A 57224-nucleotide genomic window follows, 5' to 3' on the forward strand; every position below is an offset into this window, starting at 1 on the left:
TTCCGCCTGGTCACGCGAAGAGATCGAACGCTATATGAGCCAGGCTCCCTGCCCTTCCTGCAAAGGATTCCGCCTGAAGCCGGAAGCGCTGGCGGTCAAGCTCGACGGCAAGCATATCGGCCTGGTGTCGAACATGTCGATCCGAACCGCCAACGACTGGTTCGTCGGCCTGCCGGACAAGCTCAACGCCAAGCAGAACGAAATCGCCACCCGCATCCTCAAGGAAATCCGCGACCGTCTGAAATTCCTCAACGATGTCGGCTTGGATTACCTGACGCTGGCGCGCAATTCCGGCACGCTGTCGGGCGGCGAAAGCCAGCGCATTCGGCTGGCGTCACAGATTGGCTCGGGGCTGACGGGCGTGCTCTATGTGCTCGACGAACCCTCGATCGGCCTGCATCAGCGCGACAATGCCCGCCTGCTCGACACGCTCAAGCATCTGCGCGACATCGGCAATACGGTGATCGTGGTCGAGCATGACGAGGACGCCATTCTCACCGCCGATTATGTCGTCGATATCGGCCCTGCCGCCGGCGTGCATGGCGGCCGTGTGGTGGCGCAAGGCACGCCCGCCGAGATCATGTCCAATCCCAATTCGCTGACCGGCAAATATCTCTCCGGCGAACTCTCGGTCGATGTGCCGCGCGAGCGCCGCAAGCCCAAGAAGGGCAAGGAAATTAAGATCGTCGGCGCCAAGGGCAACAATCTGAAGAATGTCACCGCCGCCATTCCGCTCGGCGTGTTCACCGCCGTGACCGGCGTGTCGGGCGGCGGCAAGTCCACCTTCCTGATCGAAACGCTTTACAAGGCGGCGGCGCGGAGGGTGATGGGTGCGCGCGAAAACCCGGCCGAGCACGAACGCATCGACGGTTTCGAGCATATTGACAAGGTCATCGATATCGACCAGTCGCCGATCGGTCGCACCCCGCGCTCCAACCCCGCCACCTATACCGGCGCGTTTACGCCGATCCGCGACTGGTTCGCCGGTCTGCCGGAAGCCAAGGCGCGCGGCTATCAGCCGGGCCGCTTCTCCTTCAACGTCAAGGGCGGCCGCTGCGAGGCCTGCCAGGGCGACGGCGTCATCAAGATCGAGATGCACTTTCTGCCGGATGTCTATGTCACCTGCGACGTCTGCCACGGCAAGCGCTACAATCGCGAGACGCTGGACGTGACCTTCAAGGGCAAGTCGATCTCCGACGTGCTGGACATGACGGTCGAGGAAGGCTGCGACTTCTTCGCCGCCGTGCCGGCCGTGCGCGACAAACTGACGTCGCTGCGCGATGTCGGGCTGGGCTATATCAAGGTCGGCCAGCAGGCCAATACGCTGTCGGGCGGCGAGGCGCAGCGCGTCAAGCTCGCCAAGGAACTGTCCAAGCGCTCCACCGGCCGCACGCTCTATATTCTCGATGAGCCGACCACGGGCCTGCATTTCCACGACGTGGTCAAGCTCTTGGAAATGCTGCACGAACTGGTGAACCAGGGCAATTCCGTCGTGGTCATCGAGCACAATCTCGAAGTCATAAAGACCGCCGACTGGATCCTCGATTTCGGCCCCGAAGGCGGCGATGGCGGCGGCGAGGTGATCGCCCAGGGCACGCCAGAAGATATCGTCAAGGTTGGACGATCCTATACCGGCCAGTTCCTCAAGGAGTTGCTGGAACGCCGACCGATCAAGCGGCAAGCTGCGGAGTAGGATGGCGAACCGGGTCTTCAGATTCTATTCAACCGCGCCGAAGATGATTTTTCATCATGCGAGGGCTTTGGCAGGCGAGCGCGTCGTTCGTTTGACAGGTCGCGGAATTGGCGGTCCTGAATTCTGGCAGATGATCATCGTTATCGAGGAGGGCGAAAGGGCTGACCGTTTTGCGTCTTGGCTTGAGAAAAATTGTCGGGTGCGAGATTTCAGGCCAGGCCAGAGAAAGAACAAGGTGTGGACAGGCTCGCTTCACCGACCAAGCATTTTTGTTCGCTCGGCTTTCTGGATGTGGAACTCTGTCGGCAAACTCCGCAACGTCATAAAACCTTCATAAACGCCGCTTGTAGGACAGCGACGCCGCGATTGGGATTGAACGGACGACAGAAAGGCCCGATACAGGTCGACGTGATATTTTTCAAATTCACGTATCGATCTTTTCTGTTTTCCGGAGGCCTCGCCCTTGAGCGGTTCGGTGATCTTCATCAATCTGGCGGGCGCTGTCGCTCTGCTTCTCTGGGCCACGCGCATGGTGCGCACCGGCGTCGAGCGCGCTTATGGCGATCTGCTCAAGGAAAAGATGCGCTATGCGCTCGGTAACCGCGTCAATGCGGCGGCAGCGGGCTTTTTTCTCGCTATCGCGCTACAGAGTTCGACGGCGGTGGCGCTGATCGTCTCAGGCTTTTCCGCCTCGGGCTTCGTAACCTCGACCGTCGGCATTTCGGCGCTGCTCGGCGCCGATCTCGGCTCGGCCTTCGTCACCCGCATTCTCCGGCGCGACCTGTCGCTGCTCGTGCCCTTGCTGATGATCGCCGGCACCATCGCCTATCGCACGACGTCGCGGCGCTGGCGGGAGATGGGCCGCATCCTGTTCGGGCTCGGTCTTCTGCTTCTGTCGCTTCGGCTGATCGGCGAGGCCTCGGCGCCGCTCAAGGAAAGCCATGTCCTGCCGATCATCATGAACTATCTGCAGCAGGACTGGATCACCGCTTTCGCGCTTGCCGCGCTGATGGCCTGGCTGTTTCATTCCAGCGTCGCCTCGATCCTGTTGTTCGCCTCGCTGTCCAGCCATGGGCTGGTGCCGAATGAGTTGATCATTCCCTTTGTGCTCGGCGTCAATTTTGGCGGCGCCGTGATCGGCGCGGTGCTGACGCGCGGGGAGGTCAAGGCCGCCCGCATCGCGCCCTTGGGCAATGTCGCCATTCGCGGATTTGGCATGGTCGCCGCCCTCATCCTGCAACTGAGCTTCCAGTTCCGGCCGGACGTCTATTTCGACACATCGGCGGACGCCGTGGTCTGGGTGCATGTCCTCGCCAACACGATCGTGCTGTTGATCGGCCTGCCCTTTGCCGGCTCGCTGGCCCGGATGCTGGAAAACGCCCTGCCCTCGGATGTTAAGGACGAGGACAATAGCGACGCGGCACTGCTTTCGGCGCTCGACCCCTCCGATATCACCAATCCTCCTCGCGCGCTCGACAACGCCACCCGAGAAGTGGTGGGCATGTGCGACCGCATCGAGGTGATGCTGACCCGCGTCTTCGACGCCTTTCTCAGGCCTGACGACCAACAGATGGCTCAGATCGAGAGGCTTGACGACAGCGTCGACCGCTTCAACCGCAATATCAAGCTCTACCTCGCCAAGATCTCCGGCAACGAACTACCGGAGGACGCGGCGCGGCGGCAACAGGATCTCTTGGAAGCCACCATCAATCTCGAACAGGTCGGCGACATCATTTCCCAGAACATGCTGGCCAAGGCGCGCAAGAAGGATGCGCGCGGCGCAAGCTTCTCCGAGGAGGGCCTGCATGAACTGACCGCCATGCATCAGCGCGTGCTGCGCAATGCCCGGCTCGCCTTCAACCTGCTGGTCAATCGCGATCTCGAACATGCGCGGCAGCTGGTCAAGGAGAAGGAAGTGGTGCGCGACATGGTGCGCGTCAGCGAGGAAAACCACATTCGACGGCTGGGCGAAAACCGCGCCAGCATCGATTCCTCGTCGATCCATATCGACACGATGCGCGATCTCAAGGAGATCAATTCGCTCTTGGTGTCGATCGCCTATCCGGTGCTGGCCCAGGCCGGCCAGTTGCGCACCAGCCGTCTGCTCTGAGCATCAGGCTGCGGCGGGTCGAGGCTTCAGCCAAGCGGGATTGAAGACATTCAGCGCCAGCCCCGCGACGATCAGCAGGGCGGCGATGATGCGGAGCGGCCCGAAGGCCTCGCCAAGCACGATCGCCGCCGAACTCATGCCGAACACCGGCACCAGCAGCGAGAAGGGCGCGACCGTAGCGACGCCATAGCGGCGGATCATCGCGCCCCAGACGGCGAAGCCGAATATCGTGGCGAGATAGGCGATATAGATCACCGCGCCCGCTCCCGACCAGGTCACATGCATGAGCGCCTGGTAGTCACGCTCCCAGCCCTCAAAGGCCAGGGAGATCGCGAAGAGCGGGACAGGCGCGACGAGGCTGACCCAGACCATCAGCCTGAGCATGTCCACCGCGCCCGCCTTTTTCATCAGCAGATTCGAGCAGGCCCATGCGAAGGCGGCGCCGATCGACAGCGCCAGTCCCGATGCGGTGAGATCGCCATTCACGGTTGAGGCGATCAGCGCAACGCCCGAAAAAGCCACCAGCATGCCGGCGATCTGGGTTGGCCGAGGCCGGTCGCCGTAGACGACAACCGCGAGAATGACCGTGAAGAATGCCTGGCTCTGCAGCACCAGCGAGGCGAGCCCTGCCGGCATGCCGACGCTCATGCCGAGAAACAGCAGCGAGAATTTGATCACGCCGAGCACCAGGCCGATGCCGATAATGATCCGCCAGGGGACATCTGGCTTGGGCAGGATCAACGCGAGCGGAATGGCTGCGAACAGGAAGCGGAGGGCGGAAAAGAAGATCGGCGGGAAATTGTCGATGCCCAGCCGGATCACCACGAAATTGAAGCCCCAGACGGCGGCGACGAGAACCAGGAGAAGGATATGGACGGGCTTCATGGCGGACTCCTTTTGATCCGCCATACTCCCGATCGGGCGGGACGACAAAGCCAAGTTTGTCAGATCAGACATCAATAAAATTGATGAGTGTTTCCGCCGTCAGTCCCCTGCCCGCGCGTTGCCCCGCCTCACCATGATGCCAGACGGCGGCGCAGGCAGCTTCATACACTGGCAGGCCTCGCGCCAGAAGCGCCCCGCAAAGCCCCGCGAGCACATCGCCTGAACCGGCGGTGGCCAGCCAGGGCGGAGCATTGGCGTTGATCGCGGCGCGACCATCCGGACTGGCGATCACGGTGTCGGCGCCTTTCAGGATCACGGCGGCGTTGGCGCGGGCGGCGGCGGCCAGCGCCCGGTCGACCTTGGACAGCGTATCATCGGCAGCAAGATCCGGGAAAATCCGGGCGAATTCACCATCATGCGGCGTCAGGATCAGCCGCGGCTCTCCGGCAAAAACCTTGAACAACAGATCGGGATCGTCGCGAAAACTGGTGATCGCGTCAGCGTCCAGAACGAGGCGACGATCCTTCAGGGCCAGCGCAAATGCCCTCGCCTTTTCGCCGACGCCGAATGCGGGACCGAGCACGAAAGCGTTGAGCCGGGCATCGTCCAGAATCGTTTCCAGTTCCGCTAGGCTGTTGGCCGTCTTGAGCATGATGGCGGTCAGGTGGGCGGCGTGAACAGGCGCGGCGTCCTCAGGCGCGATGATGGTGACAAGCCCTGCCCCGGCGCGCAAGCCGGAGGCGGCGGCGAGCCGCGCGGCGCCGGTCTGCATTGCGCCGCCGGAAAAGACAGCCAGCGAGCCATGGCTGTATTTGTGTCCTGCTGGTGATTTGTTCGCGAGGTGGTCGCGCCAGAGATCGGGACCATTGATGCGGACAGGACCCGCATGCTTGTCGAGCAAGCGGCGGGGCACGCCGATATCGGCGATCTCGATCTCGCCGCACAGCGCCCTGCCGGGCATCAACAACTGTCCTGGCTTGGCGGCGACGAATGTCACGGTCACCGCAGCCTCGAAGCCGCCGCCGCGCATTCGGCCGGAATGTCCGCAGACGCCCGAGGGCATGTCCACCGCAATGACCGCCGCGCCCGCCGCCGTCACCTTGGCCGCAAGCGTCATCACGTCGATCGAAAGGTCACGCGACAGACCGGCGCCGAAAAGGGCGTCGATCACGACATCATCAGACGCTGGCTGATATTCCGCCAAAGGCTGCTGTGCGCAGCAGGCGTCGGCGCGCGCGCGCCTGGCGTCATCGGTGGTCGGCGGGGCGAGCGCAAAGACGGCGATCTCCACGCCGGCCTCGGCCAGCGCGGCAGCAGCCACATAGCCGTCGCCGCCATTGTTGCCAGGCCCGCAGAGGATCACGAAGCGGCGCGCGCCCGGATAGCGACGGAGCGCGGCGGCGGAGACCGCCCTGCCCGCTCGCGCCATCAAGGCGTAGCCCGTTATGCCTGACGCGATGCAGTCGGCGTCAACAGCCGATACAGCCTGTGGTTCAATTAGCATACTATGGTGATTGCTCATCGTTTGAGCATCCTAGAAATATCGCAGGGCGAGCGACGTCGCGATTCTCACCGCCGCACTTTGTTCATCGGCAAAATAAGATGAAATTATAATCATTTGCATAGTTATTCACCGAACCTTCCACCCCATAGCAATATCCGATTTACCTCTTATGAGACATTGCGTCCCATTCTGGGAGGAAAATGGGAGTTGTGCGTTTTTTTCTCTTTTTTTTTGGCTGATTTTGCGCATGATCGCGAGGGACTTGCAGAATTTCAAGCAAAATTCGCGCTTGTTGTGTAGATCTGGCACGCGATGTGCATTTATCGAGGCGAGCGGGAGCAACTCGCTTTTAACGGGAGAAGCGGAGAGACATTTTCTCATGAAAAAGATCGAAGCGATCATCAAGCCGTTCAAGCTTGATGAAGTGAAGGAAGCCCTTCAGGAAGTTGGACTGCAAGGCATCACGGTGACCGAAGCCAAGGGTTTCGGCCGTCAGAAAGGCCATACCGAACTCTATAGAGGCGCAGAATACGTCGTCGATTTCCTTCCGAAAGTGAAGGTGGAAGTCGTGCTGGCGGATGAAAATGTCGAACGCGTGATCGACGCGATCCGCAACGCCGCCCAAACGGGACGAATCGGCGACGGCAAGATTTTCGTGTCGAATGTCGAGGAAGTCGTGCGCATCCGCACCGGCGAGACCGGCGTCGACGCGATCTGACGCCCAATAAGACCAAGCCTGCCGGGCAACGGCAGGGAGGAAACATCGTCATAGCAAAGGAAAAACTTCGATGACGACTGCAAAAGACATCATGAAGCAGATCAAGGACAACGACGTGAAATTCGTCGACCTCCGCTTCACCGATCCCAAGGGCAAGCTGCAGCATGTGACCATGGACATTTCGGCCGTGGACGAAGACATGTTCGCCGATGGCGTCATGTTCGACGGTTCCTCGATCGCCGGCTGGAAGGCCATCAACGAGTCCGACATGGTGCTGATGCCGGATCCGGCCACGGTGCATATGGACCCGTTCTTCGCCCAGTCCACCATGGTCATCCTTTGCGACATCCTGGATCCGATTTCGGGCGAAGCCTATAATCGCGATCCGCGCGGCACCGCCAAGAAAGCCGAAGCCTATCTCAAGGCTTCGGGCATTGGCGACACCGTGTTCGTCGGCCCGGAACCGGAATTCTTCGTGTTCGATGACGTCAAGTACAAGGCGGATCCCTACAACACCGGCTTCAAGCTCGACTCGTCGGAACTGCCGTCCAACGACGACACCGATTACGATTCCGGCAATCTCGGCCACCGCCCGCGCGTCAAGGGCGGCTATTTCCCGGTTCCGCCGATCGACAGCCTGCAGGACATGCGCTCCGAAATGCTGACCGTGCTCTCCGAAATGGGCGTGGTGGTCGAAAAACAGCATCACGAAGTGGCCGCCGCCCAGCACGAGCTTGGCGTCAAGTTCGACACGCTGGTGCGCAACGCCGACAAGATGCAGATCTATAAATATGTCGTGCATCAGGTCGCCAACGCTTACGGCAAGACGGCAACCTTCATGCCGAAGCCTGTTTTCGGCGACAACGGCTCGGGCATGCACGTCCACCAGTCGATCTGGAAGGACGGCAAGCCGACTTTCGCCGGCGACGAATATGCCGGCCTGTCGGAAAGCTGCCTCTATTATATCGGCGGCGTGATCAAGCACGCGAAGGCGATCAACGCCTTCACCAACCCGACCACCAACTCCTATAAGCGTCTGGTGCCGGGTTATGAAGCGCCGGTTCTCCTGGCCTACTCCGCCCGCAACCGTTCGGCCTCCTGCCGTATTCCGTTCGGCTCTTCGCCGAAGGCCAAGCGCGTCGAAGTCCGCTTCCCGGATCCGGCTCAGAACCCCTATCTCGGCTTCGCCGCCATGCTGATGGCCGGCCTCGACGGCATCAAGAACAAGATCCATCCCGGCAAGGCCATGGACAAGGATCTTTATGACCTGCCGCCGAAGGAACTCAAGAAGATCCCGACCGTCTGCGGCTCGCTCCGCGAAGCGCTGGAAAGCCTCGACAAGGACCGCAAGTTCCTCACCGTCGGCGGCGTGTTCGACGACGACCAGATCGACAGCTATATCGAGTTGAAGATGCAGGAAGTCATGCGTTTCGAAATGACCCCGCATCCGGTCGAATTCGACATGTATTATTCCTGCTGATCTGTCAGCAGCGACTGAAAAAGAGAATGGCGGGGTTTTGCCCCGCCATTTGCGTTTCAGGATGTCGACACGTGGTGTCAGGGTTCCGGATGCCGGTAGACCAGGCATGGATCGCCGTTCGGCGTCTGCGCTGACGAGTCAAGAAACGCGCCCATGCGCTCCGCCAGTCGCCGCGATGGATGGTTGTCGGGATCGATATAGGAGACGAGGCTGCTTACACCCGCCTCCCGGAAGGCGAAATCGCGGGCGGCCGCTGCCGCCTCCGTCGCATAGCCCTTGCCCTCGAAACCATCGAACAGGAGCCAGCCGAGTTCGACTTCGGGATAATCGACCGGATGATGCACGGCGACTTCTCCGACCAGGTCGCCCGTCCCGGAAAGCTCCACCGCCCAGCCGCCGAACCCATGGACAGGCCAGTGGCCGATCACATTCATGAATCCGTCCCACACCTGCCGGGGCCTGAGGCGACCGCCGATGAACTGTGAGCGGTCGCTGGCGTAGATGGCCAAGAGATGCTCGAAGTCCGGGGCGCGATAGGGGCGCAGAAGCAGCCGCTCCGTGCGGATAAGCGGCGCCTCGAGCCGCTTTCCGTCCGCTGAGAGATGATCCGTCACTGCTTGAGCCGCTCTTTCAGAAGCTTGAGATAATCGTCGTTCTCGCCGCCCTCGGCGTTCGTCGGCTCCGCCTTGGCGCAAGCAGGCTTGTAATCCGCCGCCAGACCTTCCTTGACGCAGACGCCGACCTTCCAGCCGGGCGGGATCGCCGTCAGGTCCACCGTCTTCCATTTCGGATGGCCGCTTTCCTTGAGTTGGGCGAGATTGTTGACGATCAGGCTGGAGAAGTCGGCCACCGCCTTGCAGCTTTCACGATGATAGGCGTTGCGGGTCTTGTCATAGTCGAAGGTCATCAGCACCGCCTTGACCGAGACGACATCCACCGGCTGTTTCTGGAACGGATAGGATTTGGCTTCAATGCGAGCGGGGATATAAGTCGCGAGCAAAGGCGCTTGCGTGATCGGCAGCAGATGGAATTTTCCGCCGTCGATCTTGTCGGTCTCGAATAGAGCCGCCGGCGCGCCGGCGACATAGAAGAAGGCGTCGATCTTGCCGGCCTGGAGATCCTTGAGCGCCTGATCCTGATTGATCTCCACCTGATCGGCGTCGACATCGAGAATATCGAGGATCAGGGTCGCGGTGAGAAAGGTGCCGCTGTCGCGCACGCCGACGGCGACCTTCTTGCCGGCGAGATCTTCGATCGTCTTGATCCCGGTGCGGGCGAGCACATGCACCTCCTCGTTATAGAGCGGGAACATGATGCGCACGCCCTTCACCGCCTGCTGGATCTCGGGATCATTGGCCTCGAAGGTCTTGAGGTAGTCGAGCACGTCGCTCTGAACGATGCCGAATTGGGTGTTCTTGCGTTTGCGCACGCTAGAGAAATTTTCGAGCGAGCCGGCGCTCTCCACCACATTCAGCGTCTGTCCGCAGCTTTTTCCCAACGCAGCGATATCGCGACCGATCTTGATGTAAGTGCCTTTCGGCCCGCCGGTCATGATGTTCTTTTCAAGCTCCGCAGCTTCGGCGCCAGCGCCGAAAAGCAGTGAGGCTGCTGTCAGCCCAGCCAGAAACCAAGTCGCGATACCCATTCAATCCCTCCTCGTCAGCACGCGCCGCGCAAATCGCGCAACAGGTTTCGAAGCGCCGCAGCCGGCACGCGTCCGTAAACGGATTTCAGCGCATCCGTGACGCATTGTCCATCGCTCAGAAGCTCGAAGAGCTTTTTCTGCTTTGCCGCGGACAAGTTGTCATAACCGGGCATGTCCGCGAGCGCGCGGCTGACATCGTCGGGATTGCGCGGGCTGACCGGATCATCCGGCTGTGGGTCGGGGCGCGTGTCGGGTTCATCGGGGCGCGGCCGCGTCGGCTCGACCTCCGCCAATTGTTTTTCAAGCGCTGCCACTTGCCGCGTCAGTTTGACGATCTCGGTTTCGAAGCCTTTCGCCCGTTCTTCGGCGCGGGCCCGATCGGCCGCCTCACGTTTGAGACGATCCCGCAATTCCGCCGCTTCGAGCGTCAGGGTCCTGATTTCCCCCTGCAACTGATCGGCGTCACCGATATTGCCCTGGGCCTGTTTCAGTTCCGCCACCAGGATATCGCGTTCGCGCGTGAGGCGGTCGAGTTCGGCCTGAAGATCTCCGCCATCGGCGAGCGCGGCGCGGAGATCCTTGATGGCGGCGTCGCGCGCCGCAAGTGTCTTCTGGGCGAGGGCAAGATCGGCTTCCGCCTGGTCGAGCGATGTCTGCGCGGCGGCGAGATCGCGGACTGTCTTGTCAGCGCCTTTCAGACGCGCGCGCAGATCCTTGATCTCCTTGGCGAGCGCGACGTCGTCGTTTGAGCCGGCGCGCAGCTGGTCGTTCTCGCTTTGCAGCGCCTTGAGTTCGGCATCGAGATCGCCGAGTTCCGCCTCCAGTGACTTTTCGCGGGATGCGGCTTTCTGCGCCTGCGCCTTGGCGCCGTCGAGTTCCGTCCGCAGATCGGAAATCACCTGATCGCGCTCTTCGACAACCGCACCGGTGTCGCCCTGGACATAGCGCGCGGCTCCGTAGCCGCCGCCCGCGCCGATAACGAGCGCCAGCACGGCCGCAATCAGCGCGCCGGCGGAGCGGCCGGGTTTGGCGCCCGAGGGACCGGCGTCCCTCCCCCATTGATTGACCATGAAAACTCCTCTGCCATGTCAGCCGCCTCGATTTCGGTCGGCGATTTGCAGACTGTTATGGCGCGCGAGACCCGACTTGAAAAGCCGCCCAAGCCGCACCAAATTCAGGGATGTTCAATCGAGGTGCGGATATGCGTGAGAGAGTGGCGAAATACCAGATCGGACAGGTGGTCCGGCATCGGGTTTTCCCGTTCCGGGGGGTGATCTTCGACGTTGATCCGGAATTCGCGAACACCGAAGAATGGTGGAATTCGATTCCGCCCGAAGTCCGACCGTCCCGGGACCAGCCTTTTTATCATCTTTATGCGGAAAATTCGGAGACGGCCTATGTCGCCTATGTTTCCGAGCAAAATCTCATGCTCGACGAAAGCGGCGATCCCTTCCGGCATCCGGCGGTGCTGGCGAATTTCGATCCGGAAAGCCGCACGCAATATCGGCCCAAGGCCTTGCAGACCCACTGAGGATACTGGCGAACGCCCCGTTTCGGCTTGACCTTTGCCCGTGGCGCTGATTTATCGGCCCAAGAGCGCGGGGCTTCCCCGCCAGGCGAACTCTGTTTTGAAAGGCTATGGCGCGATGACCGGGCTTCCCGTGCTGGACGATGCGTATATTCCCGAATTGCCGAATTATTACAAAGGCAAGGTGCGCGACAATTACGATCTGGCCGATGGCAGCAGGGTGATCATCGCCACCGACAGGCTCTCGGCCTTCGACCGCATCCTGACCGCCATTCCCTATAAGGGCCGGGTGCTGACTCAGACGGCGCGCTACTGGTTTGAAGCGACCGGCGACATCTGCCCCAATCACGTGATTTCCTACCCGCATCCGAATGTGGTGATCGGCAAGCGGCTGGAAATCTTGCCGGTGGAGATCGTGGTGCGCGGCTATCTCGCCGGCACGACCTCCACCTCGATCCTCACCAAATACAAGGCCGGCGAACGGACGATGTATGGCGTGACGCTGCCCGACGGCATGCGGGACAATGAGAAGCTTCCTGAAGCCATCATCACGCCGACGACCAAGGCCTTCGATGGCGGCCATGACGCGCCTTTGTCGGCGGACGAAATCCTGTCACAGCAACTTTTGACAAAAGAGCAGTGGGACACGGTGTCGGCTTATGCGCTGGCTCTGTTCAAGTTCGGTCAGGAACGCGCCGCCGAGCGCGGATTGATCCTGGCCGACACCAAATATGAGTTCGGGATTGATGCCGACGGCAAGATCTTCGTCGCCGACGAAATTCATACGCCGGATTCCTCGCGCTACTGGATGGCCGACAGCTACCAGGCGGCGCTCGACAGCGGCACGCGGCCGGCGAGCTTCGACAAGGATTTCATCCGCTCCTGGGTGGCCGAACGCTGCGATCCGTACAACGACGAAATCCCCGCCATTCCGGCCGAACTGGTCGAGCAGGCGTCTGCTGTTTATATTGATGCGTTTGAGCGGATCACCGGTCAGAGTTTTGATCGCTCGACCGGCGGCGTGGCGCTTGCCGATATCCGCGAAAGCCTGAAGCACCTGTTTTGATAATTTGACCGGCAGCCGGCTGGCTGTCGCACTGTCCGCTGACCTCTCGGATCGTCACCCTCGGGCTTGTCCCGAGGGCCTACCCACCTGAACGTCGCATTCGACGATGCCGCGGCAGATGCTCGCCACAAGGGCGAGCATGACGATGGATCGGTTGGCGGTGGGCGGCTTTTGCGCCTCAAAGCTCTACTTCAATCCGCATCCCGTCATAGGCCGGTTCGACATGGTCAGGGGTTTCCCGCATAACCGTGTCGTAATCGAGCGGAATATGCATATGGGTGAGAATCGCCCGTTTGGGGCCGATGCGCTCGATCCACTCCATCGCCTGTTCGAGCGACAGGTGGCTCGGGTGACGGCGATATTGCAGGCAGTCGATCACCAGCACGTCGAGGCCCACGAGCCTTTCCAGCGATTCCTCGGGAAAGTGGCTAACATCGGTGCAATAGGCGACATCGCCAATCCGAAATCCGAGCGAATGGGCGTCGCCATGCTGCTGGATCAGCGGCAGGAAGGGGATTGGCCCGCCAGGCCCTCCGACCTCAAAACTGTTGGCGATGTCGATTTCATAGCTGCGCGCAATCGGCGGATAGGAACTGCCGACCGGCGTTTCGAACACATAGCGGAAGCCTTCGATCACCCGCTCCAGGGTCACCGGATCGGCCCAGACCGGCATGCGGTGCTCATTCTTGTAGACGAAGGACCTGATATCATCGATGCCATGCAGATGATCGGCATGGGCATGAGTCAGCACCACGGCATGCAGATCTTCAGCTCCAACGGCCACCATCTGGCTGCGAAAATCAGGGCCGGTGTCGATCACCACGGATGTCAGCTTGCCGTCATCGGACCATTGCTCCACCAGCAAAGCGGCGCGGCTGCGACGGTTTTTGGGATTGTTGGGATCGCAGGCGCCCCAATCGCCGGTGATGCGCGGCACGCCGGGCGAAGATGAGCATCCGAGAATCGTAAAGCGTCGCTTCATGAGCGAGGTTCTCCGTCAGGCGACACGCGTCATCTTGGAAAAGCAGCGAAAGGCGTTTTCGGTGGTGATCTCAGCGATCTCTTCCGCGCTCACGCCGATTGTTTCCGCCAGCACAGCCGCCGTGTTGACCACATAAGACGGCTCGTTGCGTTTTCCCCGCCAGGTTTTCGGCGCGAGATAGGGCGCGTCGGTTTCCACCAGCAGCCGGTCTCGGGGCACCGACGCAGCGATGTCGCGGATATCCTGCGACTTCGGAAAGGTCAGGATGCCCGAGAAAGAGATATAGCCGCCGAGTTCCACACCGACGCGCGCCAGTTCCGCCCCCGAAGAGAAGCAATGGAGAAGGAAGGGGAAAGCGCCGCCCGTCTCCGTCTCATCCCTCAGGATCGCCGCCATATCGTCATCGGCGGCGCGGGAATGGATCACCAGCGGCAGGCCGGTAATGCGTGCGGCGGCGATATGCCGGCGCAGACCGGTCGCCTGCTGCTCGGGCGTCGCATAGTCGTAGAAATAATCGAGACCCGCCTCCCCGATCGCCACGCATTTCGGATGCTCGGTCAGGGCCACGAGTTCATCCGTCTGGATATCCGGCTCCTCATGCGCATGATTGGGATGCGTGCCGACCGAGCAGAACACCTGCGGATAGGTGTCCGCAATCGCCTTGATGCGTTCGAAGCGATGCACCAGCGTCGAGATGGTGATCATCTGGCCGACGCCGGCCGCCTGAGCGCGAGCGATCAGCTCGTCGCGCTCAGCGTCGAAATCCGGAAAATCCAGATGGCAATGCGTGTCGATCAGCATGCCGACCTCACGCTTTCGGCGGGAAATATTTCGGGAAGACGCCGGTCGGCGGCGCGATCGTCACGCCGCTCTTGACGCGGCCGTTCGCGCCGAGCGAGGCGAAGTTCCGGCTCGTAACCGACTCCCCGAAGAGATCGAGCAGCTTTTCGGCCGAGGCTGGCACATAGGGCTGCAGCATCACCGCGATCTGGCGGACGACTTCGAGCGTCACATAGAGCACGGTTGACATGCGAGCGATATCGCCGGATTTCGCCAGCGCCCAGGGCGCTTGTGCTGCGAAATAGCTGTTGGCTTCCGACGACACGGCAAACACTGCTGACATCGACTTGTGAATCTGCTGCGTCGCCATTTCTGCGCGGCAAGTCGCGATCGCCTTGTCGGCGAGCGCGATCAGCGCCTCGTCGTCGGCCGTCAGCGGGCCTGGCTCGGGAATCACGCCTTCAAGATTCTTCGACACCATCGACAGCGAACGCTGGGCGAGATTGCCGATATTGTCGGCGAGATCGGCGTTGATGCGGTTGGCGATCGCCTCTTCGCTATAGGAGCCGTCCTGGCCGAAGGAGACCTCGCGCAGGAAGAAATGGCGCACCTGATCGCAGCCGAAATGTTCGACGAGATCGAAGGGATCGACGACATTGCCGACCGACTTCGACATCTTCTCGCCCTTGTTGAGCAGGAAGCCATGCGCATAGACGCGCTTGGGCAGCGCCACGCCCGCCGACATCAGGAAAGCCGGCCAGTAAACGGCATGGAAACGGATAATGTCCTTGCCGATGATATGGATCGCCGGCCAGAACTTCCAGCGCTCATGGCTCTCGTCAGGATAACCTGCCGCAGTGATGTAGTTGGTCAGCGCGTCGACCCAGACATACATCACATGCTTGGGATCGCCCGGAACCGGAATGCCCCAATCGAAGGTGGTGCGCGACATCGAGAGATCGCGCAGGCCGGATTTCACGAAGGAGACAACCTCGTTGCGGCGCTCGTCGGGGCCGATGAAATCTGGCTGGGCCTCATAAAGCGCAAGCAGTTTGTCCTGATAGTTGGAGAGACGGAAGAAATAGCTTTCCTCCTCCACCCATTCCACCGGCGTGCCCTGCGGCCCGTAGCGTACGCCATCGGCGCGCAGCTCGGTTTCGCCTTCCTGATAATAGGCCTCGTCGCGGACCGAATACCAGCCGGAATAGCTGTCCTTGTAGATGTCGCCGGCCTCGACCATCTTGGTCCAGATGGCCTGCACCGACTTGTAGTGGCGCTCTTCCGTGGTGCGGATGAAATCGTCATTGGAGGCGTTGAGAAGCGCGCCCATGCGGCGGAATTCGGCGGAATTGCGGTCGGCCAGTTCGCGCGGCGTCAGGTCCTGGGCGCGCGCGGTCTGCTGCATTTTCTGACCATGCTCGTCGGTGCCGGTGAGGAAGAACACCTCGCGTCCATCAAGTCGCTGGAACCGCGCCAGCGCATCGGTCGCGATCAATTCATAGGCATGGCCGATATGCGGCTTGCCATTGGGATAAGAGATCGCCGTGGTGATGTAAAAGGGCGAATTATCGGTCATTCGCAGTATTGCCTTGCCTGTCGATTGCTGTTGTTGCAGCGCTTCTAAGCCTTATTTCGGGCGGCTGCAAACATGAATCGAATTTCCTTTCCAAAACTCATCCAAGTGTGCAGGCCGTGGGATAGACCGCGCCGTTTGCTTGACTCGAACCGGATCGGCGACTAGTCGATTAAGTGTGGGTCTCCTCAGCGTGAAACATTGAGGCGGAAAGCGCGACGGAATCGTTGTGCGCGAAAGGGATTGAGTTGGACTTCCTGCATTACATTAATCCACTTTATTCGATATCCGGCCTTTTTGTCGGCATTCTCGTGGGAATTACCGGAGTGGGCGGCGGCTCTCTGATGACGCCGCTTCTTGTCGTCCTCTTCAATGTGCATCCCGCGACAGCAGTCGGCACCGACTTGCTCTATGCCGCCATCACCAAGAGCGCTGGCACCGCCGTGCATGGCGCCAACAAGACGATCAATTGGGCAATCGTCCGCGTTCTCGGCCTCGGCAGCGTGCCAGCAGCCCTCATCACGCTTTACATGCTGTCCGGAATCGACCGCAAAAGCATCGCAGCAGTGTCATTGATCACCTATGCGCTCGGCTGGATGCTGTTTCTGACCGCATTCCTGCTCCTGTTTCGCAATTCGATCGTCGCACGCGTCACCGAATGGAGACAGCACAAGCCGCCGGTGTCGACGTCGACCGTGACTGTGTTGACATTTGTACTCGGCATTGTTCTCGGCACGCTCGTGACATTGACGTCGGTTGGCGCGGGCGCTCTTGGCGTCACCGTGCTTCTGATGCTCTATCCGCGCCTGCAGATCCGCGACATTGTCGGCTCCGACATCGTCCATGCGGTGCCGCTCACGCTTGTCGGCGGCATCGGCTACTGGATGATTGGCGAAATCGACTGGATGATGCTGATTTCGCTGCTGATCGGCTCCATCCCCGGCATCATCATCGGCAGCCATATCGCGCCGCGCATGCCAGACCGGCTGATCCGCCCGTTTCTTGCCGCCACGCTGGCGCTGGTCGGCCTTAAACTTGTGTTTGCGTGAACGTCTGACGGCGGCTAGAGCCGGCCGACGATCTCGCCCATCAACGTGATGACGGTCTGTTTGCGTTCGAGATTGTAGGCGTCGGATGCGGTGATCTGCTCGTCCATCAGCGATTTCAGTTGCGACAGATCAAAAGCTCTCGCGATGTCGCCCAGCATGGCCGCGGCCCGCGCCCGACTGGACACTTCCATTCCCAGCTGATCGATGAAGAATTCGTAGAGGATGTCGCCATCCTTCTGCGCCACCACATCGGCAATCTTATGGATGGCGCGGCGTTGTGCCGGTCCTTGCTGCTCTATCGCAGCTTTCATCGCATCCAGCATGTCCAGGCCGCCATAATTCAGAAGCTTGATCGCCTGCGAGACCGACCCGCCGGCCAAAGCCAGCAACCGATCCCGCGTGGCGTCCGGCGCGGAAAGGCCGAGATGGGCGAGCGCCGCCAGAAGCTCCGGGTGATCAAGCGGTCTCAGGCTGACCGTAAGGCAGCGCGACCGAATGGTCGGCAACAGTTTGCCCGGCGCATGCGACAGCACGAGGAACATCGACCGCTTCGGCGGTTCCTCCAGCATTTTCAGGATCGCGTTTGCGGCGCTGCGATTGAGATCGTCGGCCGGATCGACAATGACGATGCGCCAATTGCCGGTGCCGGATGTCTGGGAAAAGAATTTGCCCGCCCGGCGCACTTCATCAACGGTGATCGCCGTTTTCACCTTGCCCGTCTTGACGTCGACCGGGCGGGCGAGATGCAGGAGATTGTGCGACGCTCCCTGGGCGATCTGCCGGAACATCGGGTGATCCGGGTCAGGATCGGCGAGGACAGCCGGCGCGGCCAGCGGATCTGGATGAGCGAGTATGTGATTGGCGAAGCGAAAAGCGAGCGTCGCCTTGCCGACCCCTTCCGGCCCTTCGAGCAACAAGGCATGGTGCCCCTTTCCGCTCGCATAGGATTCCGCCAGGAACGCCTGCGCGCCGGAATGACCGAACAGCCGCGTATTTTCCTGTGGGGCGATCGCCCCGTCCAGCAGTATTCCCGGAGTTGCGGTCACGCTTCGCCCGTCTCCCGCACCCTTTGCGATTGGATCGGCAACAGGCTTTCGACAATCTCGAAAATCCTGTTGTGGACGGCCTCGGGCGGCCAGGCCGCGTCAACGACCCGGCAGCGGAGCGGCTCCCGATCGGCGATATCGAGAAAAGCCTCGCGGCGCTTCTCATGCGTGGAGACTTCCTCCTTCTCGAAGCGATCCGGCTGGGCGGCCGCATTGTCGCTTCCTGCCCGCGCCCGCGCGCGCCTCAGGCCCTCCGAGGCGGGCAGATCAAGGATCAGGGTGCAATCGGGCATGATCCCGTTTGTCGCCACGCGTTCGAGATTTTCCATGAACTCGGGCTCGAGATTGCCGGTCACGCCCTGGTAGACCCGGGAAGAATCGATAAAGCGGTCGCACAGCACCACGGCGCCCGTGGCAAGCGCCGGCCGGATCACCTCTTCGACATGGTCATTGCGGGCGGCGGCGAACAGGATCGCCTCCATGCGCGCCCCATGCGCCTCGGCGGCGCCGGACAACAGCACATGACGCACGGCCTCCGCGCCCGGAGAGCCGCCGGGTTCGCGCGTCACCAGCACATCGAGGCCCATACGCCGCAGGCGATCGGCAAGAAGCCGGATCTGGGTGCTTTTTCCGGCCCCCTCTCCCCCTTCGAACGTCACGAATAAACCTTGTCTTGCGGCCACGCCCGGGCTCCATTCTTGCCTTGCATGCTCATAACCAAGCCGGCGTCATCCGTCAAAGCCAGAAGAACATCAGTTCCTTCAAACCGTCCCACGCCTTCGACGCCAAGGACCCCGCCCCCACCGGCGCTGAAGCGTAGACAGGCGTTTCGAGGATTTTGCGCCCGCCCAGACTAAGTTCCATCGCGCCGATCTTTTGTCCGGCTGACACCGGCGCCGTGAGGGGCCATGTGTAGCGAATGCGGGCTCGGATTTTATCCTCCGTATCGACGGGCACGAAAATATCGACGTTTTTGTCGGCCCTAAGCGGAACCCGCGCGGCGTCGCCGCCGAAAACAGGCGCTTCCGCCACCGTCTCATCCTGGCGAAACACGGTGCGGCGGGCGAAATTCGAAAAGCCCCAATCCAACACGCGGCGGGTTTCCGCAACCCTCTCCTTGTCCGATCCGAGGCCGCTCATGGCAAGGTAAAGCCGCGTCCCGTTGCGCTCGGTCGTCGCGACGATCCCATAGCCCACGCCTTCAGCGAAACCGAGCGCCATGCCATCCAGGCCGATGCCCAGTTTCAGAATCCGATTTCGTTGCCGGATCTTGTTCCACTCGAAATCCTCTTCGCCGAACAGGCCGGCATATTCCGGATAGGCGGCGCGGATATGCATTGCGAGCCGGGCGAGATCCCGGATGGACGTCTTGTTGCCGGGGTCGGGAAGACCATTGGAATTGGCGAGCGCGGTGCTGGACAGTCCGAGTTCTTTCGCCCGCGCGGTGAGCTTTTCGGCAAAGGCTGCGTCGGAACCCGCCAGCCCCTCGCCCAGAATGATGCAGGCGTCGTTGGCGGAATGCACGATCACGCCGCGCAGGAGATCCATCACGCTGATGTCGGAATTCAGCGCCGCGAACATGGTGGAGGTGCGCGACAAGGCGCCGCCGGTGCGCCAGGCATATTCCGACACTTTGTATCGGATGTCGGGCCTGATCCGCCCCTCTTTCAATTCCCGAAAGACATATTCGGCTGTCAGCAATTTGGCGAGCGACGCGGGCGGGATCGGCGCATCCGCCTGCCGCTCAAACAGGACAGTGCCGGTGCTTTCCTCGATCAGCAGGATTTCCTTCGCCTTGGTGTCCAGCGGCGCCGCCCGTGCAAAACCGGGAACGGTGATCGACAAGACGATCGCGGCGAAAAGACGAAGCAAGATTGGCATGACGATCCGGAACAGAGTGGTCCCCCTCACCCTACGCGAATTGGCAGCGGCGCCAAGTGGCGCGCCGTCGCTAATTGGGATGATCCCCCGCGACCTCCGACCGCAGATCAGTTCCGGCGCTCGACGGATTTGCGGATGGCCTCGGCGTCCAGTCCGTCCGTGCCGACGAGAACAGCGTCGAAGGGCGCTGATTGCGCCGTTTGCACGCGCATTTCCGCGTATGCCGACAGGGTTCCGAGGCTCTGCTCGTTATATTGCGGCCGCTCGGCGGGAATGGGGCCAAAGTCTGGAAGTTGCACCATCATCTCGAAATCGGAGAGATCGCCGGTCCAGGCGGGCGTCGCGACGGGCGGCGCAAAGGCCACTGCGGCGGCGCGGGTCACGGAGGGTTTCGGAACCACCGGCTGCGACCGCACGTCTTCGCGCGGCGTGAACGTGGCGTCGTTGGATGCGACCATTACGCCCGTGGCGATCTGACCCTCCGGATTGCGCCTGATACGCTCGCCCTTGGGAACGTAGGACGCCATCAGGAAGGCCTGATCGCGGCCATCCATCCGGGCCTTGCCGACATATTGCACGCGCACCTTGGCCGTGCCGTGATGGCGCATGTCCAGCATGTCGGCGGCTTTGTCGGAAATGTCGATGATTCGGCCGGGATGATAGGGGCCGCGATCATTGACGCGCACGATCAGCGACGAGCCGGTCTGAAGATTGGTGACGCGCGCGTAACTCGGCAGCGGGAAAGTCGGATGGGCGGCGGAAAGCGAATACTGGTCGTAGATCTCGCCATTAGCGGTCAGGCGGCCATGAAAGGCGGACCCATACCAGGACGCCAGCCCAACCCTGTTGTAGGACTTGTCTTCTTTGGGCGCATACCACTTGCCCTTGACCTGATAGGGCTTGCCGACCATTTGCCGGCCGCCGCCCTTGGGCGGATGCTTGCCCTTATAGACGCGCGGACTGGCCTTGACGCCATATTCGCTCTCGGCGAAATATTCCTTGCCGTGCTGACGCTTCTTGCCCGCGTATTTCGTGGTTCCGCAGGAGGCCACACAGAGCGAGACGGCGACCAAGGCCACCCATTTTCCCGCGCATGCCCAAGACGCCCGCCGCCGCTCAGTCTTTACCGCCATATGCCTTCTGCGCCCCGCGCCGCAAGCTTCTTTTCGTTTCAGAACACGCCCCGCCGTCCCGGGCGGTCGAATGCGCTTCTGTTAACTACGGTTGGTAAAAACATGCCAACATCCTGGCGGAATTGCGAACGGAATTGGGATGCGGACCTGGAAATTGCTCGTTATGGTAAATGTTCGGTTAACGCGCCAAACACCGTTCGAAACAGCATGACCCGCCCATGTTGACGCCGCCGGCGAAGCTGCTAAAAGGGGCAACCGAAGCGGATGGGTGTCCGAGTGGTTTAAGGAACCGGTCTTGAAAACCGGCGTGCGGGAAACCGTACCGTGGGTTCGAATCCCACCCCATCCGCCAGTCCCGCCGATTTTGCGCTATGTTGCGAGACAGTTTGGCAGACGCCGCCGTTTGCCATCGAATTTTGGAGCCGTCTTAGTCGCTCCCGATCCCCGGCAGGCGAGCAGCCTGTTCGACCAGATAGTCGATCAGCAATCGGACGCGCGCCACCTTGGCCCGGGCAGGTACGATCAGCATGTTGAGTGGTGTCGTAGGCAGCGAATGGTCGGAGAGCAGCGGCTCAAGTTCGCCGCTCGCCAGCAAATCATCGACGAGCCAGCGATGGGCCGGGCCTATACCCCGTCCAGCCCTGAAGGCTTCGCGCGCGGCGAGACCGTGATCGACACGAAGGTCGCCCTTCGCAGGGATGGCGTGAGGCGTGCCGTCTGGTCCTGTGAGCACCAGCGTTTCGCTGCCGGCGATATTCGACATGCGGATGACGTTATGGGCCATCAGCTCCACCGGTGTCTCGGGGCGACCATGCGCGGTGAGATAGGCAGGAGCCGCCACCAACAGCCGCGCGCTTTGCCCGAGGTGATGCAGCTTCATCGAACTGTCGGTGAGAGGTCCGAGGCGCAGGGCGATATCCACGCCTTCCTTCACCAGATCAATCCGCTCGTCGGTCAGGCCGAGGTCGATGCGGATATTAGGATAGCGCGCCTGAAACGCGAAGATCAGCCGTGTGATGTGCAGCACGCCGAGCGCGGCGGTGCAAGAGACACGGATCGTCCCCGAGTGTGCGTTGCTGACATCGCGGATTTCCTCGCACGCCTGTTCGACCAGCCGGAGGATTTGGACACATTGGGAGTAATAGCGGGTGCCTTCCTCGGTTAGCGCGACACGGCGGGTCGTGCGGTTAAGTAGAGATGCGCCCACGGCCTCTTCCAGTTCGCGCAGGTGTCGCGTGATAGTAGATTGGCCTGTTCCCAATTCCCGCGCCACAGCCGACAGGTTCCCGCGCTCCGCAACGCGGATGAAGGTGCGCATTCGTTCGAGCGTGATATTAGATTGATCCATATTTCGGCATTATCATATCCATTGCCGATATATACCGGAATAATCGAGGCAAGGCTACCTTGGCCGCTGATGTCACTCCAGCCTTAAGGTGCTCCATGAAAATTCTCCTCGTCTTCGCCCACCCCGAACCAAAATCATTGTCCGCCTCGTTGCGCGATGTTGCGGTTCACGAACTCGAAGCTGCCGGCCATGAGGTCCGCGTGTCCGATCTCTATGCGATGAACTGGAAGTCACAGATCGATCGGGCCGACTTCCCGGCGCTTGCCTCCGGAGAACGTTTGCTGCCCGTCGCAGCCTCGAAGAACGCCTTCACGACCGACACGCTGACCGACGACGTGAAGGTGGAAATTGACAAGCTGCTCTGGGCAGACACGCTGATCCTGCAATTCCCACTCTGGTGGTTCACGATGCCGGCGATTCTGAAAGGTTGGGTTGATCGAGTGTTCGCCTACGGCTTCGCCTATGGCGTCGGCGAGCACAGCGATAAGCGGTGGGGCGACCGTTACGGCGAGGGCACGCTCGCTGGCAAGCGCGCCATGCTGATCGTCGCGGCCGGCGGCTGGCAGGAGCATTACGGCCCGCGCGGCGTGAACGGCCCGATCGACGACCTTTTGTTCCCGATAAACCACGGAATTCTCTATTATCCCGGCTACAACGTGCTGCCACCCTTCGTCACCTACAGTACCGACCGCTATAATGAAGAACGCTTCGAAGCTGCTGCACAGGACTTACGTGAACGGATGCGCACGCTGGAGACGACGGTATCCATTCCCTACCGGCATCAGAATGGCGGCGACTATCACATTCCAACGATGGAGTTGCGCGAAGGTCTCGAAACACCGGGCGTATCGGGTTTCGCGCTGCATCTGCGCCGGGTCGCCGATTGACTGAGCAAAATGGACGCAATCGGCACAATTGGTCCCTGGACCTTCGTTATGCGAAATGTGGGAGCGGATTAGAGGGCTATAGCGTGTGTATAGTTCTCATCCTCATCTCGCGCGGCCCGCCAGCACGCTCCTGTGCATACCAGCGCTCATTGCTGCGCATGTTTCATTCGCCATGCAAAAACGCTTTTTTAAACGCCGCAAAACTCGCGTTCTCGGCTCGATGTTTTATTGTTTCATAATTTGACGCATCTCAAATTTCCAATCTGCAAATCAGCTAGATTTTCAATCAGACAGGGCATGCGCCGTTCTCCTCCCGCGGCGCATGAGGGGCTGTCGGACGCGGCCGGGCGGCGGACACCGGCCGCGTCCCATTTTTCACCGCAACGATCCGCATTCCGAACACAGGCCGTTCCATGATGTCTCTTCTGGTCGCAGGCGCAAGCGCGTGTGTTGCAGCCCTTCTCTTTGTCGGCAGCGCCATCGCCGATCGCCGGCAGGAAGAGATGCGCTATGCGCGAGAGCTGGCGCTGGCGATCGGTGGCGATTATCGTTGCGGCTATGGTTTGAACATGCAAGCGGTGCGGGAGGCGATCGAACAGCGCCTCTTCTCCCTGCCATCAGCGGCGCTACACGAATTCAACACGGCGTTGGCAGAGGTCGCCTACAACACGGATAAACGGGATGCGGCGAGTTGTGACGCGCGCCGTGAACTCGCGGCGCGACTGGGCGTCCTGGATCATTGACATTTCACAAATTTACTATGTTTTCACTTGACAAGCCACAGGCTCTTGTCATTCGGCTTTTTTAGGCGGCATTCTTTATGGGCGGGGTGGCGCAGGCTTTGTCCCTTTTGTTTGCCAGCCAAACCCTCATGGCGACCCGGCAGCGTCCTTTCCACGAGGATTTGTGGGAAGGGCGCCGCCGGCCTCCAGACCGCGAATCAATCGTCGCGGACACCGCCACCAAAATTTTCCGTCCGCATGTATCCGGAAGCCGTTGCGCTTTGCCTGCGATGACCTACATCGGAGCGTGAGTTCGCGCCGTGGCGCGGCTCTTTCCCTGCATGCGCCTCCAGCGCGCTAACCCATCAGGACCTGTCCATGGCCTCCTTGTCTGCTTTTCCGATCACTGAAAAATGGCCGCCGATCGACCCATCCGTCATTCAGCTCTATTCTTTGCCCACGCCCAACGGTGTGAAAGTATCGATTGCGCTCGAAGAATTGGGGCTGGCTTATGAAGCGCATAAGGTGGATTTTTCCACCAATGCCCAGAAGAGCCCGGAATTCGTTTCGCTCAATCCAAACGGCCGCATCCCCGCGCTGATCGATCCAAACGGGCCCGACGGCAAGCCGATCGGCCTGTTCGAATCCGGTGCGATCCTGCTTTATCTCGCTGAGAAAACCGGCATGCTCCTGCCGAAGGACGCCGCGGCACGCTATGAGGCGATCTGCTGGCTCATGTTCCAGATGGGCGGCGTCGGGCCGATGTTCGGCCAGTTCGGTCATTTCTACAAATACGCCGCCGACAAGGTCGCCAACAATTCCTATCCGATGGAGCGCTATCGCGACGAAGCCAAGCGGCTGATGAGCGTGCTCGACGCGCGCCTTCAGGATCGTCCGTTCCTGATGGGCGAGGACTATACGATCGCCGACATCACCACCTTCCCATGGATCTGGTGCGCCGATTTCTATTACGGCGGCAAGGACGTGCTGGAAATGGACACGTTCCCGGCAATGATGGCCTGGTACGAACGCTGCATGGCGCGCCCGGCGACCCAGAAGGGTCTCAAGGTTCCGGCTTGAACTGAGCCGGCCCGCAAGCAGATTTCACATATCCCAAAAGAAAAACCCGGGACGCGCCAACCGCGTCCCGGGTTTTTATATGGCAGGAGCCGAACGGCCTTACTGCTGGGTGGCGGCCTTCTGGGCGTCTTCCAGCTTCTTGCGGGCTTCCTCGGCCTTCTTCTGCATTTCTTCCTGCAGCTTGCGCTGGGTTTCCTGCAGCTTGGACTGTTCCATGGCCGGACCGTCGAACACGCCGGTGAAGCCCGACAGCGTCATCTTGATCGGATTCGGAGCGCGCTGGAAATTCACCGAGGTGAACACGACTTCATTGCCCTTCTTGAGGCTGGCGATGACGGCGTCGGTCAGCGGCATTTCGGCGATGCAGAGATCAGGCATGCAGATGCCGTAATCCAGCTTCATGCCCTTGCCGCCGTCGATCTGCATCAGAACGCCCGGGGGAATGAGGCGCGCCGGCGGCACCGAAACCTGCATGAACTTGCGGTTCACCTTGCCCGACACCGTGACCAGCGCCACGGCGGTGATCAGCTGTCCGGTGTTGGCGGCGATGATGTTGCGCACCGAGCAGATATCCGAGTCGCCCTGCTTGTCGCACACCTTGAACCAGCCCTGCGGCGTCGCCTGCTGCGCCGACGCCGTCACCGGAGCGGCGACCAGCGTCGTTGCGAAAGTAGCGCCTGCGATCAGCGCGCCGACAACGGATTTGAACTTGGATGTCATTTTGCTTTCCCGTCTCTTGGAAGATCTCCTCGGCGGCAACGCGGGCCGCTTGAGCCGCGCCCCTCCTGCCGACCAAATGAGGCGAATGCATGACCCGCCTCGCATGGGCTCCTGTTACATCGGGCAGGCGGAGATATCCAGTATTTCTTGCTATGAAGCGGGTGAATATTTTCGCAGGGCGGCTGGTTCGTTGAAGTCTCGCGCCACACTTTGTACTGTCTGGCGTGATTCATCCGGTGTCGCCCCATGGTGCAAAGGGACAATTCGTGTTTAAACCGCTTTTCATTGCCATCCTGTGGCTAGCGCCGCTTTCTGCTGCGGCCCAGCCGATGCATGGCATCGCCATGCATGGCGAGCCGGCGCTGCCGGCGGACTACACGCATTTTCCCTATGCCGATCCCAAGGCCGCCAAGGGCGGAAAACTGTCGTTCGGCGTGGTTGGCACGTTCAACAATCTCAATTCTTTCATTCTCAAAGGCAAGCGCACCACCGCGCGCGGCATGTGGGATCCGGAACTCGGCAATCTCGTGGTCGAATCGCTGATGGCGCGCTCGCGCGACGAGCCTTTCACAATGTATGGGCTCTTGGCCGAGACGGTGGAGATGGATGAGGACAGAACCTTCATCCAGTTCAACCTCAATCCCATGGCGCATTGGTCCGATGGCCAGCCGGTGACGCCGGAAGACGTCATGTTCACCTTCGAACTTCTGCGCGACAAGGGACGCCCGCCTTTCTCCAACCGGCTCAAGCTGGTCGAAAAGATGGAAAAGATCGGCGACCGCTCCGTGCGCTTCACCTTCAAGCCGGAGGCGGATCGCGAGTTTCCGTTGTTGCTGGCGCTGTCGCCGGTGCTGCCCAAGCACGCCACCAAGGTGGATAGTTTCGAGCAGACCACGCTGACGCCGCCTCTGGGCTCCGGCCCCTATCTCGTCAAGACCATCAAGCCCGGCGAGAAAATCGTTTATCAGCGCGACCCGAATTACTGGGGCAAGGACATTCCAGCCAAGGTCGGGTTCGACAATTTCGAAGAGATCTCCATCGAATATTATCTGCAGGAAAACACGCTGTTCGAAGCCTTCAAAAAAGGCCTGATCGACGTCTACAGCGAGGGCTCGCCGAAGAACTGGGACCTGGCTTACGATTTTCCCGCCGTCCAGCGGGGCGACGTGATCAAGGAAACATTCCAGCCACGCCTGCCCGCCAATACGCTGGCGATGACCTTCAACACACGGCGGCCTATCTTTGCCGATGTCAGGGTGCGCAAGGCGCTCACGCTCGCCTTCGATTTTGAATGGCTCAACCGCAGCCTGTTCGAGAAGGCCTATAGCCGCACCGAGAGCTTCTGGCAGAATTCGGACCTGTCGAGTCTTGGCGTCCCAGCGAGCCAGCACGAACTCGAGTTGCTGGGTCCGGCGCGGGCGAAAGTCGAGCCCGCCCTGCTTGACGGTTCCTTCCGCCTGCCCGTCTCCGACGGCTCAGGACGGGATCGGAAGATCCTCAAGCAAACTTTCGCGCTTTTGAAGGAAGCCGGCTACCATATCGAGGGGGGCCGCATGCTTGGCCCCGACGGCAAGCCTTTCCGTTTCGAGATCCTGTCGCAGAGTCTGGACCAGGAGCGCATCGCCATCGCCTATCAGCGCACGCTGAGCGCGCTCGGCATCGCGGTCTCCATCCGCACAGTGGAAGACGCGCAATATCAGGAGCGCACCCAAAAATTCGATTTCGACATGATTTTCCGCACTTATGCGGCGACGCTATCGCCGGGTCTCGAACAGGAGACGCGCTGGGCTTCGGCGTCGCGCGACATCGAAGGGTCCGACAACGCGGCCGGCGCAGCCGATCCCGATATCGACCGGATGATCGGCGTCATCCTCGCCGCCCGCGCCGATGAGGATTACAAGGCCGCCGTCCGCGCCTTCGACCGGCTTTTGCTGTCGCAATATTACGCGATCCCGCTGTATCATTCGCCGGAACAACGCGTGGCGCGCTGGAAACATATCAACCACCCCGCAACGCTGTCTCTCTACGGCGTCCAGTTTCCCACCTGGTGGGACGAAAGGGCTCAAAAATGACTGCAACTGTACAGATCGACATTATTTCCGACGTTTTATGCCCCTGGTGCTATCTCGGGCAGGCAAGGCTCGGCATCGCGCTCGATAAGGTCAAAGACGTGCTGACCGCGGATATTCATTGGAAGCCGTACCAGCTGAAACCTGATACGCCGCCAGAAGGCCTCGACACCTTCGCTTATCTCTCCTCGATCCTCGGCGGATCCGAGGGCGTGAAGCGGTCGCATGCCATGCTGACGCAGCTTGGCGAAGAGATCGGCCTGCCGTTTGCGTTGGAAAAGGCCACGGTCATGCCCAACACGATCGACGCACATCGGCTGATCTACTGGGCCGGGGCGCACGGAAGGAAAACACAGGACGCGGTGGCGAAAGCGCTGTTCAACGCCAATTTCGTCGAAGGCCTCAATGTCGGCGATCATGCCGTTCTGCTCGACATCGCTGAAAAGAACGGGCTGGACCGCGCCGAGATCGCCGCCAAGCTGGCCTCCGACGCCGACCGCGACACGGTCAAGGCCGATATCGCCAGCGCCCAGCGCATGGGCGTCTCCGGCGTGCCCTGTTTCGTGATCGACAACCAATATGTCGTCACCGGCGCGCAATCGGTCGAAGTGTTCGAAAACGCCTTCCGGCAGTTGGCCTCGATGAAGGCTTGAGGCTGCGAGGGCGTGGTCTGGCGACTGCGCCCTCTCCTATCCCGGGTTCAGGCCTGGCGATCCTTGGCGCCGTCCGACCAGAGCGACGGGCCGTTCTGCTCGATGATCTGCGTCGCCTTTCGGAAGGTGATCTCGACCACGTCGCTTTCGCTGCTGAACAGATCGGCGCGCACGAAAGTGCGGGTCAACGTCTCGCCATTGACGACTTTTTCGATTCGTCCCGCCAAGCGGTATTGCGCGCCTTCCTTGCGGGGCGTGGCGACGACGAGGCAATCATGAATGGTCTGCGCGGTTTCCTTCTGCTTGGCGGGCTCGCCAGCCGGAGAGGAGGAAAACAGGCTTTTGATTTTATCGAGAAATCCAGTCATGATGGCGATGTAGCACAGCGTCCGGCGAGGGGGAAGCCGAAATGCGGAGCCGGAAGAGAAGCGGCGGAGGGCGTGTCATGATCCTGATCTGGACGCTTATAGCGACGGCGCTTGCCGCAGGCGTCGTCTACGCGCTCGGCCCGCGCGAGACGGCCGATTTGACCATTACATTCAACGCCGACGAGATCGGCGCGGATCTGGACGATTGGATCGCCCAAGGCGAGGCCCGTTACGACGACATCCGTCCCAACCTCGAAAAACGCATCGTCTGGCGGGACGGGCGCCCGGACGCCGAGACGCCCCTGGCGCTTGTCTATATCCATGGTTTCTCCGCCTCTCCCGGTGAAATGCGACCCGTGCCGGAAAATCTCGCACAGCGGCTCGGCGCTCATCTCTTTCTGACGCGACTGACCGGCCATGGCCGCGCCGATCCCGACGCCATGGCAGAAGCGAGCTTGCAGGACTGGCTGAACGACACCGCCGAAGCGCTCGCCATCGGTGAGAGGCTGGGACGCAAAGTGGTGATCATGGCCACCTCCACCGGCGCGTCGCTGGTCACCATCCTGCTCGCCCGGCCGATATTTCGCGACAGGATCGCGGCGGTGATTTTCGTGTCGCCGAATTACGGCGTGCAGGCGGCGGGCGCGTTTCTTCTCGAAGGCCCCTGGGCCCGGCGCCTGGCGCATCTCATTCTCGGGCCGCGCCGGGGATTCGAGCCGGCGACGCCGGGGCACGCCGCCAACTGGACATCGGACTATCCGACGGACGCGCTTTTGCCCATGGCAGAGAGCGTCAAGCAGGCTCGGACGGTCGATCCCGCGGAGATAACCACCCCCGCGCTCTTTCTGATCTCGCCGCGAGACCGCGTCATCAGGCCTGATCTCGTCCGCGACATGCAAGCGAGATGGGGCGGGCCGAGCATGTTGATCGAAGTAGAAATGGTGCAGGATCCCTATTTTCACGTGCTGGCCGGGGATGCTCTGTCTCCCGCCACCAATGATCTGATGGCGAACAGAGTCGCCGACTGGGTCGAAACGACGTTGGCTCCGCCTTCCACGCAGACGAAACAGTCGAATCGCTTATAAATGCAAAGCTCAAGCAAATTTTGCCGAAAGGACGCCGCATGCGGATCAATCTTCTCCTGGCATCGCTCCTGTCACTCGCCATGCCACCCGTCGTTCTGGCCGGTCAAATCGCCGATCTGGCCAAGCAGGCGGAAGATGAAATCGGCAAGGCGGAAGGCGGACCGGCTGCGCATGAAAAAATGCGGGCGGCGTTGGCCGCAGCCCAGGCGAAGATCCCCTTTGATATCCGCAAGGCGTTTTTCGTCAGCGAAAAGCCGCTGATGTTCGGCGCTTACCAGCGCGTCAAGGCCAACGAATTCCCTGTTGGTGCGACCTTGATATCCTATGTCGAGCCGATCGGGCTCGCCTGGAAGTCCACCGATGACGCCAGAGTACAGGCCCGCTTTACGGTGGATTTCGAACTGCGCAGCCCGGAAGGCGAAATGCTTGCCGAACAAAAGGCGTTTGGCAATTTCTCGATCACCGCAGTCGAGCCGCTGTTCGAGATCTTCACGCCGCTGACACTCGACGTCTCCCAAGCTCCCGCCGGCGCTTATGTGTTGAAATACACCTTCACCGACCTGACGTCTGACAACAAGACCGATGTCGAGCAGCGCTTCACCCTGAAATGATCAGAGTTCGACGATTCTGCCGGCCTCGATCGTAACGCGGCGATCCATGCGCGAGGCCAGTTCGTGATTATGGGTGGCGATCAACGCCGCAAGTCCTGACTGCCGCACCAGCGCCTCTAGCGCATCGAAGACATAGGACGCTGTGTGCGGATCGAGATTGCCGGTGGGCTCATCGGCGAGCAGTATGAGCGGAGCGTTGGCCACTGCGCGGGCGATGGCGACGCGTTGCTGCTCGCCGCCTGACAGTTCCGCAGGCCGATGCGTCGCCCTATGGCCGATGCGCATATAATCGAGCAATTGGCCGGCGCGCTCCGCAGCTTCCTTGGGGGGTAGGCCGCCGATCATCTGCGGCATCATCACATTTTCCAATGCCGAGAATTCCGGCAGAAGATGGTGAAACTGATAGACGAAACCAATATCGGAACGCCTGATATCGGTGCGTTCGGCGTCGGAAAGATTGCCGCAAGACCGGCCATTGACGATGACCTCGCCGCCATCCGGTCGCTCAAGCAGACCGGCCAGATGCAACAGCGTCGACTTGCCCGTGCCCGAGGGCGCCACCAGCCCGATCATTTCGCCCGGACGCATGGTGAAATCCGCATCCTTGAGAATGTCGAGCTGCGTTTCGCCTTCCCCGTAATAGCGCGAAACGGCGGCGAGTTTGAGAATCTCGGTCATATCTGGCCTTATTCGTAACGCAACGCCTGAACGGGATCGATCTTCGACGCCCTCCAGGCCGGGAAGATGGTGGCGAGGAACGACAGCGTCAACGCCATGATCATGACCGAAATTGTCTCGCTGGCGTTCATTTCCGCCGGCAGCTGGCTGAGGAAATAGAGTTCCGGGTTGAAGACGTCAGTGCCGGCGATCCAGGAGAAGAATTCCTTGATCCGTTCGATGTTGAAACAGACCAGGCTGCCGAGCACGAAACCAGCCACAGTGCCCGTCACGCCGATCGCCGCGCCGGTCATGAAGAAGATACGCATGACCGCGCCCGATGTCGCTCCCATGGTGCGCAGGATGGCGATGTCGCTGCCCTTGTCCTTCACGAGCATGATCAGGCCGGAAATGATGTTGAGCGCGGCGACGAGCACGATCAACGTCAGGATCATGAACATCACATTGCGTTCGACATTGAGCGCCGAGAAGAAGGTGCGGTTGCGGTCGCGCCAATCGGTCAGGAATATCTGCCTGCCGGCGGCGTCCTCGACCTTGGGTATCAGTCCGTCGATCTGGTCGGGATGATCGACGAAGACCTCTATGGACTTGGCGATTCCATCGGCGTTGAAATAGAGCTGCGCCTCGTCGAACGGCATGAAAATGATCGAGCCGTCATATTCGGACATGCCGATCTCAAAAATCGCGTCGACGCGGTAGCTCTTGACGCGCGGGCTGACGCCAAGCGGCGTCACGTCGCCTTCCGGTGAAATAAGGGTGATCTGATCACCGAGCTGCAGGCCAAGTTGCGTCGCGAGCCGGCTGCCCACGACGACGCCCTGCCCCGCTGCAAAGCCAACCAGATCGCCGGCCTTGATATTGTCGGCCACCATCTTCAGCTTCGTCAGGTCGTCAGCGCGCACGCCGCGCACGATCGTGCCCGTCCCCGCACCGCCCTTGCCAGAGGCCAGCGTCTGGCCGTCGATGAAAGGAATGGCGAATTTCACACCAGGAATCTTGGAAATATTGGCGGTGATCTCGGCGTAATTGTCGAGCGGCCCATCGGCCGCCTCGATCACCATATGGCCATTGATGCCGAGAATGCGGGTGATCAGCTCTGTGCGAAAACCATTCATCACCGCCATGACGATGATGAGCGCGGCCACGCCAAGCATGATGCCGACGAAGGAGAAGCCGGCGATCACCGAAATGAACGCCTCCTTGCGGCGCGGGCGCAGATAGCGCCACGCCACCAGGCGCTCATAGGCTGAGAAAGGCCGCGAAGACGCTCGCGAGCTTGCGCCATCCTGAGCGCCCGTCCTGTCGGTCATGTCGTCCCCGTTCAGTTGCCCGAAGTCAGCTTGTTGATCGCCGCCTCGATGGTCATGGTTTCGCGCGCGCCGGTCTTGCGATCCTTGATCTCGACCTCGCCGGCGGCGACGCCGCGCGGACCGGCGATGATCTGGGTCGGCACGCCGATCAGGTCGGCGGTCGCAAATTTCGCGCCGGCGCGATCGTCGGTGTCGTCATAGAGCATATCGAAGCCGGCTTTGGTCAGAGCGGCGTAAATGCCCTCTGACGCCGCGTCGCAGGCGGCGTCGCCCGCCTTCATGTTGATCACCGACGCGTCGAAGGGCGCCACCGACTTCGGCCAGATGATTCCCGCTTCGTCATGGGAGGCTTCGATAATGGCCGGAACAAGGCGCGTCGGGCCGATGCCGTAAGACCCCATATGCACTTGATGTTGCTTTCCATCCGGCCCCTGGACGGTCGCGTTCATCGTCTCGGAATATTTGGTGCCGAAATAGAAGATATGGCCGACTTCGATGCCGCGGGCGGACAGGCGTTCGCCTTCGGGAATCGCGTCGAATGCCGCCTCGTCATGCATTTCGGACGTTGCCGCATAGCGCGAGGTCCACTTGTCGAAGATGGCCTTGAGGCCATCGACACTGTCGAAATCCGTGTCCTCGGCGGGGATGTCGAAATTCACGAAATCCTTGTGGCAGTAGACTTCGGACTCGCCGGTATCGGCGAGAATGATGAATTCGTGGCTGTGATTGCCGCCAATCGGCCCGGTGTCGGCGCGCATCGGGATGGCGCGCAGGCCAAGACGATCAAAGGTGCGCAGATAGGCGGCGAACATCTTGTTGTAGGAATGGATGGCGCCGTCGCGGTCGAGATCGAAGGAATAGGCGTCCTTCATCAGGAATTCGCGCGAGCGCATCGTGCCGAAGCGCGGACGCACCTCGTCACGGAACTTCAGCTGGATGTGATAGAGATTGAGCGGCAGATCCTTGTAGGACTTCACATAGGAGCGGAAGATCTCGGTGATCATTTCCTCATTGGTCGGACCATAGAGCATCTGGCGGTCCTGGCGGTCCTTGATGCGCAGCATTTCCTTGCCATAGGCGTCATAGCGGCCGCTTTCCTGCCAAAGCTCTGCAGATTGCAACGTCGGCATCAGCAATTCGATGGCGCCGGCGCGGTTCTGCTCTTCACGGATGATGGCGTTGACCTTGTCGAGCACGCGCTTGCCGAGCGGCAACCAGCTGTAAATACCCTGGCTCTGCTGACGCACCATGCCCGCCCTCAGCATCAGGCGGTGGGAAACGATTTCCGCTTCCTTGGGATTTTCCTTGAGGATGGGCAGGAAGTAACGGCTAAGACGCATGTGATGATCCGGAATTTCTGCGACCCAGGTCGGAATCGCGGCAAAGACAGCAATTTTCCGCTGCTTCTTTAGCCAGTTCGAAGCAAGAAAGAAACCCGGAGGCGGAGAATTCCACCCCGAAAGCGACGCAGGCTCACAGTTGTCAGCGTTCAATCCTTGGATTTGGAAATCCTATGGACTGATCCAATTTGGCGCGCCAGCATGGAAAGTGAGCGCAGGGAAAATTGGACTCAATGCGACAAGAATATGACCTTCACGCTGCGGAAGCCGTTATTTTCTTGTCAACGTATTTTTTTTCTACGCTTGTCGCATTTTTGCAAAAAAGGTGATGACAACGATTAATCTTTGGGCTAGTTTCCGGTCATAAAAGAGGCAGGGGGATCAAATCCTTGCCAAAATTCGCGGTTAAGTCTTGGGAGGATGGGATCTTAGGCGCGCTAACCCGCAGCCCCCTTAACTGGGTTGAAGATCACGCGAAACTAGCTAAAAACAAGGCTTTAAGCCTTGTTTTTTTTTGCCTTGATGTTTCGGAGCAAGGTCTCGGCGAATTTTTTCGGCAGAGCAACGCCCGATCGCGGCGTCGATTTTGTCCATTTGATTAATTTTTCAGCTCGCCTGCCGCAAAACGACGACCGACGACAAAAGGCGTCGCAAAAAAATCCGCGTTGCAAAAGTCCCAGATAAAATAGCTGCGCCTCGCCACAACGGTGTGCCAGATCAACACACTTGTCGGATATTTAACGGCTCCCGCCGAAAAAACCACATGCCGAACCACCGGATGCCCTCCGGACAAGCGACAGTTGCGCATGCGGTCTTAACGTTACGTTGGCAAACCTTGCGCCGCAATTAGATCAATGGAATTCTGGAACGATCCGCGGAATTGACAGCGCGTTGAGCCCAAAGACCCGTGTGGCGATATACCAGCAGGCATAAAGAATCGCCGCCAGAATCGTTGTCCCGACAAAGACCCGCAAAGGACGAAAGCGGGCGGGCGCGCTCGAAATAGTGCCGTTGACGACGGTTTTTTCGTCGGCTTGCGTTCTGAGGCCGATCGGCAGCACGATGAACAGGGTAATCCACCAGCAGATGAAATATTCAGCAACAACCGACACGATACCCATGGCCGCCTCCCAGCCTATGGCGGCCGCCCTGAGGGCAGACCGCCGAAGTCACAGATTTGAGGTATCAGCCAGACGGCTGCCTCTATGTTTATTGTATCCGCGTCACGAACACCGTCACAACCGGTTTTTTGCCCCAGACCTGATTTGCCGCAGCCCGGACCGACCGTCGGACAGCTTCCTTGACCATATCGAGATCCTTGCGCTTGACGCGCGGAATGCTCTCCACGGCGCCGAGCACGGCGTCATAGAGAATGTCCTCCATCTCGTCGCCATTGTCGTCGAAAGCCGGCAGACCAACGGCGGAGACATCGGGATCGTCGATGAAGTCATAACGAGCGTCGAGCAGAACATTGACCGCGACATGGCCGACATAGGACAATTTGCGGCGGTCGCCGATTCCCATCTCGTCGACATCGCCGATCAGATTGCCGTCCTTGAAAATCCGGCCGAAAGGCGCTGAATCGATAATTTCAGCCGGTCCCGGCGCCAGCCTGAGAATGCCGCCATTGCGGACCTCGGCCACTTCGGGGATGCCGCTTTGACGTCCGAGATCGGCATGCGCATGCAGATGCGCCGCCTCGCCATGAACGGGCACGAGAATCTGGGGCTTCACCCAGTCATACATCTGCATGAGCTCGCTGCGGCGTGGATGGCCCGAGACATGCACCAGCCCATCAGCATCCGTCAACACGATCATCCCCTGATCGATCAGGGCGTTCTTGATGTCGAGAATGGCCTTTTCATTGCCTGGAATGGCGCGCGAGGAAAACACGAATGTGTCGCCCTTGGTAAAGCCGATATTGCGCATTTCATCGCGCGAGATCTTGGCCAGCGCAGCCCTTGCCTCGCCCTGGCTGCCGGTCAGAATCACCACGGCGTTCTGGCGCGGCAGATAGCCGAATTCATCTTCAGCCACGAACGGCTTGATATCGTCGAGCATGTTCAATTGTTTGGCGACATCCGTCACCCGACGCATGGACGAGCCCAGCAACATCACCTCGCGGCCCGCCCTTTCCGCCGCCATGGCGATGGACTTTATGCGTCCGACATTCGACGAGAAGGTGGTGATCGCCACCCTGCCTTCGGCCTTGGAAATGATTTCCTCCAACCCGCGCGACACGTCGAGCTCGGACGGGGAAACACCCTCACGCTGTGCATTGGTGGAATCACAGATCAGGGCAAGCACGCCCTCCTCGCCGATTTCTCGGAAACGGGCCTCATCGGTCGGCTTGCCAAGCGATGGTTCCGGATCGATCTTCCAGTCGCCGGTATGGACGACATTGCCGAGCGGCGTCCGGATGATCAGCGACATCGCCTCGGGAATCGAGTGGGCGACATTGACCGGCTCGATGGTGAACGGGCCGACAGTGATCCGCCGGCCGGGAATCAACGTTTGAACCGGGATCGGATCGGACTTGTCATAATCGCCCTTTGCTTCCAGCAGCCCCTCGGTAAACGGGGAGGCATAAAGCGGAGCCTTCAGCCGCGGCCAGAGATCGCGCACGGCGCCGTAGTGATCCTCATGCGCATGGGTGATGAAGATCGCTTTCAGATTCTGTTTTTCTTCCTCGATAAAGCGGATATCGGGCAGGATCAGTTCGGCGCCCGGCAAATCGGGCCCGGCGAAGGATACGCCGCAATCGACCATGATCCATTGACGCTTGTGTCGCGGACCATAGCCATAAAGCGCCAGGTTCATCCCGATTTCGCCCACGCCGCCCAGCGGCAGGAACACCAGTTCATCCTTGTCGGCCATCGTCACTCACAGTCTTTCATCATGAAAAGAATACATCGCCCGAGGCGATACGAAGCACGGCGCCATCCGCCGTCTTGAGATGCAAATATCCGTCGAGATCTATAGCCGAAAAAACGCCGGAAATCGACCGGTCCGGGAGATTGACGGTAATCGGGGCTCCGAGGCCGGCAAGACGCTCGCTCCAGGCCGCGACCACACCGGCTACGCCGCGCCCGCCGTCCCATTCTCCCAACACGAGCGCCATCTCGCGAAACAGATGCGCAAACAGGTCGTCTGCCGACGTCGAAACTCCGGCCTCGCCCAGCGTCATCGCGGGATAGAGCGGATTTTCAGGCCGATGAGCGACATTGACGCCGCAACCGATCACCACTGCGCGGCGTCCGTCAGCGAGTTGTTCCGCCTCTATCAGTATACCCGAAATTTTCGCGCCGTCGATCAACAGGTCATTTGGCCATTTGATCCGCAACCGGTCGCCCAGCCATGGCCCGACTGCGGCCACGGCGCGATGCAACGCCAGCGCAACCGCAATCGGCAGAGAACCAAGCGCATCCGCCGGCGCGGGATCGGTCAGCAACAGGGACGCATAGAGATTGCCGGGCTCGGAAACCCAGGTCCGTCCGCGACGGCCACGGCCACTCAACTGGCGTTGCGCCGTAAGCCAAAGCGGGCCCGGATCTCCTGCCCGCGCCCGCTCCAGACATAAGGTATTTGTCGATCCGACATCGCCCAGCGCTTCATGACGAAACTGGGCGATGGCGATCTTGCTGCTGGACGCCATCAAAACAGCGCGGCCGCTGCCGCTTCCGCGGCGGCGCCGATCGGGCCGCCGATCAGGATATAGCCAATCACGAGCAGCCCTGACAGCCCGTAGACCAGCTTCAGCGCCCCCGGCGCGCGGGCCATTTCAGCCACAGGCGCATCGAACCACATCACCTTGACGATGCGGAGATAGTAATAGGCGCCGACCACGGATGCGAGAACGCCAATCACCGACAGCCAGTACAGACCAGCCTTGATCGCCGCCAGGAAGACGAAATATTTGGCGAAGAAACCGGCAAGCGGTGGAATGCCAGCCAGCGAGAACATCAGCGCCGTCAGCACAAAAGCCATGAACGGATTGGTGCTCGACAGGCCCGAGAGATCGCTGATGTTTTCGAGCGCCTTGCCGTCCTTGGAGCGCATAGCCATGATGATGGCGAAAGCCCCAAGCGTCATGACGACATAGATCGCCATATAGAGCACGATGCCGGTGACGCCTTGCTGCGAGCCGGCGGCAAGGCCGACCAGCGCATAGCCCATGTGACCGATGGAGGAATAGGCCATCAGGCGCTTGATGTTGCTCTGGCCGATCGCGGCGAAGGAGCCGAGCAGCATAGAGGCGATCGAGATGAACACGATGATCTGCTGCCAATCGGCGATCAACGGCTGGAAGGCGTCCATCACCACGCGGATGAACACCGCCATGGCCGCGACCTTCGGGGCGCCGGCGAAGAAAGCGGTCACCGGGGTCGGAGCGCCTTCATAGACATCCGGCGTCCACATGTGGAACGGCACAGCCGAAATCTTGAACGCGACGCCAGCCAGCACGAAGACGAGGCCAAAGACCAGGCCGATCGACCGTGTCTCGGCGGTTAGCGCCTGGGTGATTTCGGCAAAACCGGTGTGACCGGTGAAACCATAGACCAGCGACATACCGTACAGCATCATGCCCGAAGACAGAGCGCCGAGAACGAAATATTTCAGGCCGGCTTCAGTCGAACGGGCGGAATCGCGGTTGAGCGCCGCGACCACATAGAGCGCCAGCGACTGCAGTTCGAGCGCCATATAGACGGTGATCAGGTCGTTGGCCGAGATCATGATGGTCATGCCCAGCGTCGCCAGCACGACCAGGATCGGGAATTCGAACTTGTCGATATTGTCGAACTTGGCCTGACCGGCCGACATGAACAGCGCCACTGCGGACGCCACGAGCGCCAGCGTCTTCATGAAGCGCGTGAAGCCGTCGGCGACGAAGACGCCGCCGAACGCTCCACCCTCGGCGGGGTGAAGCACCACGGTCGCGGCTGCCGAAAGCAGCAGCAGCACGCTGAGATAGGTTACGGTCTTTGCGGATTTTTCGCCCGCGAAAACGCCGATCATCAGGAGAACCAAGGCGCCGATCGCCAGGATCAACTCCGGCGTCGTGATGGTCAGACTTGCGAGAAGGGTTTCAGCCGTCATTTTGGCAAGGTCCTGTGATCAGTTGGCCACGGCGGCAACGCTATGCGCTGCCTCCAGAGCCGCAGAATAATTGTTGACGAGAAGCTCGACCGATGCGGCCGTGGCGTCGAACACCGGCGCGGGATAAACGCCGAAGAAGATGGTCAGCACGATCAACGGATAGAGGATCAACTGTTCGCGCGGCGACAGGTCGAGAAGCTTCTTGAGGCTTTCCTTCTCCAACGCGCCCCAGACCACCCGGCGATAAAGCCAGAGAGCGTAAGCGGCCGAGAGGATGACGCCGGTGGTGGCGAAGAGAGCGACCCAGGTGTTGGCGCGGAAAGCGCCGAGCAGGGTCAGGAATTCGCCGACGAAGCCGGAGGTGCCGGGCAGGCCGACATTGGCCATGGTGAACACCATGAAGGCCACCGCATATTTCGGCATGTTGTTGACCAGGCCGCCATAGGCGTCGATGTCGCGGGTGTGCATGCGGTCATAGACCACGCCGACGCAGAGGAAAAGCGCGCCGGACACGATGCCGTGGCTGAGCATCTGGAAGATCGCGCCTTGCACGCCCTGGGTATTGGCCGCGAAGATGCCCATGGTCACGTAGCCCATGTGCGCGACCGACGAATAGGCGATCAGCTTCTTGATGTCTTCCTGCATCATCGCCACCAGCGAGGTGTAGATGATGGCGATGACCGACAGCGCGAAGACGAAGGGCGCGAAGTAATCCGACGCCAGCGGGAACATCGGCAGCGAGAAGCGCAGGAAGCCATAACCGCCGAGCTTCAGCATCACGCCCGCCAGGATGACCGAACCAGCCGTCGGCGCCTGAACGTGGGCGTCGGGCAGCCAGGTATGCACCGGCCACATCGGCATCTTCACCGCAAACGAGGCGAAGAAGGCCAGCCACAGCCAGGTCTGCATGTTGGCCGGGAACTTGTGGCCTGCGAGAACGGTGATGTCGGTGGTGCCGGCGTCCCAATACATGGCCATGATGGCGAGCAGCATCAGAACCGAGCCGAGCAGCGTGTAGAGGAAGAACTTGTAGGAGGCGTAGACGCGATCCTTGCCGCCCCAGACGCCGATGATGATGAACATCGGGATCAGCACGCCTTCGAAGAAGACATAAAAGAGCACGATGTCGAGCGCGACGAACACGCCGATCATCAGGGTTTCCAGAAGCAGGAAAGCGATCATGTATTCCTTGATGCGCTTCTCCACCGAATACCAGCTGGCCAGAATGCAGAAGGGCACCAGGAAGGTCGACAAGATGACGAACAGCATCGAGATGCCGTCAACGCCGACGTGATAGGCGATGCCGGTGTTCAGCCAGTTCATCTTCTCGACGAACTGGTAGCCCGGGTTGGAATTGTCAAAACCGATCCAGATGAACAGGGAGACGACGAAGGTCACAACCGAGGTGGCGAGCGAGATGAGCAGGACATTGCGCCGCCCCGCTTCGCTGTCGCCCTTCATCAGGAGCAACAACGCGACGCCGACCATCGGCAGGAAGGTGACCAGGGAGAGAATGGGCCAACCGGACATTAGAACGAACTCCCGAGCATCATCCAAGTTATCAGAGCGGCAATGCCGATCAGCATCACGAAGGCGTATTGGTAGAGGAAACCGGTCTGCAGGCGCACCACGCGGCCGGTGACATCCGACACGCGGGCGGCGATGCCATTCGGGCCGAAACCGTCAATCACCGTCACGTCGCCTTGCTTCCACAGGAAACGGCCGAGCCATTTCGACGACCGCACGAACAGCAGGTCGTAAAGTTCGTCGAAGTACCACTTGTTGAGCAGGAACTTGTAGAGCCCATCATGCTGCTTGGCGAGGTAAGACGGCATCCAGGGCGCACGGACATACATGATCCAGGCGACAATGAAACCGAGCGCCATGGCGATGAACGAGCTCCACTTCACGAGCAAAGGCACGTGGTGATAGTGCTCGAGGATCTCGTTGCCGGGAGCGGTGAACAACGCGCCCTTCCAGAACTCCGCATAGGCTTCGCCAAAGAAGTGGTCGTGGAAGACGAAACCAGCAATCACGGCGCCGATCGCCAGAAGGTAGAGCGGGATCAACATGACATTCGGCGATTCATGCACATGATGCATGACATCATGCGAGGCGCGCGGCTTGCCGAAGAAGGTCATGAAGATCAAGCGCCACGAATAGAAGCTCGTGAAGCAGGCGGCGATGACCAGCAGCGAGAACGCCCAGCCGGCGAGCGGGCTATGCGCCGCGAAGGCGGCTTCGATGATGGCGTCCTTGGAGAAGAAGCCCGCGAAACCGATCGAGGTGCCGGGAATGCCGACGCCGGTGATGGCGAGCGTGCCAATCATCATCATCCAGAAGGTGCGCGGGATATGCTTGCGCAGGCCGCCCATGAAACGCATGTCCTGCTCGTTGGAAACGGCATGAATGACCGAACCGGCGCAGAGGAACAACAGCGCCTTGAAGAAGGCGTGCGTGAACAGGTGGAACACGGCCGCGCCATAGGCGCCGACGCCGAGGGCCACAAACATATAGCCGAGCTGCGAACAGGTCGAATAGGCGATGACGCGCTTGATGTCGTTCTGCACCAGGCCAACCGAAGCCGCGAAGAAGGCGGTGATCGACCCCACCAGGGTGACGATCATCAGCGCGGTGTGCGACAGTTCAAACAGCGGCGACATGCGGGCGACGAGGAAGACGCCGGCGGTGACCATGGTGGCGGCGTGAATGAGCGCCGACACCGGTGTCGGGCCTTCCATCGCGTCCGGCAGCCAGGTGTGCAGCAGGAACTGGGCGGACTTGCCCATCGCGCCCATGAACAAGAGCAGGCAGATCGCTGTCAAAGCGCTCGCTTTGTCGAGATGCATGCCCAGGAAGTTGAGGACAGTGTCGCCCGCGACGGCGGCGTGTTCGCCCGCTGCTGCTGCGGCGCCTTCAGCGCCATGTTCAGCGGCGGCCGGCAGATAGGTTGCGGCTGCGGCGAAGATCGAGTCGAAATTGATCGAACCGAACAGCACGAAAATGCCGAAAATGCCGAGCGCGAAGCCGAAGTCGCCGACGCGGTTGACGATGAAAGCCTTCATCGCCGCAGCGCTGGCCGACGGCTTCTTATACCAGAAGCCGATCAGCAGGTAGGACGCGAGACCGACGCCTTCCCAGCCGAAGAACATCTGCAGCAGGTTGTCGGAAGTCACCAGCATCAGCATGGCGAAGGTGAACAGCGACAGATAGGCGAAGAAGCGCGGCCGATGCGGATCGTGATGCATGTAGCCGATCGAATAGAGGTGAACCAGGCACGACACCGAATTCACCACCACGAACATCACGGCGGTCAGCGTGTCGATCCGGAACGCCCATTCGACATCCACGCCGCCCGACTGGATCCAGCGCAGCACCGGAACGATCGTGTGCGTCTCGCCGAGCGCGACGTCGAAAAACACGATCCAAGAAAGCGCCGCCACGATCATCATGAGGCCGGTGGTGACATATTCCGACGCCTTGGCGCCGATCACATGCCCACCCAGACCCGCGATCAACGATCCCAACAGCGGAAGGAAGACAATGAGTTTGTAGATGATCATAGCCTTCTCAGCCCTTCATCATGTTGACGTCTTCGACCGCGATCGTGCCCCGGTTGCGATAGAAGACGACGAGAATTGCAAGACCGATGGCGGCTTCCGCGGCCGCAACGGTCAGAATGAACAATGCGAATACCTGCCCGGTGATGTCGTTCAGGAAGGTGGAAAACGCCACCATGTTGATATTGACCGCAAGCAGGATCAACTCGATCGACATCAGGATGATGATGACGTTCTTGCGGTTCAGGAAGATGCCGAACACGCCGAGCATGAACAGAATGGCGCTGACGGTGAGGTAATGACCGATGGTGATTTCCATTTTCTTTCCTTCCCCTGCCCTCAGATGCCCTGGCCCGGCTTCGGGCTGACCACGGAGATTGCGGTTTCCGGCTTGCGCGCGACCTGACGGGAAATGTCCTGACGCTTGATGTCGGTGCGATGCTTCAAGGTCAGCACGATCGCGCCGATCATGGCGACCAGCAGCACGAGACCGGCTAGCTGGAAGTAGAAGACATAATGCGTATAGAGCACATCGCCGATCGCTGCGGTGTTCTGGCGTTCGGTCAGGGCCGGGATCGGCATCGACACCGTCTTGGCGATCTCAGGAGACAGAACGCTGCCGCCGATCACGATGATCAGTTCAGCTGCAAGGATCAGGCCGATCAACACGCCCACCGGCGCATATTCAAGCGCGCTGGCCCTCAGCTTGGTGAAATCGATGTCGAGCATCATCACCACGAACAGGAACAACACCGCGACGGCGCCGACATAAACGACCAGCAGAAGCATGGCGAGATATTCGGCGCCCGTCAGCAGGAACAGGCCCGCTGCGTTGACGAATGTCAAAATCAGAAACAGAACCGAGTGAACCGGGTTTTTCGCCCAGATGACCATGAATGCCGACGCCACAGCGACGAAGGCGAACAGATAGAAAAACAGAGCCTGCAGACCCATTTTGGCGCCTTTTTCTTCCCCGGGGCCTGACTAGAGCCAGCCCCTGCCCCGAATACCGCCCGCTTGCACGGGCCCAATTGAATGAACCCCCGGAGACCGGGGGTTTTGTCGTTCCCGCTCAGCGATACGGCGCGTCCATGGCGATGTTCGCCGCGATTTCGCGCTCCCACCGGTCGCCATTGTTGAGCAGTTTTTCCTTGTCGTAATAAAGCTCTTCGCGCGTCTCGGTCGCGAATTCGAAATTCGGGCCCTCGACGATGGCGTCGACGGGGCAGGCTTCCTGGCAGAAACCGCAATAGATGCACTTCACCATGTCGATATCGTAACGCACCGTGCGGCGGGTGCCGTCATTGCGGCGCGGGCCGGCTTCGATGGTGATGGCCTGGGCGGGACAGATCGCTTCACACAGCTTGCAGGCGATGCAGCGTTCTTCGCCATTGGGATAACGGCGCAGCGCGTGTTCACCACGGAAACGCGGGCTGACCGGACCTTTTTCGAAAGGATAGTTCACCGTCGCCTTCGGCTTGATGAAATAGCTCGATGCAAGGCCGAGCGCCTTCACGAATTCCTTCAGGAACAGCGAACTGACAGCTTGGGAAAGAGCAGCCATCGTCTATTCTCCTTTTCCAGTAAGTTTTGCGCCCGACATCATGCCCAACCCGTCAGCTTGAGAACGAAGGCGGTGATGACGACCATGGCCAGCGACAGCGGCAGGAACACTTTCCAGCCCAGGCGCATCAGCTGGTCGTAGCGGTAGCGCGGAACGATCGCCTTCACCATGCCGAACATTGTGAAGCAGAGGATGACCTTGAGCAGGAACCAGACGATGCCGGGCACCCAGTTGATCAGCCAGAAATCCACCGGGGGCAGCCAGCCGCCGAGGAACAGGATGGTCGTCAGCGCGCACATCAGCACGATGGCCGCGTATTCGCCGAGCATGAACATCATGTAGGGCGTGGAGCCATATTCGACCATGAAGCCGGCGACCAGTTCCGATTCCGCTTCCGGAAGGTCGAAGGGAGGACGATTGGTTTCAGCAAGCGCCGAGATGAAGAAGATGATGAACATCGGAAACAGCGCCAGCCAATGCCAGTCCAGGAAGGAGCTGGGCAGACCGAGACGCGTACCGAGGCCGTCCTGCTGCGCCACGACGATGTCCGTGAGGTTCAGCGAGCCGACGCAGAGCAGAACGGTGACGATGATGAAGCCCATGGAGACTTCGTAGGACACCATCTGCGCCGCCGAGCGCAGCGCGCCAAGGAACGGATATTTCGAATTCGACGCCCAGCCGCCCATGATGACGCCATAGACTTCGAGCGAAGAAATCGCGAAGACGAACAGGATGCCGACATTGATATTGGCGATCACCCAATTGCTGTTGACCGGGATCACGGCCCAAGTGGCGAGCGCGAGCGTCACGGCCACCAGCGGCGCCAGCAGGAAGACGCCCTTGTTGGCGCCGGCCGGAATGACCGGCTCCTTGAACACGAATTTCAAAAGGTCGGCGAAGGACTGGAAAAGTCCCCAGGGGCCCACCACATTCGGACCGCGACGAAGCTGAACGGCGGCCCAGATCTTGCGGTCATAGAGCAGAACATAGGCGATGAAAACGAGCAGACAGACCAGGAGGAGCAGCGACTGCCCCACCATGATCAATGCTGGCCACAGATAGGTCGAAAGAAAAGTATCCATAATCCTTTAGCCCTTTCGCGCCTTACTCGGCGGCCGCCTTGAAGTTGTTGCGAGCCAAGGCCGAGCATTCGGCCATGACGGCCGACGCACGCGCTATCGGGTTCGTCAAATAGAAGTCTTTGACCGGAGAAGCAAACGTAGATTTCGCCATCGCCCTCGGTTTTTTCGCAAGTGCGGAAATCTCGTCATTCGAGCCCGCAACAATCGTATCCTCTTCGGCGAAATGCGGATGCGCAGCATAGAGCTTGGCGCGCAATTGCTGAAGCGAATCAAAGGGAAGTTTCTTGCCGAGCACATCGGAGAGCGCCCGCAGCACGGCCCAGTCCTCGCGCGCCTCGCCGGGGGCGAAATTGGCGCGATTGGCGAACTGCACACGTCCTTCGGTGTTGACGAAAATGCCGGCCTTTTCGGTAAAGGCGGCACCCGGCAGAATGACGTCGGCGTTCGATGCGCCGGCGTCGCCATGCGAGCCGATATAGACCAGCAGATTCGTGCTCTTCTTCAAAAAGTCGAGTTCGTCGGCCCCGAGCAGGAACAGAACGTCCATGGTCGCGACCTGCGTCTGCGCATCGACGCCCTTCTCGCCCGGCACGAAACCGAGGTCGAGGCCGCCAACGCGCGAGGCGGCTGTGTGCAGCACGGCAAAACCGTTCCAGCCGTCCTTCACCGCGCCGACGCTTTCGGCGAGCGCAGCGGCCGCGGCGAGCACCGCCCGGCCTTCGACACCAGAGATAGCGCCCTGGCCGAGGATGATCATCGGACGCTGGGCGTTCTTGAGCTTGTCTAGGAAAGCGCCGTTGCCGGCGACGAGGTCGTTGAGCGTATCGGAGCCAGCGCCAAGATAGTCATAGTTGTAGCGCAGTTCACCGCCTTCGCCGATCACGCCGATCGGGAAGCCGCCGCGGCGCCAGCGCTTGCGAATGCGCGCATTGAGCACGGCTGCTTCGAAACGCGGGTTGGAGCCGATGATCAGCAGCGCGTCGGCGTCTTCGATGCCAGAGATGGTCGGGTTGAAGATATAGGTCGAACGTCCCAATGACGGATCGAGTTGCGCGCCGTCCTGGCGGCAATCGATATTCTCGGAACCGAGCGACGTCATCAGCGACTTCAGCGCAAACATTTCCTCGACGGTGGCCATATCGCCGGCAATCGCGCCGATCTTTTCAGCGCTGGTCTTGGCGACTGCGGCCTTGATCGTCGCGAAGGCTTCCGCCCAGGAGGCGGGAACCAGACGACCGTCCTTGCGGACGTAGGGGCGATCGAGGCGCTGCGTGCGCAGGCCGTCCCAGATGAAGCGGCTCTTGTCGGAGATCCACTCTTCGTTGATGTCTTCATTGACGCGCGGCATGATGCGCATCACTTCGCGACCGCGCGTATCGACGCGGATCGCCGAGCCGAGCGCGTCCATCACATCGACCGATTCGGTCTTGCCAAGCTCCCAGGGGCGCGCGGTGAAAGCGAAGGGTTTCGAGGTCAGCGCGCCGACCGGGCAGAGATCAACGACATTGCCCTGCAGCTCCGACGTCATCGCCTGTTCGAGATAGGTGGTGATCTCGGCGTCTTCGCCACGGCCGATCAGGCCGAGTTCGGTGATGCCGGCGACTTCCGTGGTGAAGCGGACGCAGCGCGTGCAGTGGATGCAGCGGTTCATCACGGTCTTCACCAGCGGGCCGATATACTTGTCTTCGACCGCGCGCTTGTTTTCGGTGTAGCGCGAGGAGTCGACGCCGAAGGCCATCGCCTGGTCCTGCAGGTCGCATTCGCCGCCCTGGTCGCAGATCGGGCAGTCGAGCGGATGGTTGATGAGCAGGAACTCCATCACCCCTTCGCGCGCCTTCTTGACCATCGGCGTGTTGGTGTACACTTCCGGCAGTTCGCCATTGGGGCCGCCGCGAATGTCACGCACGCCCATAGCGCAGGACGCCGCCGGTTTCGGCGGGCCGCCCTTCACTTCGACCAGACACATGCGGCAATTGCCGGCGACCGACAGTCGCTCGTGAAAACAGAAGCGGGGAACCTCGGCGCCAGCCTCTTCGCACGCCTGCAACAGCGTGAAATGATCCGGGACCTCGATCTCTTTTCCGTCAACTTTCAGCTTCGCCATTTCAGCCTTCCAACAGCGCTTTCGCTTGTGTGACCCATTGATCCCGGACAATCCGGTTATCGAGGCCAAGCGTCTCATCCATTTTCAGCACATCGTCGTCGGACCATGTCGCAATCTGCGCGTAAGTCGTGACGCCCATGCCGTTGAGCACTTTTTCCAATCTCGGACCGACGCCCGAAATCTTCTTCAAATCATCAGGCCTCTTTTGCGCCGGCTTGCGAACTCTCTTCGCAGTCGGCGCCGTGGCCTTCTTTGGCGGTTCAGCCGCAACAGTCTCCTGAGGCGGCTCTGGCGCTTTTACGTCAGGCTCGTCTTGCGCGACCGGTTCGGCGGCCGGGCTATCCTCGGCCTTCCGCTCCATTGCATTGGCGACGGCGCCCATGAAAGCGCCCGCCATCTGCATGCCGAAGGCCGTCATGATCTGCAACATCGACGCCTGCTCGGCCAGCATGCGGGCGGACAGTTCGGCGAGTTCCGGAGAGCGGTCGCTCGACCCCTTACCGGTCTTGCCTGTCTTCTCCGTGCCGCCGCTGTCCATCTCGCTTACTCCGCCGCTTCGAGCACCGCTCCATGCGCCATGGCGTTGCGGGTGTACTGGTCGATCCGCTCTTCCATCACCGGACGGAAATGCTTGATCAGACCCTGGATCGGCCAGGCGGCTGCGTCGCCGAGCGCGCAGATCGTGTGGCCTTCCACCTGCTTGGTCACCTGGAACAGCATGTCGATTTCACGCTTCTGCGCCTGGCCCTTCACCATGCGCTCCATCACGCGCATCATCCAGCCCGTGCCTTCGCGGCAGGGCGTGCACTGGCCGCAGCTCTCATGCTTGTAGAAAGCCGACAGGCGCCAGATGGCTTTGACGATGTCCGTGGACTTGTCCATGACGATAACGGCGGCGGTGCCGAGGCCCGAGCCCAGTTCGCGCAGACCATCATAATCCATGATCGCCGAGCGCATCTGCGCGCCGGGCACGCATGGCACCGAAGAGCCGCCGGGAATGACGGCGAGCAGATTGTCCCAGCCGCCGCGAATGCCGCCGCAATGCTTTTCGATCAGCTCTTCGAAGGTGATCGACATGGCGTCTTCGACGGTGCACGGCTTATTGACGTGGCCAGAGATCGAATAGAGCTTAGTGCCGGCATTGTTGGGACGGCCGAAGCTCGAATACCAGCTGGCGCCACGACGCAAAATGGTCGGCGTCACAGCGATCGATTCGACGTTGTTGACCGTCGTCGGACAGCCATAGAGACCCATATTGGCCGGGAATGGCGGCTTCAGGCGCGGCTGGCCCTTCTTGCCCTCAAGGCTTTCGAGAAGCGCAGTCTCTTCGCCGCAGATATAGGCGCCGGCTCCGTGATGGACATAAATGTCGATATCGTAGCCGAGCTTGTTGTTCTTGCCGAGCAGGCCAGCGTCATAGCATTCGTCGATCGCCGCCTGCAGCGCTTCGCGTTCGCGAATGAACTCGCCGCGGACATAGATATAAGCGGCATGCGCGCCCATGGCGAAAGACGCCACCACACAGCCTTCGATCAGCGTATGCGGATCGTGGCGCATGATGTCCCGGTCCTTGCAGGTGCCGGGCTCGGACTCGTCGGCATTGACCACGAGGTAATGCGGACGCCCGTCGCTTTCCTTCGGCATGAAGGACCATTTCAGGCCAGTCGGGAAGCCTGCGCCGCCGCGACCGCGAAGACCAGAAGCCTTCACTTCATTGATGATCCAGTCACGGCCCTTCTCAAGCAATTGCTTGGTGCCGTCCCAGTGACCGCGCGCCATCGCGCCTTTCAGGGACTTCTCCTTGAGGCCGTAGATATTGGTAAAAATACGATCCTTGTCAGTCAGCATGGCTCATTCCTTACCGCGGCTTCTTTCCGAAGACCCTGATATATTCTTCTTCGCCGCCATCGGCCAGCGCTTTGGCCTGGCGCGCCCAATCGTCGCGCTCGATACGGCCCTTGAAATTGAGGTAGCCGTCCACCCATTCGCGTTCAGCCGGGCCCCAGGCCGCAACCTGCTCATAGGTGAAAATCCCGATCGAATGAAGCGTCGCCTCGATCTTTGGGCCAATGCCGGAAATCAGCTGCAGGTCGTCGGGCTTTTCGGGCTTTTCAACACCAGCAGGCCGGTTCGGATCATCCAGAGACGGCTTGGCGACCTTGGTCGCCGCATCCGGCTCAGCGGACTTGCCATCGGCGGGCGTCTTCAGTTTGGGATCGGTTTCAGGCGCGTTTGTGTCCGGCTTGGCGGCGTTCGAAGGCGGCGTGTGCGCCGGCTGAGCAGGCTCAGCAGCAGTCGACACGCCGGTCAACGCTTCCGATTTCGGAGCCGGAGGAATCTCTTCCGTCAGCGACGTCGGACCTCCAGCAGGCGCCGAGAAGGTGCGATCGACCTGAGGACCAGGATTGATGTCCGAACCCTTGCCCGCCTTGAAACGGTCGATGATATGCTCAAGCTGCGTGGCCGTCAGATCCTCATAGGTATCCTTGAAGATCGCGACCATCGGCGCATTCACGCAGGCCCCGAGACATTCCACTTCTTCCCAGGACAGCGTTCCATCTTCGTTGAGATGATGCGCATCGTGATGGATCTTGGACTTGCAGACCGAGATCAGATCTTCTGCGCCGCGCAACATGCAGGGCGTGGTGCCGCAGACCTGGATATGGGCGCGGGTGCCCACGGGCTGCAACTGGAACTGGGTGTAGAAGGTCGCCACTTCCAGAACGCGGATATAGGCCATGCCGAGCATGTCGGCGATCATTTCGATTGCCGCCTTGGTCACCCAGCCGTCCTGCTCCTGAGCGCGCATCAGCAGCGGAATAACCGCCGATTGCTCGCGCCCCTCAGGGTATTTCTTGATGGTGGCTTCCGCCCAGACGGAATTTTCCGGGTTGAAGGCGAAGCTGGCTGGCTGAACGCTGTCTTCGGCTAAGCGACGTACGGACATGTTATAGACGCCCTATCAATTTATCTGGCCGCACTGCGATTGTGTCAGGGAGGACATCTCGCAGGCATAGGCTGTTGAGTCTTTCTGCAGGAACACGACGAAGCGCTTGCCGTTCGGCACAGCCGCCTTGATCTCGTATCCGTCGGCGATCAGCTGACCGATTTGTGTCTTCGCCCCATCGCTGTCGACAACAATGCCGCCTTCCGCCGCTGACGCGGACGTCGCGGCGGAAACGAATAGAAACGCGGACAGAATCCGGATCATCAGCGGTCGACCTCCCCGAACACGATATCGAGAGAGCCGAGAACGGCGGTCACGTCGGCAAGCTGATGGCCCTTGCAGAGGAAGTCCATTGCCTGCAGATGCGCAAAACCCGGAGCGCGGATCTTGCAGCGATACGGCTTGTTGGTTCCGTCGGAAACGAGATAGACGCCGAACTCGCCCTTGGGGGCTTCGACAGCAGCGTACACTTCGCCGGCGGGAACGTGATAGCCTTCGGTATAGAGCTTGAAGTGATGGATCAGCGCTTCCATCGACCGCTTCATCTCACCGCGCTTCGGCGGCACGACCTTGCCGTCGATCGCCGAGACCGGACCGATCTTGTGCTTGCCGTTCAGCAATTCGACGCACTGCTTCATGATCCGCACCGACTGGCGCATTTCATACATGCGGATCAGGTAGCGGTCATAGCAGTCGCCATTCTTGCCGACGGCGATGTCGAATTCGAGATCCGAATAGCATTCATAGGGCTGCGAACGACGCAGGTCCCATGCGCCGCCCGAACCGCGCACCATGACGCCGGTCATCGACCAGGACAGAGCGTCCGCAAGCGAGATCACGCCGATATCGACGTTGCGCTGCTTGAAAATGCGGTTGTCTGTCAACAGACCCTCGATATCATCGAGCGTCTTGATGAACGGATCGCACCAGTTGCCGATGTCCTCGACGAGCTTTTCCGGGATGTCCTGATGGACACCGCCCGGACGAACGTAAGCGGCGTGCATGCGGGCGCCGGATGCGCGCTCATAGAACACCATGAGCTTTTCGCGCTCTTCGAAACCCCAGACCGGCGGCGTCATCGCGCCGACGTCCATGGCCTGCGTCGTCACGTTCATGATATGCGACAGGATACGGCCGATTTCGGAATAGAGAACGCGGATCAGCTGACCACGCATCGGAATTTCGAGGCCGATCAGCTTCTCGACCGCCAGCGAATAGGCATGTTCCTGGTTCATCGGCGCGACATAGTCGAGACGATCGAAATAAGGCAAAGCCTGGAGATAGGTCTTGGATTCGATCAGCTTCTCGGTGCCTCGATGCAGCAGTCCGATATGCGGGTCGACGCGCTCAACGATTTCGCCATCGAGCTCCAGCACCAGACGAAGCACGCCGTGCGCGGACGGATGCTCTGGCCCGAAGTTGATGGTGAAATTGCGGACGTTATGTTCTGCCATTTGGATGCACCCCAGATCGCATCATCGCAAAAAGGCCGGCGACCCACTGGCCGCCCTGCCCTTGCATTACTGACTTTTCTTCTCGTCGCCCGGCAGCACGTAATCCGTGCCTTCCCAGGGCGAAAGGAAATCGAAGCTGCGCATTTCCTGGCGAAGCTGGACCGGTTCATAAACCACCCGCTTGACCATGTCGTCGTAGCGGACCTCGACGAAGCCGGTCATCGGAAAATCCTTGCGAAGCGGAAAACCCTCGAAGCCGTAGTCCGTGAGAATACGGCGAAGATCCGGATGACCCGAGAACAGGATGCCGTACATGTCATAGGCTTCGCGCTCGAACCAATCAGCGCCCAGGAACAGGCCCGTCGCCGATTCGAGAACATCATCCTCGCCCACCTGAACCTTGACGCGGATGCGCATATTCTTGTGAACGGACAGCAGATGCGTCACGACATCGAAGCGCTTCTCGCGCTCGGGATAGTCGACGCCGCACGTGTCGATGAAATTCAGGAAGCGACAGCGCGGATCGTCGCGCAGGAACTTCAGAACCGGCACATAGTTTTCCGGGCTGACATTGATCGTCAGTTCCCCGAACGCCGTACTGACGCCGAGAATGGCATCGCCGTGGGTTTCGCGCAGATAAATCGAGAGATCTTCGAGAGCAGTGGTCATCAGTCCGGTCCTCAGCGCTCGATCGTGCCAGTGCGGCGGATCTTTTTCTGCAGAAGCAACACCCCATAGAGGAGCGCTTCGGCGGTGGGGGGACAGCCCGGCACATAGACATCCACCGGCACCACGCGATCGCAACCGCGCACCACCGCATAGGAATAGTGGTAATAGCCGCCGCCATTGGCGCAGGAACCCATGGAGATCACGTAGCGCGGCTCCGGCATCTGGTCATAGACCTTGCGAAGCGCGGGCGCCATCTTATTGGTCAGCGTGCCGGCGACGATCATCACGTCGGACTGGCGCGGCGAAGCGCGCGGAGCGACGCCGAAGCGCTCCATGTCGTAACGCGGACCAGAGGCCTGCATCAGGCCTTCGACGGCGCAGCAGGCCAGGCCGAACTGCATCCACATAAGCGAACCGGTGCGAGCCCAGGTGATCAAGTCCTGGGTGGACGTCACCAGAAAGCCCTTGTCGGCGAGTTCATTGTTGATCTCGCCGAAAAACTGGTCGTCGGCGCCCAGAGCCCGGCCTGTCGACGGATCGACAAGGCCCTTCGGCTGCGGGGCGACGAGGGTCGAATTAGCGGATGTCACTCCCATTCGAGCGCTCCCTTCTTCCATTCATAGATAAAGCCGATGGTCAGCACGCCCAGAAACACCATCATGGACCAGAAGCCGAACCAGCCGATTGCGCCGAATGATACGGCCCAAGGGAAGAGAAAGGCCACTTCCAGGTCGAAAATGATGAAGAGGATCGACACGAGATAGAACCTGATGTCGAATTTCATGCGCGCATCGTCGAACGCGTTGAAGCCGCATTCATAGGCGGAAAGCTTTTCCGAATCGGGAGCGCGATAAGCGACCAGGAACGGCGTCACAAGGAGCGCCAGACCGATGACAAGAGCGATTCCGATGAAGATGGCGATTGGCAGGTAAGAGCCAAGAAGTGCAGTCATTTCAATCCAACCCCGCCGCGCCGCGCGACACGATGCGCAAGACGCGCATGTGTGCTTCGGCATAGCCGAAAATTGTTGCAACGCGACGTGGTTAGCGCAGCTAGGGGGTAGAAGCAAGCATAGATTCCGTTTTCCCTTGACCTGCGATTATTTTGCGCAGGGTCAAGTTTATCGCTCCATTTTCAGGGGCTCAACAGGTTAAAAACGGTTTAATTTTTCCTCGCTCGCCAGGAACATCCCAATGAAATGGGGCGGAATTTGGGTAATTCGGCGACCCGTCCAGGCGCGTGGGAGACTCACCATCAAAGGAGCCAAATTGGCGCTGCGAACTCACCTTACGGTATGCGCCCCGCCTTGCCTAACGGCATGCTGCGGCGCCAAGCTGTGGATTAGATGAATTGCCGCTTATTCGTCCTCGAACAGACCGTAGAGATCGAAGCCGATCTCACAATTGCGTTCCGCCAACAAGGCCATGACCTTCGGCGACAGGACAAAACCTGTATTTGGCTTCCCCATGAACACGCCGACGAAAAGCTCGATTTTTAAGTCCTTGGCGACCATGCGCCAAACGTCGGTCGACGCAGGTAAACCGGCGAGAAAGGCGGCGACCAATTCATAAAATTCGCCCTCGACCTCGCGTGGCCCCCTGACGCTCCACATGCCGGTTCGGCCATGGACCTCCCGGCCATTCGGCGTGTGGAAGACGCCGCCTTTGGTATAGGCAAGATCAGGGGACCTACCCATGAGGCGGGTGATGTCATCGGGGATGAGCGCATCACCCATAATCCGCAGCGACAGCGCAAAAGTACAACTCTGCCTGCGGTTATCGTCATCTATGATGTTAAACTGAACCACTACCCAGCCTTGGCCAGCAGCACCTTCTCACGCGCCGCTCTCAGCCGGGCGAAATCGTCGCCGGCGTGATGGGAGGAACGGGTGAGCGGGCTGGACGCCACCATCAGGAAGCCCTTGGTGTAGGCCACCGTCTCATAGGACTTGAATTCCTCGGGCGTCACGAAAGACATAACCTTGTGGTGCTTGCGGGTGGGCTGAAGATATTGGCCGATGGTGAGGAAATCGACATCGGCGACGCGCAGGTCGTCCATCAACTGCAGCACTTCATTGCGCTCTTCGCCGAGGCCCACCATGATGCCGGACTTGGTGAACATGGTCGGATCGAGTTCCTTGACCCGCTGCAGCAGGCGGATCGAATGGAAATAGCGCGCGCCGGGGCGGACGGTCAGATAGTTGCCAGGCACGGTTTCGAGATTGTGGTTGAAAACATCGGGCTTGGCGGCCACGACGCGCTCCAGCGCGCCCGGCTTTTTGAGGAAATCGGGAGTGAGGATCTCGATCGTGGTGTCCGGAGAGGCCTCGCGAATCGCCCAGGTCACCTGCTCAAAATGCTCGGCGCCGCCGTCGTCCAGATCGTCACGGTCCACCGAGGTGATGACGACATGGCTGAGGCCCATCTTCTTGACTGCCTTGGCGACATTGCCGGGCTCTTCGCGATCAAGCGCGAGCGGCCGGCCGGTGGCGACATTGCAGAAGGCGCAGGCGCGGGTGCAGATTTCGCCCATGATCATGAAAGTCGCGTGCTTCTTGTCCCAGCACTCGCCGATATTGGGGCAGCCGGCCTCTTCACAGACCGTCACCAGCTTGTGCTCGCGCACCAGTTCGCGGGTTTCCTGATAGCCTTTGGACACGGGCGCCTTGACGCGAATCCAGTCCGGCTTGCGCATGACCTCCGTGTCGGGGCGATGCGCCTTTTCCGGATGCCGGACGCGCTTTTCCATGTTCACCGTGTCGAGGATCGTGACCATTCGGGCCCCCGTTTCGCTACCGGTCGATGCCGGATGGCTTCAGAAAACAAAATGAGGCCGCCGCAAGATGCGGCGGCCTCGGCACACTTAGGTCCAAGGGATTGGGAAATCAACCGCGCCTGAGCGCGCGGCCGATCGCAATGAGAATGCAGGCTCCCACGAAGCCCACGATCAGATACATCAGCCAGCCAGAGCCGGTGTAGATGCCCAAAAGCGCCAGCACGAAGTTCAGCGCGGCTGCGCCGATGATGCCGAGAATAATATTCATGATCAGGCCCATATTGGACTTCATGAACATTTCCGCGAGCCAGCCGGCAACACCGCCGACGATAATCGCGCCTAGAAATCCTACGCCATTCAAATCCATATTTTTCGTCCCCGTTGCGAATGTTCGACGCGGAGAAAACGGACTGTTGACGCAGGAGTTCCATCTTTTGACTCATTTAAGCGTTCAGCACGCGACCATAGGCGTCGAGTACGCTTTCCTTCATCATTTCCGACAGCGTCGGATGCGGGAAAATTGTGTGCATCAGCTCTTCCTCGGTGGTTTCGAGATTCATCGCCACCACGAAACCCTGGATGAGTTCGGTCACTTCCGCGCCGACCATATGGGCGCCGATCAGTTCACCGGTCTTCTTGTCGAAGATGGTCTTGATCATGCCCTGGTCTTCGCCCAGCGCGATGGCCTTGCCATTGGCGTTGAAATTGTAGCGACCGACGCGGATCTCACGACCCTCGGCTTTCGCCTTGGCTTCGGTCATGCCGACAGAAGCGACCTGCGGGTTGCAATAGGTGCAGCCCGGGATCTTGGCCTTGTCCATCGGGTGAACATTCGGCAGGCCTGCGATCTTTTCGACGCAGATCACGCCTTCATGCTCGGCCTTGTGGGCGAGCATCGGGGGGCCTGCGACATCGCCGATGGCGTAGAGGCCGGGGACACTGGTCTTGCCGTAGCCGTCGATGACGATGCAGCCGCGATCGGTCTTCACGCCCAGCGCTTCGAGACCGAGATTTTCGATATTGCCCTGCACGCCGACGGCGGAGATCAGGCGGTCAGCGGTGATCTGGCTCACCTTGCCGTCCTTGGTCTCGACATGGGCGGTAATGGAATTGGCGCCCTTATCGACCTTGGACACCTTGGCCTCGGTGATGATCTTGAGGCCGCGCTTTTCGAGCTGCTTGCGGGCGAAGGTGGAGATTTCCACGTCTTCGACCGGCATGATGTTCGGCATCAACTCGACCACGGTCACATCCACGCCCATGGAGCGATAGAAGGACGCGAATTCGATGCCGATGGCGCCCGAGCCCATGACGACGATCGATTTGGGCATGAAATCCGGCTTCATCGCTTCGAAATAGGTCCAGATCAGCTTGCCATCCGGCTCAATGCCCGGCAGCGCGCGGGGACGGGCGCCGGTGGCGACGATGATGTGCTTGGCAGTGTAGGTCCCCTCGCCCAGCACGCCCTTGGGAATTGGGTTTTGCGGCTCGACGACCGGCTTGGTCATCTTGCCCACAACAATTTCATTGGCCTTCGTGAGCTTGGCTTCGCCCCAGATCACATCGACCTTGTTCTTCTTCATGAGAAAAGCCACGCCGCCATTGAGGCGGGCGGAGACGCCGCGCGAGCGGGCGACGACATCCTTGACGTCAGCGGTCATTGTGCCGTTCAGCGTCAGGCCGAAGCTCTTGGCGTGATTGGCGTGGTCCATGATTTCGGCAGACCGCAGCAGCGCCTTGGTGGGAATGCAGCCCCAGTTGAGGCAGATGCCGCCGAGATGCTCGCGCTCCACGATCGCTGTCTTCAGGCCCAGCTGGGCCGAACGAATCGCGGTCACATAGCCGCCGGGGCCGGAACCAATGATGATGACGTCATAAGCATTCGACATGGGCGCTTCCACTCCTTGCGTGTGCGGCTTCCGGCGCTTGGGTCCGGAAGCCATCGGGGATGTGGACGCCTCGCTTGCTTATTCGCTGAGCGGCTCGGCCTCCGGTTCATAGTGAACCAGCATCCCGTAAAGTTCATCC

56 protein-coding genes and 1 tRNA gene (2 of these 57 only partly in view) are annotated in these 57224 nt (G+C 60.4%); 15 read left to right on the top strand and 42 right to left on the bottom strand.

Annotated elements, in window-relative coordinates:
* Together uvrA and M2360_RS20845 are read left to right on the top strand one after the other, a co-directional pair.
* Positions 1-1693, top strand: the 3' portion of a protein-coding gene (gene uvrA, locus M2360_RS20840) for an excinuclease ABC subunit UvrA (RefSeq protein WP_280777288.1). It extends 1229 nt beyond the left edge of the window; the window shows 1693 of its 2922 coding nt (coding positions 1230-2922); the start codon falls outside the window, past its left edge; it ends in the stop codon at positions 1691-1693.
* Positions 1694-2156: 463 nt separating this feature from the next.
* On the top strand, positions 2157-3803 hold the full coding sequence (locus M2360_RS20845; protein WP_280777289.1) for a Na/Pi cotransporter family protein: 1647 nt from the start codon (positions 2157-2159) through the stop codon (positions 3801-3803).
* Between the two features lie 3 nt (positions 3804-3806).
* Here M2360_RS20845 and M2360_RS20850 read toward each other — a convergent pair whose 3' ends face one another.
* Both M2360_RS20850 and M2360_RS20855 read right to left on the bottom strand, forming a co-directional pair.
* Complete coding sequence (locus M2360_RS20850; RefSeq protein ID WP_280777290.1) at positions 3807-4688, bottom strand: EamA family transporter; 882 nt, start codon at positions 4686-4688, stop codon at positions 3807-3809.
* Positions 4689-4752: 64 nt separating this feature from the next.
* A complete protein-coding gene (locus tag M2360_RS20855; RefSeq protein ID WP_280777292.1) occupies positions 4753-6210 on the bottom strand; it encodes an NAD(P)H-hydrate dehydratase in 1458 nt (485 codons plus the stop codon).
* Between the two features lie 361 nt (positions 6211-6571).
* Here M2360_RS20855 and M2360_RS20860 point away from each other — a divergent pair, with 361 nt between their 5' ends.
* Together M2360_RS20860 and glnA are read left to right on the top strand one after the other, a co-directional pair.
* Positions 6572-6910, top strand: coding sequence for a P-II family nitrogen regulator (locus M2360_RS20860; protein ID WP_137153622.1), 339 nt, complete (start codon positions 6572-6574; stop codon positions 6908-6910).
* A gap of 70 nt (positions 6911-6980) precedes the next feature.
* Positions 6981-8390 carry a type I glutamate--ammonia ligase gene (glnA, locus tag M2360_RS20865; protein ID WP_263822202.1) on the top strand — a complete coding sequence of 470 codons (1410 nt, stop codon included), beginning with the start codon at positions 6981-6983 and terminating at the stop codon, positions 8388-8390.
* 77 nt (positions 8391-8467) lie between these two features.
* Here the strand turns inward: glnA and M2360_RS20870 are convergent, their stop codons facing one another.
* From M2360_RS20870 to M2360_RS20880, 3 genes are read right to left on the bottom strand one after another with little or no spacing between them, the layout of a single operon-like run.
* On the bottom strand, positions 8468-9004 hold the full coding sequence (locus M2360_RS20870) for a GNAT family N-acetyltransferase (RefSeq protein WP_280777296.1): 537 nt from the start codon (positions 9002-9004) through the stop codon (positions 8468-8470).
* A complete protein-coding gene (locus tag M2360_RS20875) occupies positions 9001-10035 on the bottom strand; it encodes a TAXI family TRAP transporter solute-binding subunit (RefSeq protein WP_280777297.1) in 1035 nt (344 codons plus the stop codon). The genes M2360_RS20870 and M2360_RS20875 overlap by 4 nt, the downstream gene beginning before the upstream one ends.
* 14 nt (positions 10036-10049) lie before the next feature.
* A complete protein-coding gene (locus tag M2360_RS20880) occupies positions 10050-11105 on the bottom strand; it encodes a hypothetical protein (RefSeq protein WP_280777299.1) in 1056 nt (351 codons plus the stop codon).
* 131 nt (positions 11106-11236) lie between these two features.
* Here M2360_RS20880 and hspQ point away from each other — a divergent pair, with 131 nt between their 5' ends.
* Together hspQ and M2360_RS20890 are read left to right on the top strand one after the other, a co-directional pair.
* Entirely contained in the window at positions 11237-11566 is a 330-nt protein-coding gene (hspQ, locus tag M2360_RS20885; protein WP_280777300.1) for a heat shock protein HspQ, read from the top strand.
* A 115-nt stretch (positions 11567-11681) separates the two neighbouring features.
* Positions 11682-12629, top strand: a complete 948-nt coding sequence (locus tag M2360_RS20890) for a phosphoribosylaminoimidazolesuccinocarboxamide synthase (RefSeq protein WP_280777301.1) — start codon at positions 11682-11684, stop codon at positions 12627-12629.
* 178 nt (positions 12630-12807) lie between these two features.
* Here M2360_RS20890 and M2360_RS20895 read toward each other — a convergent pair whose 3' ends face one another.
* From M2360_RS20895 to metG, 3 genes are read right to left on the bottom strand one after another with little or no spacing between them, the layout of a single operon-like run.
* Positions 12808-13611, bottom strand: coding sequence for an MBL fold metallo-hydrolase (locus M2360_RS20895; protein WP_280777303.1), 804 nt, complete (start codon positions 13609-13611; stop codon positions 12808-12810).
* A 15-nt stretch (positions 13612-13626) separates the two neighbouring features.
* Positions 13627-14412: a TatD family hydrolase gene (locus tag M2360_RS20900; RefSeq protein WP_280777305.1), complete on the bottom strand. Its 786-nt coding sequence runs from the start codon at positions 14410-14412 to the stop codon at positions 13627-13629.
* A gap of 7 nt (positions 14413-14419) precedes the next feature.
* Positions 14420-15967, bottom strand: a complete 1548-nt coding sequence (gene metG, locus M2360_RS20905) for a methionine--tRNA ligase (RefSeq protein WP_280777306.1) — start codon at positions 15965-15967, stop codon at positions 14420-14422.
* A gap of 263 nt (positions 15968-16230) precedes the next feature.
* On the opposite strand from metG, the gene M2360_RS20910 reads away from it, so the two are divergent.
* On the top strand, positions 16231-17013 hold the full coding sequence (locus tag M2360_RS20910) for a sulfite exporter TauE/SafE family protein (protein WP_280777375.1): 783 nt from the start codon (positions 16231-16233) through the stop codon (positions 17011-17013).
* A 14-nt stretch (positions 17014-17027) separates the two neighbouring features.
* On the opposite strand, the gene M2360_RS20915 is transcribed toward M2360_RS20910, so the two are convergent.
* The 4 genes from M2360_RS20915 to M2360_RS20930 all read right to left on the bottom strand — a co-directional run bounded on the left by M2360_RS20915 (position 17028) and on the right by M2360_RS20930 (position 21073).
* Positions 17028-18059: a DNA polymerase III subunit delta' gene (locus M2360_RS20915; protein WP_280777307.1), complete on the bottom strand. Its 1032-nt coding sequence runs from the start codon at positions 18057-18059 to the stop codon at positions 17028-17030.
* The gene (tmk, locus tag M2360_RS20920; protein WP_280777308.1) at positions 18056-18742 is read right to left on the bottom strand and encodes a dTMP kinase; all 687 of its coding nucleotides are present in this window, start codon (positions 18740-18742) and stop codon (positions 18056-18058) included. Before tmk ends, M2360_RS20915 begins: the two co-directional genes overlap by 4 nt.
* Positions 18743-18794: 52 nt before the next feature.
* On the bottom strand, positions 18795-19931 hold the full coding sequence (locus M2360_RS20925) for a D-alanyl-D-alanine carboxypeptidase family protein (protein ID WP_280777309.1): 1137 nt from the start codon (positions 19929-19931) through the stop codon (positions 18795-18797).
* Between the two features lie 116 nt (positions 19932-20047).
* Positions 20048-21073, bottom strand: coding sequence for a septal ring lytic transglycosylase RlpA family protein (locus tag M2360_RS20930; RefSeq protein ID WP_280777310.1), 1026 nt, complete (start codon positions 21071-21073; stop codon positions 20048-20050).
* Positions 21074-21335: 262 nt separating this feature from the next.
* Here M2360_RS20930 and M2360_RS20935 point away from each other — a divergent pair.
* Positions 21336-21425: transfer RNA gene (locus M2360_RS20935), tRNA-Ser, on the top strand.
* A 75-nt stretch (positions 21426-21500) separates the two neighbouring features.
* Here the strand turns inward: M2360_RS20935 and M2360_RS20940 are convergent.
* On the bottom strand, positions 21501-22421 hold the full coding sequence (locus M2360_RS20940; RefSeq protein WP_280777312.1) for a LysR family transcriptional regulator: 921 nt from the start codon (positions 22419-22421) through the stop codon (positions 21501-21503).
* A gap of 95 nt (positions 22422-22516) precedes the next feature.
* Between M2360_RS20940 and M2360_RS20945 the strand changes: the two genes are divergently transcribed.
* From M2360_RS20945 to M2360_RS20955, 3 genes are all read left to right on the top strand, one after another.
* Positions 22517-23308 carry an NAD(P)H-dependent oxidoreductase gene (locus M2360_RS20945; RefSeq protein WP_280777313.1) on the top strand — a complete coding sequence of 264 codons (792 nt, stop codon included), beginning with the start codon at positions 22517-22519 and terminating at the stop codon, positions 23306-23308.
* 413 nt (positions 23309-23721) lie between these two features.
* Positions 23722-24051 (top strand): hypothetical protein, encoded by a 330-nt coding sequence (locus M2360_RS20950; protein WP_280777314.1) that lies wholly within the window; start codon positions 23722-23724, stop codon positions 24049-24051.
* 357 nt (positions 24052-24408) lie between these two features.
* A complete protein-coding gene (locus M2360_RS20955) occupies positions 24409-25110 on the top strand; it encodes a glutathione binding-like protein (RefSeq protein ID WP_280777316.1) in 702 nt (233 codons plus the stop codon).
* A 99-nt stretch (positions 25111-25209) separates the two neighbouring features.
* Here M2360_RS20955 and M2360_RS20960 read toward each other — a convergent pair whose 3' ends face one another.
* Positions 25210-25830 (bottom strand): invasion associated locus B family protein, encoded by a 621-nt coding sequence (locus M2360_RS20960; RefSeq protein ID WP_280777318.1) that lies wholly within the window; start codon positions 25828-25830, stop codon positions 25210-25212.
* Positions 25831-26096: 266 nt separating this feature from the next.
* On the opposite strand from M2360_RS20960, the gene M2360_RS20965 reads away from it, so the two are divergent.
* Positions 26097-27902, top strand: coding sequence for an extracellular solute-binding protein (locus M2360_RS20965; RefSeq protein ID WP_280777319.1), 1806 nt, complete (start codon positions 26097-26099; stop codon positions 27900-27902).
* Entirely contained in the window at positions 27899-28552 is a 654-nt protein-coding gene (locus M2360_RS20970; protein ID WP_280777321.1) for a DsbA family oxidoreductase, read from the top strand. Before M2360_RS20965 ends, M2360_RS20970 begins: the two co-directional genes overlap by 4 nt.
* A 47-nt stretch (positions 28553-28599) precedes the next feature.
* On the opposite strand, the gene M2360_RS20975 is transcribed toward M2360_RS20970, so the two are convergent.
* On the bottom strand, positions 28600-28920 hold the full coding sequence (locus M2360_RS20975) for an HlyU family transcriptional regulator (RefSeq protein ID WP_280777323.1): 321 nt from the start codon (positions 28918-28920) through the stop codon (positions 28600-28602).
* A gap of 77 nt (positions 28921-28997) precedes the next feature.
* Here M2360_RS20975 and M2360_RS20980 point away from each other — a divergent pair, with 77 nt between their 5' ends.
* Positions 28998-30005 (top strand): alpha/beta fold hydrolase, encoded by a 1008-nt coding sequence (locus M2360_RS20980; RefSeq protein WP_280777324.1) that lies wholly within the window; start codon positions 28998-29000, stop codon positions 30003-30005.
* Between the two features lie 38 nt (positions 30006-30043).
* Complete coding sequence (locus tag M2360_RS20985; protein ID WP_280777325.1) at positions 30044-30616, top strand: hypothetical protein; 573 nt, start codon at positions 30044-30046, stop codon at positions 30614-30616.
* Here the strand turns inward: M2360_RS20985 and M2360_RS20990 are convergent, their stop codons facing one another.
* The 27 genes from M2360_RS20990 to M2360_RS21120 all read right to left on the bottom strand — a co-directional run.
* The gene (locus tag M2360_RS20990; RefSeq protein ID WP_280777326.1) at positions 30617-31294 is read right to left on the bottom strand and encodes an ABC transporter ATP-binding protein; all 678 of its coding nucleotides are present in this window, start codon (positions 31292-31294) and stop codon (positions 30617-30619) included.
* 8 nt (positions 31295-31302) lie between these two features.
* Entirely contained in the window at positions 31303-32604 is a 1302-nt protein-coding gene (locus M2360_RS20995) for a lipoprotein-releasing ABC transporter permease subunit (RefSeq protein ID WP_280777327.1), read from the bottom strand.
* Positions 32605-32615: 11 nt separating this feature from the next.
* The gene (gene proS, locus M2360_RS21000; RefSeq protein WP_280777329.1) at positions 32616-33944 is read right to left on the bottom strand and encodes a proline--tRNA ligase; all 1329 of its coding nucleotides are present in this window, start codon (positions 33942-33944) and stop codon (positions 32616-32618) included.
* An 851-nt stretch (positions 33945-34795) separates the two neighbouring features.
* Entirely contained in the window at positions 34796-35065 is a 270-nt protein-coding gene (locus M2360_RS21005; RefSeq protein ID WP_280777330.1) for a DUF1467 family protein, read from the bottom strand.
* Positions 35066-35153: 88 nt separating this feature from the next.
* Positions 35154-36821 carry a ribonuclease J gene (locus tag M2360_RS21010; protein ID WP_280777332.1) on the bottom strand — a complete coding sequence of 556 codons (1668 nt, stop codon included), beginning with the start codon at positions 36819-36821 and terminating at the stop codon, positions 35154-35156.
* A gap of 19 nt (positions 36822-36840) precedes the next feature.
* Positions 36841-37599, bottom strand: a complete 759-nt coding sequence (locus tag M2360_RS21015; protein WP_280777333.1) for a biotin--[acetyl-CoA-carboxylase] ligase — start codon at positions 37597-37599, stop codon at positions 36841-36843.
* A complete protein-coding gene (nuoN, locus tag M2360_RS21020) occupies positions 37599-39041 on the bottom strand; it encodes an NADH-quinone oxidoreductase subunit NuoN (protein ID WP_280777334.1) in 1443 nt (480 codons plus the stop codon). Before nuoN ends, M2360_RS21015 begins: the two co-directional genes overlap by 1 nt.
* An 18-nt stretch (positions 39042-39059) precedes the next feature.
* Complete coding sequence (locus tag M2360_RS21025) at positions 39060-40571, bottom strand: NADH-quinone oxidoreductase subunit M (RefSeq protein WP_280777336.1); 1512 nt, start codon at positions 40569-40571, stop codon at positions 39060-39062.
* Positions 40571-42604, bottom strand: coding sequence for an NADH-quinone oxidoreductase subunit L (nuoL, locus tag M2360_RS21030; RefSeq protein ID WP_280777337.1), 2034 nt, complete (start codon positions 42602-42604; stop codon positions 40571-40573). The genes M2360_RS21025 and nuoL overlap by 1 nt, the downstream gene beginning before the upstream one ends.
* A gap of 7 nt (positions 42605-42611) precedes the next feature.
* Entirely contained in the window at positions 42612-42920 is a 309-nt protein-coding gene (nuoK, locus tag M2360_RS21035; protein WP_280777338.1) for an NADH-quinone oxidoreductase subunit NuoK, read from the bottom strand.
* A 20-nt stretch (positions 42921-42940) separates the two neighbouring features.
* Entirely contained in the window at positions 42941-43555 is a 615-nt protein-coding gene (locus M2360_RS21040) for an NADH-quinone oxidoreductase subunit J (protein WP_280777339.1), read from the bottom strand.
* 118 nt (positions 43556-43673) lie between these two features.
* Positions 43674-44165, bottom strand: coding sequence for an NADH-quinone oxidoreductase subunit NuoI (gene nuoI, locus M2360_RS21045; RefSeq protein WP_263822253.1), 492 nt, complete (start codon positions 44163-44165; stop codon positions 43674-43676).
* Positions 44166-44203: 38 nt separating this feature from the next.
* A complete protein-coding gene (gene nuoH, locus M2360_RS21050) occupies positions 44204-45247 on the bottom strand; it encodes an NADH-quinone oxidoreductase subunit NuoH (protein WP_280777340.1) in 1044 nt (347 codons plus the stop codon).
* Between the two features lie 22 nt (positions 45248-45269).
* Positions 45270-47351 carry an NADH-quinone oxidoreductase subunit NuoG gene (gene nuoG, locus M2360_RS21055; protein WP_280777341.1) on the bottom strand — a complete coding sequence of 694 codons (2082 nt, stop codon included), beginning with the start codon at positions 47349-47351 and terminating at the stop codon, positions 45270-45272.
* Position 47352: 1 nt separating this feature from the next.
* The gene (locus M2360_RS21060) at positions 47353-47889 is read right to left on the bottom strand and encodes a 5' DNA nuclease (RefSeq protein ID WP_280777342.1); all 537 of its coding nucleotides are present in this window, start codon (positions 47887-47889) and stop codon (positions 47353-47355) included.
* Positions 47890-47894: 5 nt separating this feature from the next.
* Entirely contained in the window at positions 47895-49199 is a 1305-nt protein-coding gene (gene nuoF / locus M2360_RS21065) for an NADH-quinone oxidoreductase subunit NuoF (protein WP_280777343.1), read from the bottom strand.
* 10 nt (positions 49200-49209) lie between these two features.
* Positions 49210-50298 carry an NADH-quinone oxidoreductase subunit NuoE gene (gene nuoE, locus M2360_RS21070; protein ID WP_280777344.1) on the bottom strand — a complete coding sequence of 363 codons (1089 nt, stop codon included), beginning with the start codon at positions 50296-50298 and terminating at the stop codon, positions 49210-49212.
* A 15-nt stretch (positions 50299-50313) separates the two neighbouring features.
* Entirely contained in the window at positions 50314-50562 is a 249-nt protein-coding gene (locus M2360_RS21075) for a hypothetical protein (RefSeq protein ID WP_280777345.1), read from the bottom strand.
* Positions 50562-51752 (bottom strand): NADH-quinone oxidoreductase subunit D, encoded by a 1191-nt coding sequence (locus tag M2360_RS21080; RefSeq protein ID WP_280777347.1) that lies wholly within the window; start codon positions 51750-51752, stop codon positions 50562-50564. The genes M2360_RS21075 and M2360_RS21080 overlap by 1 nt, the downstream gene beginning before the upstream one ends.
* A gap of 66 nt (positions 51753-51818) precedes the next feature.
* Positions 51819-52421 carry an NADH-quinone oxidoreductase subunit C gene (locus M2360_RS21085; RefSeq protein ID WP_280777348.1) on the bottom strand — a complete coding sequence of 201 codons (603 nt, stop codon included), beginning with the start codon at positions 52419-52421 and terminating at the stop codon, positions 51819-51821.
* Positions 52422-52432: 11 nt separating this feature from the next.
* On the bottom strand, positions 52433-53017 hold the full coding sequence (locus M2360_RS21090) for an NADH-quinone oxidoreductase subunit B (protein WP_280777349.1): 585 nt from the start codon (positions 53015-53017) through the stop codon (positions 52433-52435).
* Positions 53008-53373, bottom strand: a complete 366-nt coding sequence (locus tag M2360_RS21095; RefSeq protein WP_137153668.1) for an NADH-quinone oxidoreductase subunit A — start codon at positions 53371-53373, stop codon at positions 53008-53010. Before M2360_RS21095 ends, M2360_RS21090 begins: the two co-directional genes overlap by 10 nt.
* Positions 53374-53778: 405 nt before the next feature.
* Positions 53779-54228, bottom strand: a complete 450-nt coding sequence (locus tag M2360_RS21100) for a DUF4279 domain-containing protein (protein WP_280777351.1) — start codon at positions 54226-54228, stop codon at positions 53779-53781.
* On the bottom strand, positions 54228-55196 hold the full coding sequence (lipA, locus tag M2360_RS21105; protein WP_280777352.1) for a lipoyl synthase: 969 nt from the start codon (positions 55194-55196) through the stop codon (positions 54228-54230). Before lipA ends, M2360_RS21100 begins: the two co-directional genes overlap by 1 nt.
* Positions 55197-55305: 109 nt before the next feature.
* Positions 55306-55563 carry a GlsB/YeaQ/YmgE family stress response membrane protein gene (locus M2360_RS21110; protein WP_280777353.1) on the bottom strand — a complete coding sequence of 86 codons (258 nt, stop codon included), beginning with the start codon at positions 55561-55563 and terminating at the stop codon, positions 55306-55308.
* Positions 55564-55639: 76 nt separating this feature from the next.
* A complete protein-coding gene (gene lpdA / locus M2360_RS21115; protein WP_280777355.1) occupies positions 55640-57085 on the bottom strand; it encodes a dihydrolipoyl dehydrogenase in 1446 nt (481 codons plus the stop codon).
* A gap of 78 nt (positions 57086-57163) precedes the next feature.
* Positions 57164-57224, bottom strand: the final stretch of a protein-coding gene (locus tag M2360_RS21120; protein ID WP_280777356.1) for a YdcH family protein. Its footprint extends 206 nt past the window's final position; the window shows 61 of its 267 coding nt (coding positions 207-267); its start codon lies beyond the right edge, outside the window; its stop codon occupies positions 57164-57166.

The organism is Rhizobium sp. SG_E_25_P2 (assembly GCF_029892285.1).
GTDB lineage: Bacteria > Pseudomonadota > Alphaproteobacteria > Rhizobiales > Rhizobiaceae > Rhizobium_E.

Coding starts and splice junctions, on each gene's coding strand:
- M2360_RS21025 (WP_280777336.1), bottom strand. CDS start 40,571: ATGTCCGGTTGGCCCATTCTCTCCCTGGTCACCTTCCTGCCGATGGTC.
- M2360_RS20970 (WP_280777321.1), top strand. CDS start 27,899: ATGACTGCAACTGTACAGATCGACATTATTTCCGACGTTTTATGCCCC.
- M2360_RS21080 (WP_280777347.1), bottom strand. CDS start 51,752: ATGGCAGAACATAACGTCCGCAATTTCACCATCAACTTCGGGCCAGAG.
- nuoF (WP_280777343.1), bottom strand. CDS start 49,199: ATGCTGACTGACAAGGATCGTATTTTTACCAATATCTACGGCCTCAAG.
- nuoH (WP_280777340.1), bottom strand. CDS start 45,247: ATGGATACTTTTCTTTCGACCTATCTGTGGCCAGCATTGATCATGGTG.
- proS (WP_280777329.1), bottom strand. CDS start 33,944: ATGCGTCTTAGCCGTTACTTCCTGCCCATCCTCAAGGAAAATCCCAAG.
- nuoN (WP_280777334.1), bottom strand. CDS start 39,041: ATGACGGCTGAAACCCTTCTCGCAAGTCTGACCATCACGACGCCGGAG.
- M2360_RS20975 (WP_280777323.1), bottom strand. CDS start 28,920: ATGACTGGATTTCTCGATAAAATCAAAAGCCTGTTTTCCTCCTCTCCG.
- M2360_RS20980 (WP_280777324.1), top strand. CDS start 28,998: ATGATCCTGATCTGGACGCTTATAGCGACGGCGCTTGCCGCAGGCGTC.
- M2360_RS20930 (WP_280777310.1), bottom strand. CDS start 21,073: ATGGCGGTAAAGACTGAGCGGCGGCGGGCGTCTTGGGCATGCGCGGGA.
- M2360_RS21110 (WP_280777353.1), bottom strand. CDS start 55,563: ATGGATTTGAATGGCGTAGGATTTCTAGGCGCGATTATCGTCGGCGGT.
- M2360_RS20875 (WP_280777297.1), bottom strand. CDS start 10,035: ATGGGTATCGCGACTTGGTTTCTGGCTGGGCTGACAGCAGCCTCACTG.
- lipA (WP_280777352.1), bottom strand. CDS start 55,196: ATGGTCACGATCCTCGACACGGTGAACATGGAAAAGCGCGTCCGGCAT.
- nuoK (WP_280777338.1), bottom strand. CDS start 42,920: ATGGAAATCACCATCGGTCATTACCTCACCGTCAGCGCCATTCTGTTC.
- nuoL (WP_280777337.1), bottom strand. CDS start 42,604: ATGATCATCTACAAACTCATTGTCTTCCTTCCGCTGTTGGGATCGTTG.
- M2360_RS20890 (WP_280777301.1), top strand. CDS start 11,682: ATGACCGGGCTTCCCGTGCTGGACGATGCGTATATTCCCGAATTGCCG.
- M2360_RS20860 (WP_137153622.1), top strand. CDS start 6,572: ATGAAAAAGATCGAAGCGATCATCAAGCCGTTCAAGCTTGATGAAGTG.
- glnA (WP_263822202.1), top strand. CDS start 6,981: ATGACGACTGCAAAAGACATCATGAAGCAGATCAAGGACAACGACGTG.
- M2360_RS20850 (WP_280777290.1), bottom strand. CDS start 4,688: ATGAAGCCCGTCCATATCCTTCTCCTGGTTCTCGTCGCCGCCGTCTGG.
- M2360_RS20990 (WP_280777326.1), bottom strand. CDS start 31,294: ATGACCGAGATTCTCAAACTCGCCGCCGTTTCGCGCTATTACGGGGAA.
- M2360_RS20950 (WP_280777314.1), top strand. CDS start 23,722: ATGATGTCTCTTCTGGTCGCAGGCGCAAGCGCGTGTGTTGCAGCCCTT.
- M2360_RS21090 (WP_280777349.1), bottom strand. CDS start 53,017: ATGGGAGTGACATCCGCTAATTCGACCCTCGTCGCCCCGCAGCCGAAG.
- nuoE (WP_280777344.1), bottom strand. CDS start 50,298: ATGTCCGTACGTCGCTTAGCCGAAGACAGCGTTCAGCCAGCCAGCTTC.
- hspQ (WP_280777300.1), top strand. CDS start 11,237: ATGCGTGAGAGAGTGGCGAAATACCAGATCGGACAGGTGGTCCGGCAT.
- M2360_RS21095 (WP_137153668.1), bottom strand. CDS start 53,373: ATGACTGCACTTCTTGGCTCTTACCTGCCAATCGCCATCTTCATCGGA.
- M2360_RS20960 (WP_280777318.1), bottom strand. CDS start 25,830: ATGACATCCAAGTTCAAATCCGTTGTCGGCGCGCTGATCGCAGGCGCT.
- M2360_RS21010 (WP_280777332.1), bottom strand. CDS start 36,821: ATGGCCGACAAGGATGAACTGGTGTTCCTGCCGCTGGGCGGCGTGGGC.
- M2360_RS21040 (WP_280777339.1), bottom strand. CDS start 43,555: ATGGGTCTGCAGGCTCTGTTTTTCTATCTGTTCGCCTTCGTCGCTGTG.
- M2360_RS21015 (WP_280777333.1), bottom strand. CDS start 37,599: ATGGCGTCCAGCAGCAAGATCGCCATCGCCCAGTTTCGTCATGAAGCG.
- M2360_RS20995 (WP_280777327.1), bottom strand. CDS start 32,604: ATGACCGACAGGACGGGCGCTCAGGATGGCGCAAGCTCGCGAGCGTCT.
- nuoI (WP_263822253.1), bottom strand. CDS start 44,165: ATGGCTGCTCTTTCCCAAGCTGTCAGTTCGCTGTTCCTGAAGGAATTC.
- M2360_RS20985 (WP_280777325.1), top strand. CDS start 30,044: ATGCGGATCAATCTTCTCCTGGCATCGCTCCTGTCACTCGCCATGCCA.
- metG (WP_280777306.1), bottom strand. CDS start 15,967: ATGACCGATAATTCGCCCTTTTACATCACCACGGCGATCTCTTATCCC.
- M2360_RS20945 (WP_280777313.1), top strand. CDS start 22,517: ATGAAAATTCTCCTCGTCTTCGCCCACCCCGAACCAAAATCATTGTCC.
- M2360_RS21005 (WP_280777330.1), bottom strand. CDS start 35,065: ATGGGTATCGTGTCGGTTGTTGCTGAATATTTCATCTGCTGGTGGATT.
- M2360_RS20880 (WP_280777299.1), bottom strand. CDS start 11,105: ATGGTCAATCAATGGGGGAGGGACGCCGGTCCCTCGGGCGCCAAACCC.
- lpdA (WP_280777355.1), bottom strand. CDS start 57,085: ATGTCGAATGCTTATGACGTCATCATCATTGGTTCCGGCCCCGGCGGC.
- M2360_RS21085 (WP_280777348.1), bottom strand. CDS start 52,421: ATGACCACTGCTCTCGAAGATCTCTCGATTTATCTGCGCGAAACCCAC.
- M2360_RS21060 (WP_280777342.1), bottom strand. CDS start 47,889: ATGGACAGCGGCGGCACGGAGAAGACAGGCAAGACCGGTAAGGGGTCG.
- nuoG (WP_280777341.1), bottom strand. CDS start 47,351: ATGGCGAAGCTGAAAGTTGACGGAAAAGAGATCGAGGTCCCGGATCAT.
- M2360_RS21075 (WP_280777345.1), bottom strand. CDS start 50,562: ATGATCCGGATTCTGTCCGCGTTTCTATTCGTTTCCGCCGCGACGTCC.
- M2360_RS20940 (WP_280777312.1), bottom strand. CDS start 22,421: ATGGATCAATCTAATATCACGCTCGAACGAATGCGCACCTTCATCCGC.
- M2360_RS20855 (WP_280777292.1), bottom strand. CDS start 6,210: ATGAGCAATCACCATAGTATGCTAATTGAACCACAGGCTGTATCGGCT.
- M2360_RS20900 (WP_280777305.1), bottom strand. CDS start 14,412: ATGCTGATCGACACGCATTGCCATCTGGATTTTCCGGATTTCGACGCT.
- M2360_RS20895 (WP_280777303.1), bottom strand. CDS start 13,611: ATGAAGCGACGCTTTACGATTCTCGGATGCTCATCTTCGCCCGGCGTG.
- M2360_RS20955 (WP_280777316.1), top strand. CDS start 24,409: ATGGCCTCCTTGTCTGCTTTTCCGATCACTGAAAAATGGCCGCCGATC.